Source organism: Pelomonas sp. Root1217, from assembly GCF_001425705.1.
In the GTDB taxonomy this organism is placed as follows: domain Bacteria; phylum Pseudomonadota; class Gammaproteobacteria; order Burkholderiales; family Burkholderiaceae_C; genus Pelomonas.
Window position 1 is genome coordinate 476241 of the sequence record NZ_LMDC01000012.1, and the last position, 53808, is coordinate 530048.

Consider the following 53808-nt stretch of genomic DNA (forward strand, 5'->3'; position numbering starts at 1 on the left):
GAAGACCACGCAGTCCCCGTTCCAGGCAAGCTACGACCTGAAAGGCCTGCCTCCGGGCTCCTACGTCCTCACCGTGCGGGCGACGGACAGCACCGGCGCGTTCACGGAGACAGGACGTACGGTGGTTATCGCGGAGCCGTCCACCCCACTGCCGCCGACGGAGGCGTTCTCGATACAGACGGTGCCCGCGGAACCTCTGTCGGAAACGGTCACGTTCTCACTGTCCGGATACACGCCCGGCATGCAGTTGGCCTGGTACGTTGATCAAGCCCTGATCGCCTCCGGCGCCTCCGTGTCCTGGGACTCGACGAAGGTGGCCAATGGATCGCACCTGGTCACCGCGTGGCTGGAGGTGGCAGGCAAGGTCTCTGAGATCCGACGCAGGGTAGAGGTTGCAAACTCCGAGATCTCTCTAAGTGCCGGCACCCTATCCCCAGGCTCCGGTCCCGGTTCGTCCGATAGCACATTTACTCGGTTGAACGTACGTGCCAGTTCGCCCCGCAGCATCGCAAGCGTGGCTGCCAGTCTGGACGGCAAACCTCTCGGCGTGTTGACCAGCATGAACGCCTGCACTGGCAGAACTTGCAGCGTGCCCAACGTCTATCAATTCGTCATCGAGAACAAGACGATCATTTCGGGCGAGCACGTTGCNTTGACCAGCATGAACGCCTGCACTGGCAGAACTTGCAGCGTGCCCAACGTCTATCAATTCGTCATCGAGAACAAGACGATCATTTCGGGCGAGCACGTTGCCGTCGTCACCGCGACCGACGGGGCCGGCACCACTCGCCAAATCACCGTCAACGTGCGGATTGCCAACCCACCGGTGGTCACGCTGGATACCCCGGCAGAGGGTGCCATTGTCAGCGGCACGCTACTCGTGGCCGGCAGTTTCTCGAGCGACAAGCCCGGTCCGGTGACCTTCAGCGCCAAGCTGGGCGACGTGGAGTTCCTGAAGACCACGCAGTCCCCGTTCCAGGCAAGCTACGACCTGAAAGGCCTGCCTCCGGGCTCCTACGTCCTCACCGTGCGGGCGACGGACAGCACCGGCGNAGTTTCTCGAGCGACAAGCCCGGTCCGGTGACCTTCAGCGCCAAGCTGGGCGACGTGGAGTTCTGAAGACCACGCAGTCCCCGTTCCAGGCAAGCTACGACCTGAAAGGCCTGCCTCCGGGCTCCTACGTCCTCACCGTGCGGGCGACGGACAGCACCGGCGACTCCAAGGAGATACAGCGTCAGGTGGCGGTCACGGTGTCATCCGGCGGCTAGGCCTATGTGCCGAGGCGACGGGGCTGACCCGCTGCGCGGATGCCCGACAAGTGCATTCATGCTCTGAGCACCGAGCACAGGCGTTTGCGGCCTTCATGGCATGCGCAACGGCTGACAAGGCCCTGGGCGCCGGCGAGCGACAGGGCAGCTACTCGGCGTAACCGGCCGCTACGGACTGGGGGAGCCTCCTACATGAGATGACGCTCGGCGCCGACGCCGGGCGCGAAGCGCGAGTCCTAGAGTGGACCTCAGCCGGTTGAAATGCCCGGCCCAGCCACCCGGCTCCAGGCCGGTTTCCGCTTTCAAAAGGAGTTCCCCATGTCCGCCCTCAAGACCGCCACCAGTGCACTGACCGCCGCCGTCCTCGTGACCAGCATCGGCCTGGCTTTCGCCCAGACCGAAGATCAAAAGCAGCCCACCGATCCGATGGCCGCTGCCACGGCTTCGCCGACCAGCGAACAAACCCCTGCCGATCCGAATGCGGCGCCGGCTGATCCGAACGCAGCGCAGCCTGCTGACAGCACCGCCACCATGGCCGCGCAGCAGCCGCCCGCAGACGATCCGGCCCGTGTGACGCCGCCGGTCGACAGCACCGCCGCGACGCCGAGCACCACGACGACCGACACGACGACCACGACCACGACGACCACGCCGAGCCCGTCGTACGACCAGCCGGCCACGCCCGCCCCCCGCGCCGACCGTCACTGATCGTCGTCCGCTGAGCGCAGCCTCCGTCACAGACCATGCGTTTCGGAGAACGCGCTGAACTCGTCGCCGCTGCGCGGCGGCGTGACATCCTCATCGGCCTCGGCCAGGGCGGCGTCATCGCCGCCCTGGCTCTGGCCGTGTTCTTTACCTTCTTTGGTGGCAGCTTCAAGCGCAAGCCGGCGGTGGCTTCAGCCCGCCCAGTGGCGGTCGCCAAGGCGCCCGCCTCGCCCCAGCCGGCGCATGCAGTCATCGACCGCCAGTTGGACTTCGGCAAGGTCCGCGCACCGCAGGACGTGACCCGCGTTGCGGCCTGGGCCGTGCGCGAGGCCGACAATGGCAGCAGCGCCTTCGCCATCATCGACAAGCGCCGCGCTCAGGTTTATGTCTTTGCTCCTGAGGGTCGGCTGCTCGGCACCAGCCCCGTGCTGCTCGGCTATGCCTCCGGCGACGCGACTGTGGCCGGCATCGGCAACAAGAGCATCGAGGAGATCAAGCCGCAGGAGCGCACGACGCCGGCTGGCCGCTTCGTGTCGGCCCCTGGCCGCAATGCCGACGGCAAGGAAGTCGTCTGGGTGGATTACGACGCCGCCGTGTCCATGCACCGCGTGATCAATTCCAACCCGAAGGAGCGCCGCCTGGAGCGCCTGGCCACCAAGACGGCGGCCGACAACCGCATCAGCTGGGGCTGCATCAACGTTCCCGTCGATTTCTTCGAGCGCACCGTGCTGCCCAACCTGGGCCGCAGCCGCGCCGTTGTCTACGTGCTGCCGGAAAAGAAATCCCTGACGGCATTCTTCCCCGGCGCCGCGCCGCCCCAGGTGCTGGCCCAGGCCGGCTCAAGAAGAGGTAACAACGCCAAACCGTGAAGTCCTTGTCTGTTGGTTACAAGACTGCTTTCCTAGACTGCCCGCCAAGGCAGGCGCGTTGGTTGCGCCGCCCGGGACAAGGGGCGTCGAGTGGGCAGCAGTTGGGCAGATCGGGCCAGAGCCATCGTGTGTGGCATCGCCACGGTGTGGAGTGTTCTTGCGACGGCTTCGGCCGGCGCGCAGGTCATCTCAAGGCCAGTGGCCAGTGACGCCCGGGACGGTCGTCCCTTTGCGATCGTCGACAAGCGCGAGGCAACCCTGTCGGTCTATGCCGCCGACGGCAGTCTCGTCGGCCGCGCCCCCGTGCTGCTGGGCCTGACGCCCGGCGACCAGGAGCCGCAGAGCTCGCGCGGCAAGGATCCGTCGGCACTCAAGGTCAACGAGCGTGTGACGCCGGCTGGCCGTTTCGAGGCGCAGCCCGGTCGCAACCTGAATGGCGAACGCATCATCTGGTTCAACTACGAGACCAACCTCGCCATTCACCGCCTGCGCCCGGCGCCCGCCAGCCAACATCGTCCCGAGCGCCTGGCCTCGGCCAACCTGCAGGATCGCCGCATCACGCTCGGCTGCGTTGCCGTCGACCCCGCCTTTTTCGACGAAGTCGTGCTGCCGACACTGGGCAGCGGCAAGAGCCTGGTTTACATCCTGCCGGAGCGTGAACCCGTTCTCGCCGCCGCTGCGGGTGCGCCTCACGCCGCAGCACCCTGAGGTCCGCGGCGCTCCGCCGCTTGAACCGACCCAGGGCAATCCCTGGGCCGCCCTTGCGTGGAAAACGCGCTGCTGGCGGGACAATTCCGGTTTCCGCGCGGGCTACCCGCCCAACTTTCGCGGCTTCACCTGGAATGACTGACGTGACTACCACCTCCCCCGTGGCCAACCCGGCCGCGCCCGGCCGAGCGGCGATCCCGCAAACCGGCGCAGCCATCCTCGGCCAGCCCAACCAGCTGTTCGTGCTCTTCTTCACCGAAATGTGGGAGCGCTTCTCCTACTACGGCATGCGCGGCCTGCTGGTGCTCTTCCTCATCGCCGAGGTCGCCAAGGGCGGCTGGGGCTGGAGCCGCGCCGAGGCCACGTCGCTGTACGGCTGGTACACGGGCATGGCCTATCTGCTGCCGGTGCTGGGCGGCTATTTGGCGGACCGCTACCTCGGCACGCGCCGCGCCGTGCTGTTCGGCGGCTTCGTCATCGCCGCCGGCCACATCTCGATGTTCCTGAACACGGTGCCGAGCTTCTACATCGGCCTCGGGCTGGTCGTGCTGGGCACGGGCCTGTTCAAGCCCAATGTGTCGGCCATCGTCGGCCAGCTCTACGGCCCCAAGGAAGACAACGCCCGCGACGGCGGCTACACGCTGTTCTACATGGGCGTGAACGCCGGCGCCTTCTTCGGCATCCTGCTGTGCGGCTACATCGGCGAGAAGGTGTCCTGGCACCTGGGCTTCGGCCTCGCGGGCCTGTTCATGATCCTCGGTGCGCTGCAGTTCTATTTCAGCCAGCACATCTTCGGCGACATCGGCGCGCCGCCCAAGGCTGAAGACCGCGTCAAGGCCGCTGCGGCTGCCGCGGCCGACGAAACGCCGGCTCACGTCGTGGCCGACCGCCTGAAGGCCATCTTCGTCTTCTCCTTTTTCACGATCTTCTTCTGGTTCGCCTTCGAGCAGGCTGGTGGTTCGATGACCATCTTCGCGGCCGACTACACCGACCGTGCGCTGGTGGGCACCAGCGGCTTCATCTTCAAGGTCGTCAACTCGCTAATGACCGTGCTGCCGGCAGTGATCCTGACCTGGCTGTTGTGGAGGCTCAACCGCAGCACCGGCAGCCGCTACCTGCTGGCCAACGCGATGCTGGGCCTGGCCTTCGCCGTCATCTGGGGCCTGGTGATCTGGATGCTGGCGCGCGAGTTCGCGCTGGAGCAGTCGGAGGTGCCGGCGAGCTGGTTCGGCGTGCTGAACTCTTTCTTCCTCGTCATCCTGGCGCCGATGTTCTCCAAAATGTGGGAGAAGCACTGGAACCCGGCTGGCCCGGTCAAGTTCGGCGTCGGCCTGGTGCTGCTTGGCCTGGGCTTCGCGGCCCTGGCCTATGGCTCGGCCGGCATTCCGCAGGGTGCCAAGACGGCCCAGGTCAGCATGCTGTACCTGAGCCTGGCCTATCTGCTGCACACGATGGGCGAGCTCTGCCTGTCACCCGTCGGCCTGTCCTATATCTCCAAGCTGGCGCCGGCGCGTTTGTTGGGTCTCATGTTCGGCGTCTGGTTCCTGAACACGGCCATCGCCAACAAGCTGGCCGGCGTGACGGGCTCCTACATCGACGACATCTCCAACCACTACTCGATGTCGATCTTCTTCCTGATCTTCACGGCCATCCCCATCGGTGCCGGCGTCGTGCTGATGCTACTGACCCCATGGATGAAGAAGAAGATGCACGGCGTCCACTAATAAATCATCTGCACGGGGTCATGAAACCCGTGCGTTACTGCCAAAGCCGCCCGGCCCCGCGCCCGGCGGCTTTTTTGTTCACAGTTCCGGGCTGTTGACAAGGAATGTCAGCAGGCTGGTCGGGCTTTAGGTTTTGGGGTAACGATGTCATTGCGATGTGCTTACAGTCGCCCGCTTGCATTCGGAGCCCCCCATGTCCAAGAAGAATCTGGCGCTGACCCTGTCTCCCGTTCTCATCGCCCTGCTCGCCGCCTGTGGCCAGAAGCAGGAGGGCGGCGGCGGCCCGGGGGCTCATGGCGGCCCGCCGCCCGTGTCGGTAGCACCTGCCACCCAGCGCGAAGTGCAGGAGTTCGACGAGTTCACCGCCCGCCTGGAAGCACCGGACACCGTCGACGTGCGCTCCCGCGTCGCCGGCACCGTCGACGCGGTGCGCTTCAAGGAAGGCCAGCTCGTCAAGAAGGGCGACCCGCTGTTCACCATCGACGCCCGCGCCTTCAAGGCCGACGTGGCGCGGGTGGAGGCGCAGATCGCCGCGGCCCGAACCCAGGCCGAACTCGCCAAGGCCGACCTGGCCCGCTCCGAGAAGCTGATCAGCATCAACGCGGTGAGCCAGCAGGAGATCGACCAGCTGCGCTCGGCGCTGCGCTCCGCCGAGGCCAACCAGAAGGCTGCCGAGGCGGCCCTGGTGCAGTCCAAGCTCAATGTCGAATACGCCAGCGTGACGGCGCCGGTCAGCGGCCGCACTTCGCGCGCCAATATGTGACGCCGGGCAACCTGGTCGGCGTGGGTGACCCGGTGCTGACGACGGTCGTCTCCAGCGACAAGGTCTATGCCTATTTCGACGCCAGCGAGGCAACCTACCTGAAGTACATGCGCGCTGCCCGCGACGGCAGCCGCAACTCGTCGCGCGAAACGGCCAACCCGGTACAGATGGGCCTGTCCAACGAGCAGGGCTACCCGCATACCGGCAAGATGGACTTCGTCGACAACCGGCTCAACCCGGCCACCGCCTCCATCCGCGGCCGCGCGGTGTTCGACAACAAGCAGGGCCTGTTCACGCCGGGCCTGTTCGCCCGCATCAAGCTGGTCGGCAGCGGCAACTACCAGGCCGTCGTCGTGCCCGACCGCGCGATCACGACCGACCAGACACGCAAGATCGTCCTCATCGTCGGTCCCAACAACATCGTGCAGCCCCGCCCCGTCACGCCGGGCGCACTGATCGACGGCATGCGTGTCGTCGACGACGTCAAGGCCGGCGAGATGGTCATCGTCGACGGGCTGCTGCGGGCCTTTCCCGGCGCGCCGGTCACGCCGCAGGTGCTGAAGGTCGACGACAAGGGCATGCCCATCGCCGCGCCGCCGGGCGCACCGGGCGCTGCCCCGGCTCCCGCCTCCGCTCCGGCCTCCGCCGCCTCGAAGTAAACAAAGGCGGCCCCTGCCATGGACATCTCACGCTTCTTCATCGACCGGCCGCGTTTTGCGACCGTCCTGTCCCTCTTCATCTTTCTGATCGGCGCGCTGGCCATCCCGCTGCTGCCGATTTCCGAGTACCCCGAGGTCGCGCCGCCCCAGGTCGTCGTGCGCGCCCAGTACCCCGGCGCCAACCCGCGCGTCATCGCCGAGACGGTGGCCACGCCGCTCGAGGAACAGATCAACGGCCTCGAGAACGTCCTCTACTTCGACAGCCAGGCCACCGGCGACGGCGGCATGACGCTGACGGTCACCTTCAAGATCGGCACCCACCCGGAAGCCGCCGAGACTGCGGTGCAGAACCGCATCAACCGCGCGCTGCCGCGGCTGCCCGACATCGTGCGCCAGATCGGCGTGACGACCGAGAAGGCTGCATCCAACCTGACCATGGTGGTCCACCTGGTCAGCCCGGACAACTCGCGCGACGCCCTCTACCTGCGCAACTACGGCACGCTCAACGTGCGCGACGACCTGCTGCGCGTGCCCGGCATGGGCTCGGTGCTGAGCTTCGGCGCCGGCGACTACGCCATGCGCATATGGCTGGACCCGCAAAAGCTCGCCGCCCGCAACATGACGGCCAGTGATGTCGTCGGCGCCATCCGCGAGCAGAACACGCAGGTGGCGGCCGGTGTGGTCGGCGCCTCGCCGTCGCCCAAGGGCACGGACTTCCAGCTCGCCATCAACGCGCAGGGCCGCCTCGTCAGCGAGGAAGAGTTCGGCGACGTCGTCGTGCGCAGCGAGCCCAAGACCGGTGCCCTGGTGCGCGTGAAGGACGTCGGCCGCGTCGAGATCAGCGCCAACACCTATGCGCTGCGCAGCCTGCTGAACAACAAGGAAGCCGCCGCCATCGCCATCTTCCAGGCGCCGGGCTCCAACGCGCTGGCCATCTCGGACAACGTGCGCAAGACCATGGAGAGGCTCAAGCCCAGCTTCCCCAAGGGCGTGGACTACGCCATCGTCTACGACCCGACGCGCTTCGTGCAGACCTCCATCGAGAAGGTCGTGCACACGCTGTTCGAGGCCGTCGGCCTGGTGGTGCTGGTCGTCATCATCTTCCTGCAGACTTGGCGCGCCTCCATCATTCCGCTGGTGGCCGTGCCGGTGTCCATCATCGGCACCTTCGCCGTGCTGCTGCTGCTGGGCTTCTCCATCAACACGCTCACACTCTTCGGCCTCGTGCTGGCCATCGGTATCGTGGTGGACGACGCCATCGTCGTGGTCGAGAACGTCGAGCGCAACATCCAGGATGGTCTGACGCCGCATGCGGCGACCGTCAAGGCCATGCAGGAGGTCTCGGGCCCCATCATCGCCATCGCGCTGGTGCTGTGCGCGGTGTTCATCCCGCTGACGCTGGTGCCCGGCCTGTCAGGCCAGTTCTACAAGCAGTTCGCCGTCACCATCGCCATCTCGACGGTGATCTCGGCCTTCAACTCGCTGACCTTGTCGCCGGCCCTGGCCGCCATCCTGCTGCGACCGCATGACGCGCCCAAGGACGCGCTGATGCGCGGCATGGACAAGGTGTTCGGTCGCTTCTTCAACTGGTTCAACCGCTTCTTCCACCGCCGCTCGGAAGACTACGGCCGCGGCGTCACCGGCATCCTCAAGCGCAAGTCGCTGGCGCTGATCGTCTATGCGCTGCTGCTCGGCGCCACGGCCCTGCTGCTGGCACGTATCCCCAGCGGCTTTGTGCCCGCGCCGGACAAGCAGTACCTGATCGGCATTGCCCAGCTGCCGGCCGGCGCCAGCCTGGACCGCACCGAGGAAGTCATCCGCCGCATGAGCGAGATCGCGCTGAAGGTGCCCGGCATCAAGGACTCGGTGGCCTTCCCTGGCCTGTCCAGTGCCGGCTTCTCGGCCGCGCCCAACGAGGGCATCGTCTTCTTCGGCCTGGAGGGCTTTGACGAGCGCACCTCGCGCGAGAAGAGCAAGGAGGCCATCCTCGGCCAGGTCAATGGTGCCATCCAGCAGATCCAGGGCGCGCGCATGTTCGTCGTGCCGCCGCCGCCGGTCGACGGCCTGGGCATCGCCGGCGGTTTCAAGGTGCAGGTGCAGGACCGCAGCAGCCAGGGCGAGCAGGCCCTGTATGGCGCCGTCTGGGGCACGCTGGGCCAGATCTATGGCAACCAGAACACGTCCATCGGCCAGCCGTATTCCAACTACGACATCAACGTGCCGCAGCTGTTCGCCAACGTCGACCGCGTCAAGGCCAAGCAGATGGGCGTGCCGCTCGCGTCCATCTACGACACGCTGCAGATCAATCTCGGCTCGCTGTACGTCAACGACTTCACCAAGTTCGGCAAGACCTACCAGGTCATCGTGCAGGCCGACGCACCCTTCCGCGCCAAGGCCGAGGACGTCGTCCAGCTCAAGACCCGCAACGGTGTGGGCGACATGGTGCCGCTGGGTTCGCTGATGAGCGTCGAGCCGACCTTCGGCCCGACGCGCGTGACGCGCTACAACGGCTTCCCGTCGGCCGACATCAACGGCGCGCCCAAGCCGGGCTTTTCCAGCGGCCAGGCCGAAGGCGAGATCGAGACGCTGCTGAAGAACCTGCCGCGCGGCTTCGGCTATGAGTTCACCGAACTCAGCTACCAGGACCGCCTGACGCGCAACGTGCACGTGCCGGTGCTCAACATCGAGATCCCGACGCTGGCCGCCGTGCTGCTGTTCTCGGTGCTGCTGGTCATCCTGGTGCTGGCCGCCCAGTACGAGAGCTGGAGCCTGCCGCTGGCCATCATCCTGATCGTGCCGATGTGCATCTTGTCTGCGTTGTTCGGCGTCTGGCTGTCGCACTTTCCGCCATTCGGGCAGGCGGGGGACCTGAACATCTTCACGCAGGTGGCTCTCGTCGTGCTCGTCGGCCTGGCGTGCAAGAACGCCATCCTGATCGTCGAGTTCGCCAAGGAGCTGGAGGAGCACGGCAAGACCATCCGCGAGGCCGTCATCGAGGCCTGCCGGCTGCGGCTGCGCCCCATCCTGATGACGTCCATTGCCTTTTGCGCTGGCGTCATCCCGCTGATCCTGGGCAGCGGTGCAGGCAGCGAGATGCGCCGTGCCATGGGCATCGCGGTGTTCGCGGGCATGCTGGGCGTGACCTTGTTCGGCATCTTCCTGACGCCGGTCTTCTACAGCCTGCTGCGTGCCGGCACCGAGAAGCGCCGTGCCCGCGCGGCCGCGGTGCGTGCCCAGATCGACGCTTCCGCGCATGCCTTCCATCCCGGCATCGACGATGCTGCACCCAAGAAGGAGGGCCACTGACATGCTCGCCCGCCTGACCCCTCTCGCCGCTGCTTCCGCTGCCGCTTGCGCCGCCGTCCTGCTGACCGGATGCGCCGCGCCCGGCCTTTCCTCCGGGCCGCAGAACCTGGCGCACGCGAGCTTCGCCCAGTTGCCTGCCATCGACGCTGGGGCCAACCCTGGCGCCGCGACCATGACCACCGCCTTTGTCGACAGCGCCCAGCTGCAGCGTGTCGTCGACGAGGTGCTGGCCAACAACCGCGACCTGCGCGCCGCCGCCGCGCGGCTGAAGCAGGCCGAGGCCTTTGCGACGGCCGCCGGTGCCCAGCGCTTGCCGACCGTGGGCCTGGGCGCGAGCGCCATCCGCCAGCGTGCGCCCAACGAGCAGGGCGTGTTCAACAACTTCACCAGCTACGGCGTCAATGCGACGGCGGGCTGGGAGGTCGACCTCTGGGGCCGCGCCGCGTCCAACGCCCGGGCCGCCAGCTATGACGCCGAAAGCGCAGCGCTCGACCGCGACGCCGCCCAGCTCAGCCTGGCCGGCACTGCGCTGAACCTGCAGACCCAGCTCATCGGCCTCGGCCACCGCCTGAATCTGGCCAAGGAGACGCTGGTCGTGCAGAACCAGCTGCTCGATCTGGTGAAGGCCCGCGTCGGCGCCGGCCGCGGCACCGCGCTGGACCAGGCCCGCGCCGAGGCGCTGGTGGCGCAGACCTCGGCCAGCGTGCCCGCGCTGCGCAATGCGGCCTGCCTCACGCGGCTGCAGCTTGACGTGCTGCGCGGCCAGCCGCCAGCCGACTGCGACAAGGCCGACAGCGACCCCCTGCCCGCCATGCCCGAGCCCCGCCTCATCAGCTTGGGGCAGCTGCCTGACCCCGCCGGGCTGCTGGCCCAACGCCCCGACGTGAAGGCCGCCGCTACGCGCGCCCAGGCCGCCGCATCACGCGCCCATGTCGCCTGGGCCGCGCGCTGGCCCAGCCTGGGATTGACCGGCCAGATCGGCTGGAGCGCCGGCAGTGCGGGTGACCTGTTCAAGAGCGGTACGCAGATCCACAGCCTGGCCGCGGCGCTGAACTGGAATTTTCTCGACTTCGGCGCGCGCAAGGCAGAGGAGAGCGCGGCTCGCGCTGGCTATGAAGCTGCTGTCGCAGGTGCCGAACAGGCCCAGTTGACGGCCCTGCAAGACGCGCAGGGCAGCCTGTCGACGCTGCGCGAGACGGAGCTGCAGGCTGCCGCCCAGGCCACCGCGGCCGACGCGACGCGCCGTGCCCGCGAGCTGGCCTTGAAGCGCTACGAAGCCGGTGTGACTGACTTCTACGCGCTGCTCAATGCTGAGCAGGAGCGGCTCGCGGCGGCAGATGCGCTGATCCAGGTGCAGACCCAGCGCGCCGCTGCCTTGCTCGGCGTGCACAAAGCCTTCGCGGCCCGCTTGACGGCGCAACCTTGAGTCGTGGATTAATGCTTGCGGGCCGCGATGCCGGGGGGGGGGCGTGCGAACGGTGATCATCGGCAACAGCGGCAGTGGCAAGACCTGGCTGGCGAAGCGCCTGGCCTCAAAGCGGGCTGCCCCTGTAGTGCATCTCGACGACATCTTCTGGCTTGAAGGCGGGTTCGATGCCAAGCGCGATCCCGCGGAAGCGGCTGCCATGATCCGAGCCCGGCGGGCCGGCACGCAATGGATCGCCGAGGGCGTTTACGGCAAGCTGGCTGAGCAGTTCCTGCTCTCGGCGCTCTCGCTGGTGTGGCTGGATATTCCTGGCGACACTTGCCAGCGCAGGCTGCGGGCCCGTGGCTCTGAGAGCAAGGCCCACATGGCCCGTGCGCAGTCCGAACAGGGACTTCGCGAGCTGATCGAGTGGGCGGGCAGCTATGGCACGCGCCAAGATTCGAGCGGGCGGGCAGCACATCGTGCGCTGTTCGAATCTTTCAACGGACAGCGTGTCAAGCTGGGTTCGGAATCTGAAGTGCTGGCCTATCTGGAGGCCGCCTGAGCCGCGGCGGCGTTCAGGACCCGGCCACGATGCGTGCCGCCAGCTGCATGACGCTGCGCCGGTAGGCGTCGGCCAGTGCATCGGCGTTGGCCGCGCACGGGACGGTCAACTCGGCGGCGCCTGCGGCGGGCAGGGCGGTATTGGCCGGCGCATGCAGCGGGGCCCAGCGCCAGCGTGCGCGCAGCGTCAACTGCAGGCCAGCGCCATCCTGGCGGGCCAGCCATTCGTCGACCTGCACGATCAGGCGCAGCGACTCGGCGTCGTTGTCGGGCTGCGGCTTGGCGCCCAACGTGACCGGGTAGGGCTGGCGCAACCGCCCCAGGTCCTCGGCCAGCACGCGTGGCAGCGCCTCACGCAGCGGCTCGGCCCAGCGCGCTTCGGGCCAGGGCCTCAAGCCCGCGCTGCCCTCGGCAACCAGGATCTCGTCACGGTCCAGCAGTTCGGGTAGCGCGATCTGCGGGCTCAGCACCCAGGCGCGGTTGTCCTGGCCAGGCTTGGCATTGGCCGGCAGTGGCGGCGTGCCGGTCAGGCCATAGAGGCGGCGCGGTGGCGTGTCGCGCGTGGCGCATCCGGCCAGGGAGGCCATGGCCAGCAGGACCAGGTCTCGGCGGTGCAGGGCAGTCGGCTTCATCGTGCGGGCTCCGGTGCTGGCGTGGTGTCGGGCTTGCGGCCGCGCAGCAGCGCCTCGGGTTGCGCGTCCAGCGTGTTGGCGAGCTGGCGCAAGGCCCGCGCCGCTTGCGACAAATCGCGCATCGTGCGCTCGGTCTGCTGCAGCAAGGGGCCGTCGCTGCTCGCTGCCTCCTGCAGCGAGGCGCTGGCGCGGCTCAGCTCAGCCAGCGCCCGCTGCAGGTCCCGCATGACCGGGCCGTTCGGGTCGAGCACGGCACTGGCCTTGTCGGCGCCGACGCCCACCTTGTCGGCCGCGCCGGACACCTTGTCGCCAGCTCTATCCACACTGGCCATGGCGCGTTCGGCGCCGCGCGTCAGCGGTGCGACGCGCTGCTCCAGCTGGGCCGCCAGCTTGCGCGCGTGGCCTGCGGTCGCCGCGAAGTCCTTCAGGCCCTGCTTCAGCTCGGGCGCTGCGATCAGCGAGCGAGCGGAGTTGGCGATCTGGCTCAGGTCATCGAGGACCTTGCGCAGGTCCACGCTCTCGAGCTGGTTCTTCAGCGCCTGGAAGGCGGTCGCGACGGTCGGAATCTCCGTCATGTCGCCGCGAAAGCCCCCGCGCAGCGTGCCCCGCTGCTTGGTGCGGATATCCAGGTCGATGTAGAGCTGGCCGGTCAGCAGGCTCTGCGTGCCGAGCTGGGCGCTCAGGCCGCGCCTGATGAGGGCGGGCAAGGCATGGCCGATGTCATCACTGTCGTTGCGGCCGTTCAGGCCGCGCACGGCGTCGTCATCCAGCTGCGCAACGACGGGGATGGCGAAGCTGTCGGTTTCCCTGTCGTAGTGCACGCTGATGTCGGTCACGTCGCCGATGCGTACGCCGCGGAACACCACCGGCGCGCCCTTCTGCAGCCCGAACACCGAGCCGGAGAAGAACATCACGACGCGCTGCGGCTGCTTGAACCAGTGCTGGCCGGGCAGCGCGATGAGGGCCATGGCGAACAAGGCCAGCGCACCGACGACGAAGGCGCCGATGGCCAGGGGGCTGGCGCGGCGGCGCTTCACGCGGCTTCCTTGTGCGGTTGGTACTGGCCACGGGTCAGGAACTCGCGCACCGCGTCCGGCCCGTGGTCGCGCAGCTCTGCCGGCGGCCCCAGTGCCGTCGCGGTATGCGCGTCGACGTCGAGAAATAGCACGCGGTCAGCCACGGCAAACAGGCTTTCCAGCTCGTGCGTGACGAGCACGACGGCCGAGCCGACGTCGTTCTTCAACCGCTTGATGAGGTCGTCCAGCCGCGCCGAGGTCAGCGGGTCCAGGCCGGCCGAGGGCTCGTCCAGGCACAGCAGCGGCGGGTCCAGCATCAGCGCGCGGGCGATGGCCGCGCGCTTTCGCATGCCACCGGACAGCGCGGCCGGTTCGGCGTCGAAGGTGGCGGGGTCGTTCAAACCCGCCAAGGCGAGCTTGAAGCGGGCCTGGCGCTCGCGCTCGGCCTCGTCCAGCTCGGTGTACAGCTCCAGCGGCAGCATCATGTTTTCGCCGACGGTCATGCTGCTCCACAGCGCGCCAGCCTGGAAGGCCACGCCGATCTCGTGCCGCGGCGGATCGTCGCCGTGCACATCGCGTTCCTTGCCGTCGGCCGTCCACAGCACGCGGCCGGTCTGCGGCGTCTGCAGCCCGATCATGTGGCGCAGCAGCGTGCTTTTGCCGCAGCCGCTGGCGCCGACGATGGCCAGCACTTCGCCAGCCTTGACCTCGAAGTTCAGGTCGTGCTGCAGCTCCTTGCCGCCGGCGTGCAGGCTGAGGTTCTCGATCTTCATCAGCACCTCGCCCGCGTCCATCACACGCCCAGTCGCTGAAAGATCACCGTGAGCGCCGACGCAGCGATCACCATCCAGACAATGGCTTGCACGACCGCTGCCGTCGTCGCCTCGCCCACCGCCTGGGCGCTGCGGCCGGCATTCAGCCCCTGGCGGCAGCCGGCCAGTGCCACCAGCACCGCGTACACGCTGCCCTTGAGCAGGCCGACAAACAGGTCCCAGCCCTCCAGAGCCTCGCGCGTCGTCGCCAGATAGGCGGCGGCCGGCACGTCGTAGAGCACGACGGCCACACCGCAACCCACGGCCAGGCCGGCGGCGCCTGCGCACAGCGTCAGCAGCGGGCCGGTGACGAGCAAGGCGAGCATGCGCGGCAGCACCAAGTGCTCGACCGGGTCCACGCCCAGCGTCGTCAGCGCGTCGATCTCCTCGCCTGCGCGCATGCTGCCGATCTGCGCCGCGAAGGCCGCGCCCACGCGCCCAGCCAGCACAATGCCGACCACCAGCGCTGCGATCTCGCGCACGACGCCGATGGTGACGAGGTTGGCGATGAAGCTCTGCGCGCCGAAGCGCTGCAGCTGCTCGGCGCCCATGTAGGCCACGATCAGCCCCACCAGCGAACTGACCAGCAGCACGATGGGCAGGCTGCGCGGGCCGGTCTGCTCGATCTGCCACAGCCAGTCGCTCATGCGCATCGCGCTCTTGCCCCGCGCCAGCCGGCCGACGGCGCCCAGCATGTCGCCGATGAAGACCAGGGTCTTGCGCCACTCGGGCTCGGGCGCCGCTTCGTCGCCACCCGCCCGCGCCGGCTTGTCATCGGCATGGCTCGGCAGGCTCAGCGACAGCAGCGGTTGCAGGCCGCGCGGCAGGCCGGTCAGGTCCAGCGCCACGCCGCCGCGCGCCAACGGTGCCAGCCGCTGCCACAGTGCCCCCGCCAGCGGCGGTTGCCAATGCGAGAGCGCCGTGCTGTCGAAACCCAGTTGCGTGCCTTCGGCCACCGGCAGCTCGCCAGGCGGCCGCGGCAGTTCGGCATGGGCAGCCGACCAGTCACCCGCCAGTACCAGTCGCCATTGGCTGCCCGTGCCTTCCCAACGCGCGTCGCCCGCGGCCGCAGGACGGCCGGTTGTCAAAGGAGCTGGCAGGACATGTGACATGGCCAACCATGCTCTGTTGCGGCGCCGGCATCGTGTCCCGGACGCTGGCGCCGCAATCTGTAGGACGGGATGCTGTCGGCGCCTGCCGACAGGCTGACGCGCCTGCGGACGACCACGCCACGGCGACGCAGGGACGACAGTGGTTAATCTCATTGATCCGCGGAGTGCGCCATGAAGCCCAATCCCCAGCCCGACGGCCCTGACGCCAGCCTCCCGAGTGACCGCCCGCGCACCCAGGGTGACGCTTCACGGCCCCAGGGGCCCTCCCTGCCGCATGACCGCGACCAGCAGGCCGCGGCGACCAACCCGGCGCCCGATCCGCACATCGACCGCGCGGCGCGGGATCTGAAGCAGGGCCAGGTGGACACCGACCTCCGGGCGACACCCGGGTTGGACGCCGAGCGCCGGGGCGGCATGGTGAAGGGCGGGGAGCAGGGGGCTGGCGAGCAGAACCCGCGCAGCCGTCGCTGAAGCCGGGGCGACTCGCCGCCCTGGTGGGGCGAACCGCTGCGGCGCCGCCTGCGTCGCAGGCTAACCTCGCGGCATGCCCCTTCTGCCGCGCCGTTGGCGCCTGCCCTATTTCGCCGTGCTGGCCGTCATCGGCCTGCTGCTGAGTGTCTCCGCGCTGCAGGCCTACCGCGTCTCGGGCGGCACCCGCCCCTGGGAACCTTTCCTTTGGGAATTCAGTTCGATCAGCGTCATCGGCGTGCTGGTCCTGGGCGTGCATGCCCTCGTCGGCTGGTTGCGGGGGCGGCCCTGGCCGCGCCAGCTGGCAGCGCATGCGATGGCACTGCCGGCGTTCAGCCTGCTGCACATCGCCGGCATGTTCGGCCTGCGCTTCGCGGTCTATGGCCTCGCCGGCGTGGGCTACCACCCCGACGACCTGGCGACGGTGCTGATCTTTGAAGGCGGCAAGGACGCGGTCAGCTATCTCAGCTTCTGCCTCATCTCACGCGGCGTCTGGATGGCCCAGGCCGCTGCGGCGCGCGCGCAGGAGCTGGACCGCGCTCGCCGCGAGCTGGCTGAGGTGCGCCTGGCGCGGCTGGCCGACCAGGTGCAACCCCACTTCCTGTTCAACACGCTGAACCTCATCAGTTCGGTCATGTACGAGGACGTGCCCCGCGCCGACCGCCTGCTCTGCCAGCTGGCCGACCTGCTGCGCCAGACGCTGGCGGCCCAGCAGCGCGCCGAGCACACGGTGGGCGAGGAGCTGGCGCTGGTGCAGCCCTTCCTGGCGCTGATGCAGGCGCGCTTCGGGCCGGAGCGGCTGGTCGTGCACATCGAGGCGGACGCGGCCGCCCGCGATTGCCGACTGCCGGCCCTGCTGCTGCTGGCGCCGGTGGAGAACGCGGTCAAGCATGACGTCGCGCGCCATCGCGGGCGGGTCACCGTAAGCGTCGTTGCCCAACGCAGCGGCGAGCGCCTGCATCTGCGGGTCAGCAACCACGGCGACACCCCGGTGCCCGAGTCGCCGTCGGACCCTGACGGCGGCCTGGGGCTGCGCAATCTGCGTGAACGTCTGGCCGCGCGCCATGGCGACGCCGCGCGCGTCGCCTTCGGCCCCGATGGTGCCGGCATGGCGCTGGACGTGGAGCTGCCATGCGGGTGCTGATCGTCGACGACGAGCCCGCCGCGCGCGCCAAGCTGCGCCGCCTGCTCGCCGCCGAGGCCGATGTGGCCGAGCTGCTCGAGGCGCCCGACGCGCCGGCGGCCTTGGCCCTGGTCGCCACCCTCGCCGCGCCGCCCGATCTGGCCCTGCTCGACATCGAGATGCCCGGCGGCAACGGCGTGCAGCTGGCCGCGGCGCTGCGCGAGGCCGGTGTGCGCTGCATCGTCTTCTCGACCGCGCACGCCGAGCACGCACTGCAGGCCTTCGAACTGGCAGCGCTGGACTACCTGCTCAAGCCTTACACGGCCGAGCGCCTGGTTGCCGCGCTGGCACGCGTGCGCGAGCGTCTTGCGCAGCCCGCGGCGCCGGTGGGCGAATGGTGGGTGGAAGGGGAGCGCGTCCAGCTGGCTGATGTGCAGTGGTTGTCGGCCGCCGACAACTACATCGAGCTGCACCTGCCGTCGCGCAGCATGCTGGAGCGGGCCACGTTGGCCGATGCCTTGCAGCGGCCTGGCTGGGCGGCGCGCTTCCTGCGCGTGCACCGCAGCCACGCGGTCAACCCCGCCCATGTGCAGCGCATCGAGCGCCTGGGCAGCGGCGAGGCCGTGTTGACGCTGAGTTGCGGCGAGACGCTGCGCGTGTCGCGCGGCTATCGCGCGGCGCTGGACACTTTCACCCCGTAAACCTCACCACTCGCCCCAGTCCGCTCGCGCGCCGGGCGCCAGGCCGCGAAGCTGGCGACCATGAACACGAACCGCCTCCCCTTCCTCGACGGCCTGCGCGTTGCCGCCTTCGCGCTGCTGATCCCGTATCACGTCGGCATGTATTACGTGACGTGGGACTGGCATGTAAAAAGCCCGGCGGCCAGCAGCGCCCTGGAGCCCTTCATGCAGCTGAGTTCGCCCTGGCGCCTGGGCCTGCTGTTCCTGATCGCCGGCGCGGCCTGCCAGGGACTGTTCGCCAAACGCGGGGCGCTCGGCACGCTGAAGGAACGCTCGCTGCGGCTGCTGCTGCCACTGATCTTCGGCATGGCCGTCATCGTCACGCCGCAGGCCTATTTCGAGGTGCTGACCAAGGTGCCGGCGCAGTTGCTGGGCGATGGCGGCTATCTCGACTTCTGGCAGGCCTACCTGAAGGGCGGCAAGTACTGTCGCGGCCAGGACTGCATGGACGTGCCGACCTGGAACCATCTGTGGTTCCTGCCCTATCTGTGGGTGTATGCGGTGCTGGGCGCGCTGCTGGCCCGATTCATCCGCCTGCGCGGGGAACTGCGGCTGCCGGCCTGGGCCTGGCTGCTGCTGCCCGCCTTGCCGCTGGCGCTGATGCGCGTCTACATCAAGCCGCTGTTCCCGATCGAGCATGACCTGGTGCACGACCTCTACAACCACCTGCAGTACGGCTGGCTGTTCGCCATCGGCTGGGCCAGCCGCACGCCGCTGGCGGCCGGCTTCTGGGCGGCGGCGTTGCGGCTGCGCTGGGTGGCGCTGGGCGTGTCGCTGGCCGGTTGGGCGGTGTTGATGGTCTATGCCCAGCAGTACGCCAGCAGCGAGCCGCCCGCGGCACTCATCGCCGCCGCCCGTACGCTGCGCGGCTCGCTGACCTGGTTCGCCATCGTCGCGGCCTGCGGCTGGGCCCAGCGCGCCTTCACCCGGGAGTCGCCGCTGCTGCGCGAGGCGAGCAAGGCCGTGTTCTGCCTCTACATCCTTCACCAGAGCGTCATCGTCGTGCTCAGCCAGGCGCTCAAGCCCCTGGCCCTGCCCTGGGGGCTGGAGGCGGTGCTGCTGATCGCGCTGACGTTCGCCCTCAGCGGCGGCGCCTATCTCGTGCTGCGCCGGGTGCCGGGCCTGGCCCTGCTGGTGGGAATTCAGCGCACGCCGCGCAAGGCGACGCCGTCCACGCCGCGCGTGATGGGGCAGTTGACGACGATGCCCGTCACGTCGAGCTCGACGTCGCCCGAGGCCTGAGCGTCCAGCACCGCCTCCTCGGAGCGCAATTCATGCGATGGCTTGCCGGGCTTCCAGCGCACCAGCACCAGTCGCCACAGCGGGCTGTAATTCGGGTCTGGCTGGGCCGCTCCCACGGCGGCGGGGCCGGAGGCGAAGACGCTGATCTGCGCGCCGTCGGCGAACTTGTAGACGCGCTCGGTCAGGGAAGCCGAGCCCGTGCCGACTGCACCGGCCAGGCGCGGCACGTGGTTGACGCCTGCCTGCGCAGCCATCGCGCCATCGGAGATGTCGGTCGTCACGTATTCGACGCGCTTGCCGTCAACCCAGGCGTCTTGACCCGGCAGCGTGATGCCGGTTGGCGCGGCGCAGGCGGACAGCAGCAGGGCGGGAAACAATGACCAGAGGAGGTTGTTCATGACGCGACAGTCGATGCGGGCCGTTCAGCCCTGGCAGGTTTGCCCTGGATGCTATGGTGCGCGCCGCCCGTTCGACGCCCACCCGCCATGATCGAGAAACTCCTGCCCGCCGTGCTGCTGTTTTTCACCGGCCTGGCCGCTGCCGCGGACGCCCCGGTCGCGCCGCCTGCGGCCGAGCCGGCCTACGCCACGGTGCGCCCCATGATCGCCGACCAGCAGCGCCTGCTGGCGCCGAACGCCATCGAGACCAGCGAGGCCGTGGACCTGGGCGGGCTCAAGCAATGGATCACCATCCGCGGTGCCGACAAGGCCAACCCCGTGCTGATCTACGTGCATGGCGGCCCGGGTGCGGCCGAGATGGGCCGCAGCTGGCCGTACCAGCGGGGCTGGGAGGACTTCTTCACCGTCGTGCAATGGGACCAGCGCGGCACGGCCAAGACGCTGCGCCATGCCGGCGAGGCGGCCAACACGGCCGAGCTGACGCGCGAGCGCATGGCCAAGGACCTGGTCGAGTTGATCGCGCTGGTGCGCCAGCGCCTGAAGGTCGAGCGCGTCATCCTGGTGGGCCATTCCTGGGGCAACGTCATCGGCCTGGATGCGGCCATGGCAAAGCCGGAGTGGATCGCAGCCTACGTCGGGGTCGGGCCGCTGATGAACCTGCAGGCCAACGAAAAGGCGCAGTACGAAGCGCTGCTGGCCGAGGCGCGCCGGCGCAAGGACGCGGCCGCGCTGGCCGAGCTTGAGGCGATCGCTCCCTACCCGGGCGAGGGCGAGATTCCCTTCGCCAAGGTCAATGTCGCGCGCAAATGGGTGCAGGCCTATGGCGGCCTGGCGGCCTACCGCGACAACGCCAACTTCTACTTCCGCGCCGCACGCCTGTCGCCCTACTATGAGTTCGAGGACCGCCTGGCCATCGACCAGGGCGGCCAGCTGTCGGTGCCCGCGTTGCTGCCCGACATGCGGCGTGCCGACCACACGCGCATCCGCGAGACGCGCTTCCCGGTCTTCATGTTCCTGGGCCGCCATGACCTGACGACGCCGGCCTCGGTCATCGAGCCCTGGCTGGCGCAGCTGAAGGCGCCGGCCAAGCGGCTGGTCTGGTTCGAGCATTCGGCCCACCTGGCGCCGCATGAGGAGCCGGGGCGCTTCCTCGTCGCCCTGGTCGAGCATGTGCGGCCGCTGGCGCTTCCTCAGCGCCAGTAGACCGGGTAGGTGCGCCGCGTGGCGCGGTGGTAGAGCAGCGCGACAGCCACCACCGTCAACGCGCCGAACAGCGTCGGGAACAGCAGGAAGCTCCACTTGGGCGCCGCCAGGAAAACGATGACGGGGTTGGAGCCCGCGGGCGGATGCAGGGTGCGCGTCAACATCATCACCGCCACCGAGGCCGCGGTGGCCGTGGCGAGCGACCACCAGCTCGGCCCGCACAGCGCCAGCGCCGCCAGGCCCACGCCCGTGCAGATGACATGGCCGCCGACGACGCTGCGCGGTTGCGAGAAGTGCAGCTCCGGGAAGGTGAACACCATCACCGCGGTGGAGCCGAAGGAGCCCAGCAGCAGCATCACGCCCAGGTTGTAGGAGCTGAGGGCCAGCACGCCGATGATGGCGAAGACGCCGGCGCAGGCGATGACGCCGCGGCCCAGCGTGTACCGCGGGGCGCCCGCAGGCACAGGCTCGGTGCGCGTGGCACCAGGCGCCGCCCTCTCCTGGGGAGGGCGCGCGACGGCGCTGGGGGCAAGTTCGCTCATGGCGTCCTGTGATGTGGAGATGCGGGCGGGCGCAGCGTGCGCCCGCCGGAAGGCAAGCAGGTTCCGCGCCGGCCTGGGCCGGGTGTCAGGCGGGATGGCTGGCGGCGCTGCCCGGCAGAGCGCCCAGCTCGCCGGAGGCGCGTGCCTGGCGGCCGTAGACGAGCTCGAACAGCGGCGTGGCCATCATGGTGGTCACCACCGCCATCAACACCAGCATCGAGAACAGGGCCGGGCCGATGATGCCTTTCTGCAGGCCGATGTTGATGATGATGAGCTCCATCAGCCCGCGAGAGTTCATCAGCGCGCCGATGCCAAGCGCGGTGCGGTTGTCCTCGCCGGCCATGCGCGCGGCCAAATAGCAGGCGCCGAACTTGGCCAGCACCGAGGCCACCAGCACGCCGGTGGCAATCAGCAGCAGTTCGACCGAATTGATCATGTCCAGCCGCGTGTTCAGGCCCGAGTAGGTGAAGAACATCGGCAGCAGCAGGATGACCGTGAGCGGCTCGATCTTCTTCTTCAGCTCGGCGGCGAACAGCCCGCGCGGCATGACGGCGCCCAGGATGAAGCCGCCGAAGATGGCGTGGATGCCGACGGCGTCCATGATGAAGGCCGAGGTGCAGAAGGCGATCAGCGTGAGGCTGAGCACCGTGTGGCTCATGTGGCCTTCGCGCTCCACCATGCGGCCCAGCGGCGCCAGCAGCTTCCTGCCGAACAGCATGACGAAGGCCGCCCACAGCACGCCGCCGCCGATGGCCAGCACGGCCACCCCCGGCCCGGCGCCGAAGGCCGCCAGCACCAGCGCCAGCACGCACCAGGAGGCAGCGTCGTCGAAGGCGCCAGCTGTCAGCGTGAGGGTGCCCAGCGAGGTGTTCGCCAGCCCCTGCTCGTTGATGATGCGGGCCAGCATCGGGAAGGCGGTCAGCGCGATGCAGGCGCCCATGAACAGCGTCGCGTTGGTCGCCGAGATGCCCTCGGCGAACAGGCCCGGAACAGTCAGCAGCAGCGGCGTGATCAGGAAGGCGATGAAGAAGGGCGCCGCGATGCCGGAGATCGACACACCGATGGCGCTCTTGGCCTTGGTGGCGAAGTGGTCCAGCCGCAGCGTCGTGCCGACCAGGAACATGTACAGGCCCACCCCCAGCTGCGCGCCGGTGTAGAGCACGCTGCGCATCTCCTTGGGAAAGAGGGTGGCCTGCAGTTCGGGCCAGAACAGGCCCAGCAGCGACGGGCCGAGGATGACGCCCGCGATCATTTCCCCCACCACCTGGGGCTGGCCGAGGAACTTGCGGCCGGCCCAGCCGACGACGCGGCAGGCCAGCATGATCAGCCCGAGCTGCAGGAAGAAATGGACGCTGAAGTCGCCCGGCGTGTAGGTTTGCGCCACCGCGGGAGCGGCGGCGCCATGCTTGGCGAACACGTCGCCCAGCATGGCGAGAAGGTCGAATTCCATGGCTGTCCTCTGGATTTTCTTGTCGTTGCCACGAACCGCCGTGCGGTTTTGTACAACGTTGTCTGCGTCTTTTGGTGAAAGCGCTCTCACCACGCAGAACACTTTGCCAGTCAGGTTTCTGGTGTCCATCAGGTCGCGCCGATCCGGGCCTATGTACCTACATCCCAATTGTGCGATTGCAGGTAGGTAGGTACATTCCCAACGTTATGAAACTGCTCACCAGCCGCGATTTCAACCGCGACGTCAGCCTCGCCAAGCGGGCGGCGCAGGTCGAGCCGGTCGTCATCACCGACCGCGGCCAGCCCACCCATGTGCTGATGAGCATCGGCGAGTACCGCCGCCTGACCGGCGAGGGCGAGAGCATCCTGGAGCTGCTGGCCATGCCCGAGGGCGTGGCGATCGACGCGGCGGATGCTGCGGCGGACGGCGCCTGGGATCACCGCGAGGGCCTCTGATGTTCTTGTTGGATACCAGCATCGTGCTGGAACTGCGCAAGGCCAAGGCCGGCCAGTCCGACGCCGGGCTGATGGCCTGGGCCGCAGGCATTCCACGGCAAAAGCTGTTCATCTCGGCACTCAACCTGCTCGAGATCGAGACCGCCGCCGCCCGCCTGGGCCGCAAGGACCGCGCCGCGGGTCTGGTGGTGCGCGACTGGATCGACAACCGCGTCATGCCCGCCTTCGAGGGCCGCGTCTTGCCGGTGGACGCCGCCGTGGTGCGCCGCCGCGCCCAGCTGCCCTATGCCAACACCCGTGACGGCCTGCTGGCCGCGACGGCGCTGGAGCACGGCCTGACCTTCGTGACACACCGCGTCTCGGCCTTTCGCGCCGGCCGCGTCAAGCTGCTCAACCCGTCCGGCTACGTGGCCCCGCCCAGCGAGGACGACGAGGACTGGAGCCACGGCGCCCAGACCGGCCACCAGTGGCTGAAAAACCTCTATACCCGCGCATGACAAGCAAGCGACGCATCCTCATCGTCGGCGGCGGCACCGCCGGCTGGCTGACGGCCGCCTACCTGGCCAAGGCCCTGAAGCTGGCCGAACGCAGCCACCTGGAGGTGACGGTGCTGGAGTCGCCCGACATCAGCAGCGTCGGCGTCGGCGAGGGCACCTTCCCCACCATCCGCAACACGCTGCAGTTCCTCGGCATCGACGAGGCGCGCTTCATCCGCGAGACCTCGGCCACGCTCAAGCAGGGCATCCGCTTCGTCGACTGGGCGCGCCCACCCGCCGCGGGCCAGCACCAGCAGTTCTTCCATCCCTTCGAGGCGCCCTTCTACACGGAGGACCTCAACCTGGTGCCCTACTGGCTGCTGCAGCCCGAGGCCGGGCGCCCACCCTTTGCCGAGGCCATGACCCTGCAGGTGCGCGTGGCCGAGGCCCACCGCGCGCCCAAGCGCGCCGGCGAGGCTGCTTACGCTGCGCCGCTGAACTACGCCTATCACTTCGACGCCATCAAGCTCGCCAAGCTGCTGGCCGAGCGCGCCCGCGAGCTCGGCGTGCGCCACGTGCAGGGCACGGTGACGGACGTCTCGCTCGACGCCACCGGCTGCATCGCCCACCTCGATACCGTCCAGCAGGAGCGCTTCGAGGCGGAGCTCTACATCGACTGCACAGGTTTTCGCGCCGAGCTGATCGGCCGGGCAATGGGTTCGCCCTTCAAGTCCGTGCGTCACCAGCTCTTCGTCGACCGCGCCCTGGCCTGCAAGGTGCCGCTGGATGCCCACGCGACGATGGAGAGCAGCACCATCGCCACCGCCCACGAGGCCGGCTGGCTGTGGGAGATCGGCCTGAACGGCGCGCGGGGCATCGGCTGCGTCTACTCCAGCGACCACCTCAGCGACGACCGCGCCGCCGACATCCTGCGCGCCTACTGCGGTGCAGGCCACGAGGACCTGGGCATGCGCAGCATTCCCTTCACGCCCGGCTACCGCGAGCAGCAGTGGGTGAAGAACTGCGTCGCCGTGGGTCTGTCGGCCGGCTTCCTGGAGCCGCTGGAGGCGACCGGCCTCGTGCTCATCGAGGCGGCCGTCGGCATGATTGCCGAGATGCTGCCGCACAGCGGCCCCATCCACGCGCCGGCGCGGCGCTTCAACGAGCTGATGACGGCCCGCTTCGAGAACATCATCAACTTCCTGAAGCTGCACTACTGCCTCAGCCAGCGCCAGGAACCCTTCTGGCGCGACAACGCCGCGCCCGCCTCCATCCCCGACCGCCTGGCCGGCCTGCTGGAGGAATGGCGGCTGCGCCCGCCCGGCCGCTTCGACTTCCTGCTCGACACCGAGACCTTCGCCTTCTTCAACTACCAGTACATCCTCTACGGCATGGGCTTCGCCACCGACCTCAGCGCCGGCCGCAGCGACTTCCCGCAGGTCGAGGAAGCCGGCAAGCTGTTCGCCAAGATCCAGCGCTTCGCCGACCGCGCCATCGCCGACCTGCCCAGCCACCGGGCGCTGATCCAGCAGATCAACGCGGGGCGGTGAAGGCCTGCGGCGTGGCCGGGACGCCCAGCGGCTGCAGGCTCTTCTGCCACCAGCCGACGTCGCGCCACTCACCGTTCTTGAAGCCGACGTTGCGGTAGACGCCGATCGCCTCGAAGCCCACGGCTTCGTGCAGCCCCACGCTGCCCGCATTCGGCAGGGCGATGCCCGCGAAGGCCTGGAAGTAGCCCAGCTCTGCCAGCACCGGCAGCAGCCGCCCGTACAGCGCCCGGCCGACGCCCTGGCCGTGCATGTCGTCACGCACATAGACCGTCGTGTCCACCGACCATTGGTAGGCCGCGCGCTCGCGGTGCTTGCTGGCGTAGGCATAGCCGCAGACGGTGCCGGCCGCGTCCTCGGCCACCAGCCAGGGCAGGCTGGCCAGCGTCTTCCCGATGCGGGCGCGCATCTCGACCGCGCCGGGGGGCTCGGTCTCGAAGGAGATCGCCGTGTGCTGCACGACGGGGTCGTAGATGGCCGCGACGGCAGCGGCGTCTGGCGGTGTGGCGGTACGGATCTTCAAGACGGGACCTCCGTGGATGTGGGCGTGGAGCGGGCAGGCACCTGGATCAGCAGCAGGGCCGCCAGCGCACTCAGGCCCAGCGCCGCCGAGAACCACAGCACGCGCGTGCCGAACTCGGCCAGCAGCAGGCCGAACAGCCAGGGCGACAGCGCCTGGGCCAGGCGCGCCGGCAGCACGAGCAGGCCCTGCCGCTGCCCATAGCCCTGGGCGCCGAACAGCGCCAGCGGCAGCGTGCCCTTGGCAATGGTCAGGATGCCGTTGCCCGCGCCATGCAGCAGCGCGAAGGCGGCGACCGCCGGTGCGCCCAGCACGGCCAGCAGCGCCGCGCCCAGCGGGTGCATCAGGGCCGCGGCCCGGGCCGAGTGCAGCGGATGCAGGCGGCGCAGCAGGCCGAACTCCAGCAGCCGCCCCGCCACCTGCGCCGGCCCGACCAGGGCGCTGACCAGGATGACGGCGGTGGGCGCCGCACCAACCGCGCCGAGCAGCCGCGGCAGGTGGGCCGCCATGGCCGTGCTGATGAACCAGCTCACCGCGAACACCCAGGCCAGCAGCACGGCCGTCGACGTCGGCGGCTTGCTGCCGGTGCCGGCCGCCGGACCGGCAGCGGCTGTCGTCGCGATCGAAGCCCGCGGCAGCCAGGCATTGAGCGGCAGGCCGATGAGGAGATGCAGCGCCGCCCACGCCCAGCAGGCGCCGCGCCAGCCATAGGCGTGCTCCAGCGCGGCCGTCAGGGGCCAGCCCACCGTGCTGGCAAAACCGGCGATAAGCGTGATGCCGGTGATGGCGCCGCGTGCTTCGTGCCCGTACAGCCGCACCAGCGACGCGAACGCCGCTTCATACAGCCCGCTGCCCATCGCGACGCCCATCACCAGCCAGGCGGCCAGCAGGCCGATCGGCCCGCTGGCCATCGCCATCGCCGCCAGGCCCAGCGCGAACAGGCCGCTCGTCGCCATCAACACCGGCCGGCCGCCCCAGCGGTCGATGCGCCGGCCGCTGTGCGGGCCGACCAGGGCCGAGACCACCAGCGCAGCCGAGAAGGCCGCAAAGACCGTCGGCTCGGCCACACCCAGTTCGGCTGCCATCGGCCGTGCCAGCATGGCCGGCAGGTAGTAGGACGAAGCCCACGCCAGCGTCTGGGCGGTGCCCAGCGTGGCGACGACGCGCGTGCGGCTGGCGGCCATCGTCAGCCGCAGCAGCGGGCGGGCCGCGGTTCGGCCGCTGCGGCGGGCTTCGGTGCGCAGCCTCGCTTCGGCGCGGCGACGGCCGCGGCCTCCGGCGCCGGGCCACAGCAGCCGTCGGCGCCATCGGTCACCGGGCCGGCCGAGCAAACGCCCGTCTCCGGCAGCGCCAGCTCGACGCGGTCCGCCGCGGCCAGGTCGCCTGCGATGGCGGCCACCACCGAGCGTGCCTGCTCGAAGCCGGTCGCCATCAGGAAGGTCGGTGCGCGGCCATAGCTCTTCACACCCACGGTGTAGAAGCCCGGCTCCGGATGGGCCAGTTCACGGTGGCCGTGCGGGCGTACCGTGCCGCAGCTGTGCAGATTGGGGTCTATCAGCGGGCCCAGCGCCTCGGTGGATTCCAGCCAGGGGTCGAGCTTGACGCGCAGCTCGCTGCTCAGCGACAGGTCGGGCCGCTGGCCGGTGGCGCAAACGATCTCGTCGATGCCCTGCACAACGATGGGCTGCTGCTTCGCATCCCACCCGTGAACGCTCAGTTGCGTGCCCAGACGTTCGATTCGCGTGATGCGCAGGCCACTGAAGAACTCCAGCGTGCCGCCATCGCGCAGCCGGCGCAACGACGCACCCAGCGCACCGCGGGCGGGCAGGGCGTCCGCGTCGCCGCCACCGAAGACGCGCTGCAGGGATGGCGCGCGCACAGACCAGGCCAGGCGCGTGGCGGGCGACTGTCGGGCCAGTTCGGCCAACGCCAGCAGCGCATTCGCGGCCGAGTGGCCGGCGCCGACGACGAGGGTGCGCCTGCCTTCATAGCGCGCCCGCAGCGCGCCCGTCACGTCCGGAATGCCGTAGAAGATCTGCGCCCGGGCCTCGGCCTCGCCGATGGCTTGCAGGCCGTTGGCGCCGACCGGGTTGGGCTGGTTCCAGGTGCCCGTCGCGTCGATGACGGCGCGGGCGCGCAGCTCCTGCACCTGGCCGTGCTGCTCGTAGCGCACGAGGAAGGCGGCCTGGTCACGGCCGGCGCTCTTGACCTTGTCGAAACCCTCGCGGCTGACGGCCACGACGCGCGCGCCAAGCTTCAGTGAGGAGGCCACCTGTGGCAGCGCGGCAAAGGGCTGGAGCACGCGCTCGACGACCTCGCCGGCGCGAGGCAGCTCGGCAGCCGGCGGCGCCGTCCAGCCGGTGGGCGCCAACAGGCGGGCCATCGCGGGGTCGACGTCGAACTGCCACGGCGAGAACAGCTGCACATGGCCGTAGTCGACGAGATTGGCGCCCACCGTCACGCCGGCCTCCAGTGCGACGAATGGCAGGCCGCGCTCGATCAGTTGCGCCACCGCCGCCAGCCCGACCGGCCCGGCGCCGAGCACGACGACCGGCAGCGCGCCGTCGGCGACGGGCGACTCGCGCAGCGTCAGACTCATCAATGCCGCGCAGGCCGGGCAGGCACCCTGGAATTCGGCCGAGGCCTTCAGCGCGGGCGGCACGTCCTCGATCTTCATGCGCTTGAAGCCGTATTGCGCGAAGTACTCCGGCGCCGTGACGGTCAGCAGATAGAGGGCTGCGATGTCGCGCGAGCGGGCTTCCTGCAGCAGGCGCTCGACAAGCAGCCGGCCGATGCCCTGCTTTTGCAGGCCCGGTGCGACGGCCACCGAGCGCAGCAGCGCCACATGGCCATAGACCTCAGCGCCGGCGCAGCCGACGACCTCGCCGTTGCTGATGGCCAGCAGGTAGGTGGACAGGTGCGCCTGCGCGCCCTCGGTAGGCAGCTTGTTCGCCAGCAGCAGGGCTTCGACGGCGGGCCAGTCGGCGGCGCCGGCCTGGCGCAGGGAGGGGGTGTCGTTCAACAGCATGGTTTGGAATCCTGGGTGGGCTCCCTCAGGGCAGGCGGCGATGAAGGCGGCAGGCAGCAGGTCGCGGCCGGGTCTTCGCGCAAAGCCTTCAGGAGCGTCAGCAAAGAGGTCTCGACGGCGGCGCGCTCGCGCTCGCTCAAGGTCGCCAGCAGCTGCTGGGCATGGTCGTCGAGGGTCTGGTTCAGCTCACGGACGGTGCGCTCGCCGTCGGCGGTGAGCGTGACGAGCCAGCTCCTTGCGTCGAGAGGGTTCGGCTCCTTGCTCACCAATCCACGGGCTGCCATGGCCTCCACGGCACGCGACACCCAGCTCTTCTCCAGGCTGACCCGCGTGCCGAGTTCCGACAGCGGTAGCGGCCCGGAGCGCCCGAGCTCGGTCAGCAGATGGCATTGCGTGCTGGTGGTGCGGCAGCAGTCGGCCACGACGCGCTGGGCGCGGGTGTACAGGCGCGCCACTTCGCGCAACAGGCTGCCGGGGGCGGATTCGGTCATTTGGGTGTGTGTAGCAACTATCTGGACGCATGTTGAGGTTCCTTGTGTTGGTTGTCAATAGCAACTATCTGAGCCAGGGAAACGGGGCCTCGGCCCCGTCGGGTGTTGTCAGAGGGCGCGCTGGTTCACGCGCTTGGATAGTTCATCAGCGCTTTCCTTGCGCTCGCTGTAGCGGTCGACCAGGTAGGGACCGAGGTCGCGGGTCAGCAGCGTGAACTTGAAGAGCTCTTCCATCACGTCCACGACACGGTCGTAAAAGGCCGACGGCCTCATGCGGCCGTCCTCGGTGAATTCGGCGAAGGCCTTGGCCACCGATGACTGGTTGGGGACGGTCAGCATCCGCATCCAGCGACCCAGGACGCGCATCTGGTTGACTGCATTGAAGGACTGCGAGCCGCCGCACGCCTGCATGACCGCCAGCGTCTTGCCTTGAGTCGGCCGCACGGCACCAGACGACAGCGGAATCCAGTCGATCTGCGCCTTCATGACGCCCGTCATCGCGCCATGTCGCTCCGGCGAACACCAGACCATGCCCTCTGACCAGGCCGCCAGCTCGCGCAGCTCCTGCACCTTGGGGTGGCTTTCCGGCGCGTCGTCGGGCAGCGGCAAGCCGCTGGGGTCGAAGATGCGCACCTCGGCACCCATGGCCTCCAGCAGGCGGGCGGCCTCGAAAGTCAGCAGCCGACTGTAGGAGCGCTCGCGCAGTGAGCCGTAGAGCATCAGCAAGCGCGGCCGGTGTTGTGACGGCGTCAGCACGGTCAGCCGCTCTTGCGTCGGTACGTCGAAGAGATCGGTCCTCAGCGCCGCAAACGTGGCCTCGGGGAAAAGCTGCTCAGACATGGCGAGCCCCGCCAGAAGGAGCCGGCGCAGGCGAGGCGGTCCGCGTCGACAACAGTTGGTGAACACCGACCGCAACGGCGGCGCCGACCAGTTCGGCCAGCACAAAGCCGGGCGCGCTCGCCGGCGCGATGCCCGCGAAGCTGTCGCTGAACATGCGACCGAACACGGCGGCCGGGTTGGCGAAAGACGTCGACGCGGTGAACCAGTAGGCGGCGCCGATGTAGGCAGCCACCATGGCCGCGACGCGCGAGCCCGGTGCCCGCAGGATGACCAGCACCAAGCCGAAGGTCGCAACGCCTTCGGCAATCCACTGACTCGTCCCGCTACGCAGCTTGGTCGAGAACTGCAGGACGCTCATGTCGAACATCGCATGGGCCAGCCAAGCGCCCAGCATGGCCCCAAGGAGCTGCGCCGCGACGTAGGGCAGCAGGGCCGCCTTCGCCAGCTCGCCGCGCCAGGCCATGACCGCGCTGACGGCCGGGTTGAAGTGCGCGCCGCTGATCGGACCGAAAACCTCGATCAGCACGTACAGGCCGCCGACCGTGGCCAGCGTGTTGGCCAGCAGCGCGACGGCGACGTTGCCGCCGGACAGGCGCTCGGCCATGACGCCGGAGCCGATGACCACGGCCAGCAGCAGCGCGGTGCCCAGCGCTTCGGCGAGGAGTCGGCGAGGCAGGCTCATGCCTTCGAGATCCCGACGAGGGCTTGCTGAAGGTCGGCCTTGCTCATCGTGGCCAGTGGCAGGGCCAGCAGCTGCAGCATGCGGTAACCGATGGCCTGTCGCGTCAGCTCGAAGGCGCGGCGCTTGCCTTCGTCACCGCCCTCCGCGTTGGACGGGTCCGGGTAGCCCCAGTGCACCTTGACCGGTTGACCACCGGTGCCGCCGAAGAAGACCGGGCACTGCTCGGCCGCGGCGCTGTCGCAGACGGTGATGACGATGGACAGCGGTGGCGCGCCATCCTGGCTGAATTCGTCCCAGCTCTTGCTGCGGTAACCCGTGGTGTCGACGCCGGCGTTCTGCAGCGCCTCGAGGGCGAAAGGATTGATGCGGCCACTCGGCGCGCTGCCGGCGCTGTGCGCCTGCACGTCGCGGCCGAGTTCTTTCGCCCAGTGGTTGAGCATGCCCTCGCTGAGGACACTGCGGGCGGAGTTGTGGGTGCACAGGATGAGGACGTGGGTGGTCATGAGGAAACGTTCAGCGGGTGCCGATCTGCTTGATTTCGTGTTGAATGGCCAAGGGTCCGAGCTTGGAGATGGGTAAAGCCATCAGAAGCTCGATGCGGCGCTTCAGCGTGACGGCGACTTCCCTGAAAGCCTGAAGCTTGGTGGCTTCGCTGCCTTGCACCGCGGCCGGATCGGGCACGCCCCAATGGGCCGTCATCGGCTGGCCGGGCCAGATTGGGCAAACCTCGCCAGCGGCCGAGTCACAGACCGTGAAGACGAAGTCCATGACGGGCGCGCCCGAGGCGGCAAACTCCCCCCAGCTCTTGCTGCGGAACCCGTCCGTCGGCACCTGCAGGGAGTCCAGCGTCTGCAGCGCCAGTGGGTTGACCGCGCCGTTGGGGTGGCTGCCGGCCGAATAGGCCTTGAAGCGCCCGCCAGCGAGGCTGTCCATCAGACCCTCGGCCAGGATTGATCGCGCCGAATTGCCGGTGCAAATGAAAAGGACGTTGAAGGTTTTGTCCGGCATCGCAGGTCCAGTTCAGCAGTTGCAGGCAGTTGCGGGGCTGTCCACGACGCAGTCGGCGCCCTGGCAGCAGTTCTCGGTCAGATAGCCCTGCAGCGCATTCATCTGCCCATAGGCGGCGCGATAGATCAGGTTGCGGCTGGCGCGCTCCTGGGTCACCAGGCCAGCGTTGACCAGTTCCTTCAAGTGGAAGGACAGCGTGGCCGGCGCCACGCCCAGGCCTTCCTGGATGGCGCCGGGCGTCAGCCCTGCATCGCCGACAACGACCAGGGCACGGAATACCTGCAGGCGCAGCGGCTGGGCGAGCGCGGCAAGTGCTTTGACAACGGCTTGTTCATCCATGATTCCATTATTATCGAATCATCGATTTAAATGCAAGCGCTTCGGCAATGCCGCCGCTTCAGCGAAGGGATTGGATCTTGGGCTGCTGCGCCTCGAACTGCCGGGCCACGAAACGCCAGACCATGCGCGATGCATCCGGCCCGTTGGCATCGCTGAAGCGCTGGCGCGCCGCGCCGCCGCTCCAGGCATGGCCCAGGCGGTCGACCTCCACCAGCGTCGCCACCACCTCGCGTGAGCGCTTGAACTGCGTCACCCGCATCGGGTAGCGCTTGCCGCGGCGCTGTTCCTGCGCCGGCTCCTGGCGCGCGCCGGCCGCCTGCGACCACATCAGCGCCGCAGAGCCGGCGTTGCTGGCCGACACGACGCGGTCCGCGTCGCCATGGATGACCATCAACGGCGGCCAGTCCTGGGCCCGGCCGGGTGGCAGGGGCTGGCGCCTTCCCTGCATCGCACCGACGGCCGAGGCCGGTGATCTCGCCGTGCCGGGCGGAACGCCCGAGTGCATGACCAGGGCCTTGAAGCGATCCGGGTAGCGCGTGGCCAGCAGCGCCGCCATGCTGGCACCGGCCGACAGCCCGGCCACGGCGGTGCGCTCCCGGTCGGCCGCGTACAGCATGCAGACCTGGTCGACGGCCTTCATGATCCAGGCGGCCTCGGCGAAGGCGCGGCCCGACTGCGTGTCGAACCAGTTCCAGCAACCCTGGGCGTTGCACAGGCGTGGCTGCTCGGGGTAGAGCACGAGGAAGCGCTCGCGCGTGGCGACTGCATTCATGCGCGTGCTGGCTGCAAAGCTCTTGGCGTCCTGATGGCAGCCGTGCAGCATGACGAGCAGCGGCAGCCGCTCGCCAAAGCGCACGCCCGCGGGCCGGAACAGGTAGTAGCGGCGCGGCCCGTCGGCGGCCATCACCAGGCCCATCAACCAGCTGCCTGCGCTGGACGGGGGGCGATGGCGCTCACGCAGCGGTTTTGTGGCCTGCCGAAGCAGCGCGGCGTTGCGATTCAGCAGCGCTGCCCAGGACGGTTGCTTCATTGGCAGTCCGGATGGCCCGGGTTCTGCGCGCAGTCCGCCTGCTCCAGCTCCGACGGGTCCGGGTGCTCGCGCAGCGCGGCGTTCAGCTGGTCGATCTGCCCGCACCAGTCGCCGTCATCCTGATGCCATTGCTCGCGCAAGAAGGCAACCTGGCTGGCATTCCAAAACGGCGCCTCCGATAGATTGAGCGTCTGCGGCAGCGGTCGGTGCAGGCGGATGAACTGCTTGATCTCAGCCGGCGAATTCGGCAAGCCGAGCTGGCTGAACAGTGCGGGCAGGTCATGGTGGGTGGTGGTGTCCATGTGCGTCCTTTTTCCCAGGTCCTGAGGCGGCCTGTGATGACTGGACCTTAGGCGCACGAGGCGGTGCGCAGTGTCAGCCGAGGCCCCGTCACGCAGTGCGGGGCTGTCAGCCGAGGCCCACAGCCCCGGCTGCCGCCCGCTGACAGACTGACGGCGCTGGCGCGCCTACGGTCACGGGATTGAAGACAGCAGGAGGTCGCGATGACCTGGAATGATTTCATTGCGCGCATGCAGGCCGCGTGGCCCGACGTGGGTTGGACCGACGTGTTGCCTGCCGTGCTGGCCGGCGCGCTGACCATCGTCGTCATCAAGGTGGGCCTGCGTTTCGTCGTGCAACGGCTGCGCACGTTGTCGCAGCGCACCAGCAGCACGCTGGATGACGGCCTGGTCAGCGTGCTGGAGCGCACCAACGGCGCGCTGATCTGGGTGGTCGGCCTGCTGGTCGGGCTCAACATGCTGCCGCTGGACGACCGCTGGCATGACCGCGTGTCGCAGCTGTGGTTCGCCGTCGTGGCCCTGCAGCTCGGCCTGTGGGCCCAGCAGGCGGTGGCGCAGGTGCTCGCGGCCCAGCAGATGCGCCATGGTGGCTCCGCCGCGCTGTCGGCCTCGGCCACCCTGCTCAGCTGGGGCCTGCGCGGTGCGCTGTGGGTGGTGGTGGTGCTGGCCGTGCTGTCCAACCTGGGCGTCAATATCACGGCCTTTGTTGCGAGCCTGGGTATCGGCGGCATCGCGTTGGCATTGGCAGTGCAGAACATACTCAGCGACCTGTTCGCCTCGCTGGCCATCGCAGTAGACAAGCCCTTCGAGGTGGGTGACTCCATCACCGTCGGCGACGTGACCGGTACGGTGGAGCGCGTGGGACTGAAGACGACCCGCATCCGCAGCCTGGGCGGCGAGCAGATCGTCATGTCCAACGCCGAACTGCTCAAGCGCACGGTGGCCAACTTCAAGCGCCTGCAGACGCGCCGCGTGGCCTTCACTTTCGGCATCACGTCCGATGCGTCGGCCGATGACGCCGCCGCGGTGCCGCCGCTGGTCAAGGCGCTGATCGACGCCGACCCCAAGCTCGAGCTGGTACGGGCTCACTTCAAGGGCTTTGGCGAGAACTCGCTGAACTTCGAAGTGGTCTACCGCGTCAACGACCCCAGCTACGACGTCTACATGGACCACCAGCAGATGTTGAACCTGGCGCTGATGCGTGAGTTGCAGCAGCGCGGCATCCGGCTGGCGTTCACCAACACCGTCAATGTCGTGGGCTTGCAGGCCCAGGCGGAGCCGGTGCAAGAGCGCGGTGCGCCCGCTCGCAAGGGTGCCTCACCCGACGCGCCTGACATCGTGCCCGCGGCAGGCTGAAATGATGCCCCTCGTCCAAGGCTTACCTTGGCCGGTCCCCCAAGGGGACGGCGATGCTTGCCGGATCGACCTGCAAGCACATCGCCAAAGCGGGCCGGCTAGGGAGCGGCCCGGCGCTCGGCCCGCAAGCTTCGGATTGCTGACGTGATCCATAGCGCCGCTGCTGGCCCCGAGTTGCTGACGGCGGCCATTGCAGCCCTCGTCATCGTCGCCATCGCCGGCGCCCTCTACACCCACCGCCTCGGCCTGTCGCATCTGCTCATCTTCATGGCGGTCGGCATGCTGACCGGCGTGGACGGGCCGCTGGGCCTGCCCTTTGACAACCACCGGCTGGCCGTCAACGTCGGCAATCTGGCCCTGGCGCTGATCCTGTTCGATGGTGGCCTGCGCACGCGCTGGAGCGAGGTGCGCCGCGCCATGCTGCCGGCCAGCCTGCTGGCGACAGTGGGCGTTGCCATCACGGCCGGCATCGTCGCGGGCATCGCCAAGCTCGTGCTGGGCATGCCCTGGACCGAGGGCCTGCTGCTGGGCGCAGCCGTTTCGTCCACCGACGCTTCGGCCGTGTTCGCGCAGTTCAGCGCCAGCAAGTTGAACCTGGAGCCGCGGCTGGCGGCCACCATCGAGGTCGAGTCGGCCCTGAACGACCCCATGGCCATGGTGCTGACCATTGGCCTGATCACCTGGTTGGCACCCTTTGGCCAAGCAGGCGACTCGCAGGTGAACAGCCTGGTCGACCTGCTGCCGCTGCTGGGCGAACAGCTCGGCCTGGGGCTGCTGGCCGGCGGTCTGGGCGGCGTGCTGGCCGCTTGGTGGGTGAGCAAGCTGCCCATCACCGATGACCATGACGGCCTGGCCGCGCTGCTGATGGCGGCCCTGGGTTTTCTGCTCTTCGCCGTCACCAACCGCTGCGGCGGCTCGGGCTTTCTGGCCGTCTATGTCGCCGGCTTGCTGGTGCGCCATCGAGCCGAGCGCGTGGCGACGATGAGCCTGCCCGGGCTGAACGGGTACACCTGGCTGGCCCAGGCAGTGCTGTTCCTGCTGCTGGGCCTGCTGGTCACGCCGCATGAGGTCTTGCGCCTGATCGGCCCGGCCCTGCTGCTGGCGGCAGGCCTGATGCTGGTCGCGCGGCCCGCGGCGGTCTTCCTGTGCCTGGCGCCGCTGGGCTTTGGCTGGCGCTCGCAATGCTTCGTCGCGTGGTCGGGCCTGCGCGGCGCGGTGCCCATCGTGCTGGCCACCTACCCGGTGCTGGCCGGCTTGAAGGATGGGTGGCGTTTCTTCGACGTGGCTTTCGTCGTCGTGCTGCTGTCCCTGCTCATCCAGGGGCCGACGCTGGCGCCGTTGGCGCGCTGGCTGGGTCTGGACCAGAGCGAGCGTTAGGCCACCGGCGCCAGCAGATTGGCGTCACGCGCCAGCTTCCAGCGGCCGTTGTCCTTGCGCAGCAGCGTCAGCGTGTGGCCTTCACGTCGGGTCGGTGGCGAGCCGTCCGGCGGCGTTGCGGTCACGCTCAATCGCGTGCGCATGAAGGCCCAGTCGCCCAAAACCTGAATCTCCAGCATCTCGCTGTGGCCGTCGAACTTGGGCGCCTTGCCGCGTGCCTGGCCCTCGGCGGCCTTGGCGAAATCGCTCTTGGTCATCGGCGGCCGGCCGTGCGTCAGGAAGACGGCATCGTCGGTCATCAAGCCGAGCACGGTGTCGACGTCGCCGTCCCGCGTGGCGGCCATCCAGGTTGCGACGAGATCGCGAATGGCTTGTTCATCGCTCATGTCTGCACCTTAGTGCGCAAGGCGGCGCCTGCTGTTTCAGGTTGTGCCAGCCAGAGAGTCCGCCTGCGTGACGAGGCTGCCCGGCGGCACGCTGCGCGTCAGCCAGACGTTGCCGCCGATGACCGCGCCGCGGCCGATGGTGACCCGGCCCAGCACGGTAGCGCCGGCATAGATGACGGCCTCGTCCTCGACGATGGGGTGGCGCGGCTGGCCCTTGACGAGGTTGCCGTCGCCGTCGGTGGGGAAGCTCTTGGCCCCGAGCGTGACATTTTGATAAATACGCACGCCTCGCCCAAGGATGGCCGTCTCGCCGATGACAACGCCAGTGCCGTGGTCGATGAAGCAGCCGCTGCCTATTGTTGCGCCGGGGTGAATGTCGATGCCCGTGTCGGCATGGGCCAGCTCGGCGATGACGCGGGCGATCAGCGGCAGGCCCAGCTTGTAGAGCTCATGCGCCAGGCGGTGGCTGATCAGCGCGCGCACGCCGGGGTAGCAGAGCAGCACCTCGTCGACGCTGCGCGCGGCTGGGTCGCCCTGGTAGGCGGCGAGCACGTCGCTGTCCAGCAGCACGCGCACGCCGGGCAGGGTGCGCAGGAAGCAGCTGGCCAGCTCGGCAGCGTCCTGGCTGGGCGTGTCGTCGCCGCGCTGGCGGGCCTCGTGGCGCAGCTCCAGTGCCGCCTGCTGGCGCAGCGTCGTCATGGCCGCGCCGAGGGTGTGGCCGACATAGAAGTCCTCGTGCTCGGGCTGCAGCGTTGGCGGCCCCAGGCGCATCGGGAACAGCGCGCCCGACAGGCACTGCACCATGCCGGCCAGCAGCTCGCGCGACGGCAGCTCGCGGCCGTCGCCGCCGCGGCGGTGGGTGTCGCGCCAGCGCCGGCGCTCGTTGCGCAGGGCCTCGACGACCGCCTGCAGTTCATCACCGGGCGCGGGCGTCGACGGGGGAGCGGAGTCTGGGGTCATGGCGGGCGCCGCGCAGGCGTTGGGCAAGGGCGGCCAGTATAGAAATCCACCTTCTCCCCACGAGGGCCAGGGCTGCCGTCACGGCCAGCATGGCCGCCATGTGCACGGCCACGGCCGCCAGCGCGAGCAGCAGCGAGCCGGAGGCGGTGATCTCCCGGGCCGGCGAGGCGCTCAGGCAGATCGGCACCAGGGCCGGCACCAGCATCATGCCGCTGCCATGGGCGCTGGCCACCAGGCCGGACCACAGCGCGAGCCCGGCCTTGGCGCGCCGCAGCGCCAGCGCCAGCAGCAACAGCAGGCCGCACAGCAGCTGTGCGCCGCCCATGGGCCCGTCCAAAGCCACCAGCACCGCCACACCACCGACGGCCGCCGCATGCCCGAGTGCGATCGGCAGCAGGGCGCGGCGCGCGTCCTTTGAGCAGGCGGCCAGGCCCCAGCCGGTGGCCGGGTTCAGGCCGTGCAGGGCACCGGCGCCGGCCAGGGCCAGCCACGGCCAGAGGCTGGTGGCGCTCATGACTGTCAGGCCTTGGCGCCGCCGCAGCAGGCTGCCGCTGCGGGTGCTGCCGATTCGTAGCGGTCGTGGTGGCGAACCCACTCCATCGTGTAGCTCAGGCCCGCTTCGTCGCGGCCCTTGGGCGTCAGGTCGATGAGGTTGTAGCTGCCCATCATCACTTCCACGCCACGGCCGAATGTCGAGTAGGTGTGGAAGACCTGGCCGTCGTCGTCCTTGCAGAAGATGCTGATGCCGGGCGCCTCTTCCTGCGGGAAGGGCGTCATGTGGAAGTTGTAATAGACCTCGCCGTCGACCCGGTCCGCCGGCGCGAAGCTGACATGGAAGTCGCGGTTGAAGTCATTGCCGCGCGACGAGGCCCAGGCGAACTGCCAGCCCATGCGGCGCTTGAAGGCTTCCAGGTCGGCGAGCGGCGCACGCGACACGACCAGCAGCGCGATGTCGCGCTGGGCCAGGTGCAGCGCCATGCTGTCCAGGTGGTCGGCCATGAAGGAGCAGCTCTTGCAGCCTTGCTCCCAGCCGGGGCCGAACATGAAATGCTGCACCAGCAGCTGGCGCTTGCCCTGGAACAGCTCACTGAGCTTGCGCGGGCCGGCCGGCGTGTCGAAGACATAGGCGTTGTCGTCCAGGCGCACCCAGGGCAGGGCACGGCGCTCCTGGGCGACCAGGTCGCGCAGACGGGTCAGCTCCTTCTCGCGGCCGAGCAGCTGCTTGCGCTCGGCGATCCAGAGATCACGGGTGACGACGGGGCGGGGTGTGGGGGCGTTCATCAAAGGCTCCTTGGGTTGGGGAAGGCAATGCAGCGGCGCCACCCGGGATCCGGGTGCGTGCTGCTCAGGGGGATGGATGGGTTAGGCGCGGCGGGGTCGGCGCACAGCGCGCACTTTCCCCGTGCCGCCGTCGCCGGCGTAGAAAAGCTCGGCGCCGTCGGATTCGAGACCGCTGACGTTGGTGCCCGCGGGCATCTGCAGGCTTTCGAGCACGGTGCCGTCGGCGGGGTCGATGCGGCGGATCTCGCTCGCGTCGTCTTCCCAGGTGCCGTGCCAGAGTTCGCCATCGACCCAGGTCACGCCGGTTACGAAGCGGTTCGATTCGATGGTGCGCTGGATGGCGCCGGTGGCCGGGTCGATCTGGTGGATCTTGCGGCCGCGGTGCTGGCCCACCCACAGGCTGCCCTCGGCCCAGGCCATGCCGGAGTCGCCGCCCTGGCCCGGCGCCGGGATGGACGCGACGACGCTGCCCGTGGCCGGGTCGATCTTGTCGATGCGGGCCTCGGCGAGCTGCCAGAGGTAGCGGCCGTCGAAGGCGGTGCCGGCGTCGCAGGGGCGCTCGATGCGCTGCTGGGCCTCGCCGCTGGCGGGGTCGAAGGCGACCAGCGCGGCGCCCGTGGCGGCCCAGACGCGCTGGCCGTCATGGGTGACGCCGGCAATGCTCTTGCCGCCTTCGAAGGGGCCGTATTCGCGGACGATCTCGGCGGGGTGATTCACGGTGTTCATGGTTTGCTCCTTGCGATGGGCGAACCTTAGCCAAGCTGCAGGGCGGCGGGGAGTAACAAGATCGTCGTGAATCCGGTCAGCGGCGGCGCCAGCCAGCGCCGCGAGCGCGTCTGGCCGATGGCGCGCACGCGGCCTGCGGCCTCCAGTTCGGCCAGCTCGCGTTGCACGGTGCGCTGGCTGGCATCCAGGGCCAGGGCCAGGGCCGAGGTGGACCAGGCCGCCCCGTCGGACAGCAGGGCCAGCAGCTCGCTGGCCTCGCCTTCCATTGGTGGCGACAGCACCGCCACGGCCGGCGCGCGCAGCGTAAAGCCGCGCGCCGTCGCCTCGATGCCGGCGGCCTGCCTGACGAGCGCACGCAGCCGGCCAATCTCGACGCGCAGCCGCGCTCGATGGGTCTCGTCGACCTCGCGGATGCGAAAGGCCCGGGCGATCAATGCGTCGCGTTCGGCCTCGCCCGGCCAGGCCTCGGCGAGGGCACGGAGCAGCGTGAACAGGATGGGTCGTCGCGCCAGCGGCACGCGCAGCGCCCCGGCCCGCAGCGCATGGCGGCAGGCGTCCACGACGAGGGCGCCCGAGTCCATCAGCGCGGCCACCTCCTGGAGGCGCAGCGGCTGCCATTCGCCGCCCGCGAGCCGGCGCGCGGCGGTGCGGTCGAGCACGGCAGCGGCCTCGTCGGCCTCGGCCTGCAGCGCCGGCACGCCGGCCCGCGCCGCCGCGTTACGGGCGCGCACGAGGGCGGCATGCACGTCGTCCATGCGCAGCGAGCGCAACGCCAGTTCCGCTGCGGCCAGGGCGGCCACGGCGGCGGGCAGGGGTGGCAATGCCTGGTCGTCAAGCGGCGCGAGCAAGGCCGAGGCGGCATCGAGTCGGCCCAACAGCAATTGCCGCCGCGCCGCGATCAGTCGGGCCTGCAGCGCGTTGATGTGGTCGCCGCGCGTTTCGAGCGTGGCCATGGCCGCCTCCAACGCGCGCGGTGCGGCGCTGAAGTCGCGCATCGCCAGCGCCACCTCCGCCTCGGCGACGACGCAGCGCGCCCGGGCCGTGGCCTCCTGCGCGCCAAAGCCCTGGGCCGCGCGCCTGAGCAGCTCGCGGGCGCGGCCATGCTCGCCGAGCTGGGCCATCGCGATGCCGCGCAGGGCCAGGGCCGGCGGGTCTTCGCGCAGGGCCACGCGCTTGAGGGCGGCCAGCGCGTCGCCGGCGGCCAGGGCGCGGGCGGCAGCAGAGATCAGCGAATCCATGGGGACCTGACTGTGCCAGTCCGGAGCCTGATACAGCGCGGCGCCCGGCGCCCAGCGCTGTAGCTTCACGCCGTGGCCGCAGGGCGCTGCAATGGCCCCATGAACGAGATACTGCCCTTCGCCACCTACTGCCTGCTGATGTCCAGCACCCCTGGCCCCAACAACATGATGCTGGTGGCCAACGGCGCCCACTACGGCTACCGGCGCACGCTGCCGGCCATCCTGGGCACCAACACCGGCGTGGCCGTGCTGACCTTCGCGACCTGTGCGGGCCTGGGTGCCGTCTTCACGGCCTGGCCGGTGCTGCACGAAATGTTGAAGCTGGCCGGCACCCTCTACCTGCTGGTGCTGGCCTGGAAGCTGGCCGTGGCGCCCGCTGCCAATGGCCGGCCGCCGGAACGGGTGGGGTTCGCGCAGGCCGCGCTGTTCCAGGCGGTGAACCCCAAGAGCTGGATCCGCGCGGTGACGGTGGCGTCGGTCTTCATGCCGTCGCAGTGGAGCATCGTCAGCGGCGCCTTGTTCGTCAGCTTCGCGGGCGCCCTCATCGGTTTTCCCTGCGTGTCGATGTGGGCGCTGTTCGGCGTCGGCATCTCGCGCTTCCTGTCCAGCCCGGCGCGGCGGCGTGCCTTCAATGTCATCATGGCCACCTCCCTGGTTGTGTTGGCCTTGATGCTGCTGCGCTGATGTTCTCGCTGGACCGCGACTCCCCCACGCCGCTGGCCGACCAGATCGAGCAGCGCCTGCATGCACTGATCCATAGCGCCCAGCTGCCGCCCGGCGCGCGGCTGAACTCCATCCGCCAGCTCGCGCAGCGGCTGGGCGTCAGCCCCAACACCGTCGTCGTCGCGTACGACCGCCTCGTCGCTGCCAGCCTCATCGACTCGCGCGGCACGGCCGGCTTCTTCGTCGCCGAGGGCCCGGCGGACGCCATGCCTGACCTTTTGACTCAGGCGGCGCGCGTGGAAGCCGGCGAGGAGCAGGAGGCCGTCTGGCTGGCCCAGCAGGCCAACGACCAGAAGGCCGGCGTGCTGCTGGCCAGCAGCGGCGCCCTGCCGGCCACCTGGCTGGAAGACGCCATCCCCGCCGCCGCCGTGCAGCGTGGCCTGGCGCGTGCCACGGCCGGCATGGCCTCGCGCTGCCCGCCGCAAGGCCTGCCGATGCTGCGCGAGCGCATCGCGATGCTGCTGCGCAGCCAGGGCGTGGCCGTGGACGCCGGCCGCATCCTGACGACCTATGGCGGCACCCAGGCCATCGACCTGATCTGCCGCGCCTTCCTGCGCCCGGGCGACACGGTCGCCGTCGAGACGCCGGGCTACTTCCTGCTCTTCGACCGCCTGCGCCAGGCCGGCGTGACCATCGTCCCCGTGCCGCGCCGGCCTGATGGCATCGACCTCGACGCGCTTGACGCCGCCTGCACCCGCCACCGCCCGCGCCTGCTGTTCATCCAGAGCGTGCTGCACAACCCCACCGGCTGGGGCAGCACGGCGGCCAATCTGCACCGCGTGCTGATGCTGGCGCAGCGCCACGACTTCCTCATTGCCGAGGATGATGTGCAGGGCCATTTCCACCCGGGCGCACCGACGCGCCTGGCCCAGCTCTCGGGCCTGGAGCGCGTCATCTATTACTCCAGCTTCTGCAAGGCCATGAGCCCGGCGCTGCGCCTGGGTTATATGGCGGCCGAGCCGGCGCTGTTGAAGGCGCTGATGCGCGAGAAGATCATCTCGGTGCTGACGACGGCGGCGCTCAACGAATACGTGCTGCTGGAAGTGCTGGCCGCCGGCCGCTGGCGCAAGCACCTGGACCGCCTGCAGCAGCGCCTGGCCGCAGCCCGCGCCGCGGCCACGCAGCAGCTGCGCCAGGCCGGCGTGCTGCTGGAGCACCCGGGCGAGGGCGGCCTGTTCCTGTGGGGCACGCTGCCCGCAGGCGTCGACGTGGACCACGTCGTGAAGGAGGCCTTTCGCGCCGGCATCCTGCTGGTGCGCGGCGCCACCTTCGCGGCGGACGGCGCCCGCGACCCGCACATCCGTTTCAACGCCGCCTTCAGCCAGCAGCCGCGGCTGGCCGACTTTCTGCGCGACCAGCTCAGTGCGACGACCAGTGCTCAGAGAGCCGTCGAGCGCGCCCGCAGCCGCATCAACTGACGCTCACTGCGTCACCCACACGGATGGCTCCGCCCTCGACGATGCGCGCCGTCATGCCGCCATGGCCGCGCATCGCGGTATAGCCGCCCGGGCCGATGACCTCCTCCATGCGCGAGCAGGGCGCGCAGGGGCCGACGATCTCGATCAGCGCCTCGCCGACGCGCACCTTGGCGTTCTTCAGCGTCAACAGGTTGATGCCGGAGATGACGAGGTTGCGACGCAGGTCGACCGGGTCGATCAGCCCGCTGCGTGCAAATGCCGCGATCAGCGGCAGGTGCTCCTGCTGGATCAGCGTGACCTGGCGCGTCGACAGCTCGGCCTCGCCGCGCTGGCCGAGGCGGTCGTCCGACAGGCCGATGCCGGCCAGCGCCGTCGTCTGATCGATGCGGCGGGCTCGGTCGCGCGGTGCCCCGCGCACGATGATGGTCTCGACGCGGCCCTGGATGTGGGCCGGTGGCGTCATCAGGTCGCGCATGGTCTTCATGGATACACCTTAGCCCAGCTTTGGTCCGCATAGTTCACGGATGCGCGGTACCGCGCCGTCAAGGCGCGAGGCCTCCCCGCCGAAGATGCTCTCAAGGAGTGTCTGCCGTGCTGAGACGTCTGTTTTCCACCTTTGCTTTTGTGTGTGTCGCGCTGTCTCAGACCGCTCACGCCGCCGACCTGACCGCCTTGGAAATGCGCTGGCTGCAGGGCATCACGCCTGTCGTCACCCACGCCCGCCAGGTGCTTGCGCTGCCGCTGGACATCGTCGTGCAGCCCCAGGCCGAGCCCGGCATGGCGCCATTGGCGCTGGGCTTTGTCGATGGCCGCTGCAAGCTGGTGCTGTCGATGCGCGGCAACCCCGAGGGACAGCGCCAGATCGACGCCATCGACCCTGAGCTGCGCGGCCCGGCCCTGGAACTGATGGCCGCCCATGAGCTGGGCCATTGCCGCCGCTATCTTGATGGTGCCTGGCATGGCTTGCCGGCCGGTTTCGTCGCCACGAAGGCTCCGGATGGGTTGGCGCCTGATCTGCAGCAGGCTTGGCTGAACATGCGCTCGACGCGCCGTGAGGAAGCCTATGGCGATCTCGTCGGCCTGGCCTGGGCACAGACCCACCACTCCGCGCTCTACACGAAGCTGCACGCCTGGCTGGTGGCCGAACGGTCGGCCGACCTGGTTCCCGGCAGCCACCATGACACGCTGGATTGGTTGGCCCTCGTCCGCGACCCGGCCATGCTCGATGGCCGCACGATGTTCGAAGCCGCCGACCGCATCTGGGCACGCGGCCTCAGGGACTGAGCCGACGCTTTTTCCCGGCTACGCCTGCCACACCGCATAGCCCGCCTCACGCAGGCCGATGGCCAGTTCCACTTCCATGTCGCGCGCCGCGTCGTAAGGCATCGGGTTGTAGAACTCGTAGAGCTCGGGCATCAGGCGCACGCCGTACTTCAGGACGAAACGGTTGGCCTGCACGCCGGCCATGTGCCTGTCAAAGCGCAGGTCCGGGTCCAGGCCCGTCATGCCGACATACAGGCAGGGCTTGACGATGTCGTGGCCGGGGTTGGCCTTGCGGAAAGCCGGCTCATTCCAGACGCGTTCAGACAGCAGCACGACGTAGACGTGGTGGTGATCGCGGCGCTGTCGGCGTGGCATGGCGGGGATTGTCTGGCGACCCCGCGATGCCAAAAAAGCCCGGCGACCCTCAAAGGCCGCCGGGTTAAACGCCTTGGCGTGCACCTCACACCTGGCAACGGCGACCGGCATGATACTGTTGATTTACACAGTGTTTTGGATGCTGCAAGCGTGTCGAACTCCTCATGCTTGATGACGCCCCACTCAAACTGGGCCTCGCCAACCTTCGGTGCATTGGCTAAAACTGCCATTCGAAGTTGCAGTCTGAGGAAGTCACATGAATGCTCAACACGCTTTCGTATCGCTGCTGCTGTTCGCCGCGCTCGTCGGCCTGGCCTTCCTGGGCCTGTCGTTCGGCCATGCCCTCAAACACCATGATCTGGCCCTGTGGGGGCACCATCCCTTGTTCGGATCGGGCATGGCGTCGCTGATCACCGCGTTGCTCGGCGGCGTTCTGATGTTTGGCCTGGGTCGGTCACCGAGCGACCGCGAGCACTAGCCCCGGTGGCGCGGCCGGCAAGCCAGCTTCCGCTGCGCTGGGTCGATACATTGGCAGCCAAGATGCAAACTTGGCTGGCTGCTTCCAACACCGATGGCCCTGCGATACCTGACCATTCCCGTCACACCCTTTCAGCAGAACTGCTCTCTCGTCTGGTGCGACGTCACGAAAGACGCCGCCATCATCGACCCCGGTGGCGAGCTGCCCCGGCTGCTCACAGCGGTGCGGGAGCGCGGGCTGAACCTGAAGGCCATCTGGCTCACCCACGCGCACATCGACCATGCCGGCGGCACTGGCCAGCTGGCCCGCGAACAGGGCCTGCCCATCATCGGCCCCCACCCCGGCGACCAGTTCTGGATCGACGGCCTGGCGCAGCAAAGCAAGATGTTTGGCTTCCCGCCGGTGGAAGGTTTCAAGCCTGACCGCTGGCTGGACGACGGTGACACGGTGCAGATCGGCGAGGAGACCCTGGCCGTGCGCCACTGCCCCGGCCACACTCCGGGCCATGTCGTCTTCCACTCGGCCTCCGCGCAGCGCGCCTTTGTGGGCGATGTGCTGTTCGCTGGCGGCATTGGCCGCACCGACTTCCCTGGCGGCAATCATCAGCAATTGATCGATGCCATCCGCCAGCGCCTATGGCCGATGGGTGATGAAACCGTATTCATCCCGGGCCATGGGCCGGAAAGCAGCATCGGAAAAGAGCGCCGCAGCAATCCCTATGTTGCCGATGTCGTTTGAACGGCGGTCGGAGGTAATTCGTTCACAAACACATCCAGCAACATTTACGCCCGAAGCGAAACGTGCTCTCCTACGCTTTGATGAGGGCTCGCATGGGGTGGGCCGAGGAGACCTTCGATGTGGATGTCCGAGTTTGTGCAGCCGGGCCAGGTCCCGGGCTCCCGTCCTCGCGAGCGCCGTCAGGCGGCCTCGCTTTCCAACCAATGGATGGGCCTTGTGCTGGAGGAGCTCGACCATGGCGTCGTGCTCCTGAACGGCGCGGGCCGTGTGCTTCACAGCAATCTCGCGGCGCGAGCGTCGCTGGATGACAACCACCCGCTGGAGCTCGTCGGCCAGCATCTGCGTGCCCGCCTGCTGACCGACGCGGTGCCTCTGGCGGAGGCGCTGGAGGGCGCCGAGGCCAGTGGCCGGCGCTGCCTGCTACGCCTGGGTGACGATCGCGCCGAATGTGGCCGCGCCAATGTCGTCGTCGTGCCGCTGAACCGCGATGTCAACCAGGCGGCCGTGCTGCTGATCCTGGAGCGCCGCCAGCTCTGCGGCGACCTGGCCGCGCAGTGGTTCGCGCTGCGCTACCAGCTGACGCCGGCCGAGACCGAGGTGCTGAAGGCGCTGTCCAACGGCGTCAAGCCGACAGAGGTTGCACAGCGCCAGGGCGTGGCCATCTCGACGGTGCGCAGCCAGATCCAGAGCATCCGCGCCAAGAGCGGCGCGGACAGCATCGGCGAGCTGATGCGGCAGTTGGCGCTGCTGCCGCCGCTTGTTTCGTCGCTGCGGCCGGCCAAGCTGGTCAATTGAAGGCGGCGAACGCGCGGGCCGAGCGCCGGGCCTGCCATGGGCCAGAGGCCCATGGCCTTCCGTAGGCACAAGCAGTCCGCAGGGACTGCCTGTGTCCGACTCCAGTTCACCTAGCCGGCCCTCGGGCGATGTGCTTGCGGCTCAATGCCGCAAGCATCGCCGTCCCCCAGGGGGCTGAGGCCGGACATGGCAAGTCCTGTGGACTTGTCGTGCCTGCCAAAGAGCAGCCGCTTTGTCGGCTGCGCGGCCTGCAAGGCCGGCCAAGGTAGCTCCTTGGACGAGGGGCTAACATTCCGGCGCGCTCCGGAGCCAAATGCTCAGGGCGCCGCCGGATGCCTGACGACACGCTCGACAACGAACTCCTGGCCCTGCCGCCCTCGCTGCGGTTGTTGGCCGCGCGCGGCATTGCGCGCAGCTATCGCAAGGGCATCGTGCTGATCGAGGAGGGCTCGGTCGGCGACAACCTCTACCTGATCCTGTCCGGCTCGCTGCGCGCCTTCAGCAGCGACGCGCGCGGCCGCGAGATCACCTATGGCGTCTACGGCGCTGGCGAATACGTCGGCGAGATGAGCCTGGACGGCGGGCCGCGCTCGGCCAGCGTCATTACCGAAGAAGGCAGCCGCCTGGTCATGGTCACGCGGGCCAGCCTGCTGACCCACATCAGCGAGCATCCCGAATTCGCCTTCGAGCTGCTGACCAAGGTCATCCGCCGCGCCCGCGCCGCAACGCTGTCGACCAAGCAGCTGGCGCTCAACGACGTCTACGGCCGGCTCAAGAACCTCGTCGACGAGACCACCGGCGATGGCCGCCACCTGGCGCTCACCCACCAGGGCATGGCCCAGCGCCTGGGCTGTTCGCGCGAGATGGTGTCCAAGCTCGTCAAGGACCTGGAACTCGGCGGCTATCTGCGTCGCGTGGCTGCGGGCGAATATGCGCGCCTGAAGAACCTGCCGGCGCGCTGGTAGCTCGCTAACGCGACCGTACCTGCAGGGGCGGCGCGACCGGGAAGCGCTGGTCCGGCTTGGCCGCACGCTTGTAGAGACCCTCGACCTTGGGCAGGTTGGCCTGGATGTCGCGGATGCGCGTCGTGCTGGCGGGGTGGGTGGACAGCCACTGCGGCGGCGCGCCCTTGTTGGCCGTCATCATCTTTTCCCACAGGCGCACGGCGGCGGCGGGGTCATAGCCCGCACGCGCAGACAGCTCGATGCCGACGAGGTCGGCCTCGCTTTCGTCGTCGCGGCTGAAGCGCAGGTTCACCAGCTGGGCCCCCATGCCGGCCAGGCCACGACCGATATTGCCCAGGCCCAGCAGGGCCGAGCCGAGTTCGACAATGCCATTGGTGACGGCCGACTTGCCGACGCGCTCGCGGGCATGTTCGCGCAGTGCGTGCGCCACCTCATGGCCCATGATGGCGGCAACCTCGTCGTCTTCCAGCTTGAGCTTGTCGAGGATGCCGTAGAAGAACGCGATCTTGCCGCCCGGCATGCAGAAGGCGTTCAGCTGCGTGCTGGCCAGCAGGTTGACTTCCCACTTCCACTGCCGGGCGCGATCGTTCCATTCGTAGCTGAAGGGAATGATGCGCTGGGCGATGTAGCGCAGCCTCTGGGCTTGCGGGTGCTCCATGGGAGCCAGGGCACGCTGCTGGCTGGCCTCGCGCATCATCAGCGCGTATTGCTGACCACCGGCCTGTTCCAGCTGGTCGGCTGACACAAAGCCGGTGAACTTGCTCTTGGGCCCGACCTCCACGCCTTCGCGCGCCCAGGCGGGCATGAACGCGGCGGCGCCGGTGGCGGCCAGCAGCCCGGTGAACAGGCGGCGGCCGCGCTGAGCCGGGGGCGCACAGCGGCCGGCGGCGCAATCGGTGCAGTCGCCGAACATGCGCGTCGGCGGGTCAGTGAACTGCAGGTCGTCGCGGACCTGGAAGTCGTCGGCATCCATGCCGACATTGTGCTTGGGCGGCGATGGCGGCTTTCGTAGGACGATGACGCGGGACTGGCGACAATCAAAGCATGGACAGCCAGCAATTCCGCGCCGCCCTCGGCATGTTCGCCACCGGCGTGACCATCGTCACCGTGCGCTCGGCGGATGGCAGCCTCGTGGGCCTGACGGCCAACTCATTCAACTCCGTGTCGCTGGACCCGCCCCTGGTGCTATGGAGCCTGGCGCGGCGTGCCGGCTCCATGCCGGTGTTCTCGCGCGGCTCGCACTATGCGATCAACATCCTCGCGGCCGACCAGAAGGAGCTGGCGCAGCGCTTCGCGACGCGCGACATCGATCGCTTCGCAGGCGTGGCCTGGCACGAAGGCGCGGGTGGCGCGCCGGTGCTGGAAGGGGCTGCTGCCGTCTTCGAATGCGCCAACCGCAGCCGTTACGAGGAGGGCGACCATGTCATCTTCGTCGGCGAGGTCGAGCGCTGCTCGTCCCGGCTCGGCGCTCAGCCGCTGATCTTCCACGGCGGCCGTTATTTCACCGAGTTGCCGATCTAGGGTTTTTTCCGGGTTGGCGTTGTCGATCCGGTCGGGCTCTGATCGTCGTCATGACAGAGGGCCATCCTCTGTCCAACCACGGAACTGACCATGACCAACACCGTCACCCTGCACCGCGTGCTGCGCTGCCCGCCCGACCGCGTCTACCGCGCCTTCACGACGCCGGCTGCCATGACCAAGTGGCTTCCGCCGCATGGCTTCACCGGCACCGTTCACGAGATGGACCCGAAAGTGGGCGGCACGTACAAGATGTCGTTCACCAACTTCACGACCGGTGGCGGCCACAGCTTCGGCGGCCGCTACCTGGAGCTGGTGCCCGGCCAGAAGCTGCGCTACACGGCGGCCTTCGACGACCCCAACCTGCCGGGCGAGATGACGACGACCGTCGAGCTGCGCGCCGTGTTCTGCGGCACCGAGGTGCACATCAAGCAGGAAGGCATCCCGGCCGTGATCCCGGCCGAGGCCTGCTACCTGGGCTGGCAGGAGTCGTTGACCCTGCTGGCCCAGCTCGCCGAGCCCGAAATCCAGCAGTAGCCGCTCGCCTTACTTCTTTCCGGCCGTCGGCACGATGGCCGCCATCGCGGCCTTGAAGGCGGCGTCGGCCTGCAGCGCGTTCCACGCTGCCATCAGCGACGCGTAGTCGCCCGTCGAGATCTTCTTGGTGTTGATGGCGCTGGTGAGGGCGGCGTTCAGCCGCACGACCTCGTCGTACTTCGCGTAGCCCTTGCCCTTGAGCTGGGTCACCGCGTAGTTGCTGTAACCCCAGGCGTTGTTCAGGTTGTTCCAGTCGCCGGAGCCGGGTTGGATGTAGGTGAGCGGCGCGGGTGCGGGGGAAGGGGCCGGTGCAGGGCGCGCGGGCGCCGGCGCGGGGGCGGCGGCGGGCTTGCCGCAGGTGCCGGTCACGTTGATCCGCACCCAACCCGTGCTCGGCACGCCGTCGACATTGACGACGACCTTCACGTTGTTCGCGCCAGCGAAGAGATAGGGCTGGGTCCAGATCGTCTTGACGACCTTGGGCGTAAGTGCGATCAGCGTGTTCTGCGCAATCAGCGTGTCGATGCTGTAGAGGCGGTTGGTGCTGGTGGCCACGGCCGTGGCACTGACCTCGTCGTACTTGAAGTTGAAGGCGCAGCGTCCCAGGCTGGAGATGAAGGCGTCCTTCTCGCTGACAGTGATCTGGGGCATGGCGCTGGTGGCGGTGCCGTTGGCGGCGACCAGCATCGGCGCGGCCTGGGCGATGACGGTCTTGCCGTCGCTCTTGACGATGCGCACGAGCCCGGTGAGTTGGGCGGTCGGGTCGGCGGCGAAGCTGGCCTGGGCGAAGAACGCGAGGGAAGCGAAGGCGGTGGCTTGGAATTTCATGGCGTGGTCTTTCGGGTTGATGCAAAGGGTGGGGCTACTGGGCAGTAGCCGGCACCACCCCGTGTGCCACGCTGCGGACATGACCTTGTTCGCCTAGGGCGGCCCCGCTGTCTTTTGCTCTCTTCAGAGCAGGAAGACCGGTGGCTTTGCGTCCCCGCCTTTCGACGGGTTTGCCGACTGCATGGGACGCAGTGTGCGGATGTAAGCCGTGTTTTGTACGTGCCGCAGTTCACGACCCGCAGGCCACGCCCGGCAAGCGGCGCGAGACCCGCGATGAGCGGTTTTTGAAGCTTGCGGCGGGCTTGCTTAAGCCTGCCGGCCGGCAGGCAGGGCCGTCGGCGCGATCGTCAGCGCGCGCCAGCGCCAGGCACCCAGGGCGGCGCTCACTGCGATGCTCAGGCCCGCCAGCATGGCCAGCGGCGTGTGCAGCACTTGGTTCAGCGTGTACATGCCCCAGCCCATCAGGATGAAGGCAAGCACCGGCATGAAGGTCGCCCCCGCCGTGGGCGCTTTGATGCGCGTGGGTGCGCGCAACACCCAGCCTGTGCACAGCGGCAGGGCGCCGAAGGCAAAGGACACCAGCGCCGGTTCGCCGGCAGCCCAGGCCAGCCAGGCGAGGCCGGCGGTCGTCAATGCGAACGCGCACAGGGCATGGCGCAGCTGCATCCAGGCCACCGCGCGGTTCAGCGTTGCGCCCTGGGGCATGCCGGGCAGCAGCCGCATCAGCGCCTGCTCGCGGCGGCTGTGCCACAGCATGCTGGGCAGGCCGAAACTGGGATTGAAGCCCATGCTCGCCAGGCCGATGGCCATGCCGTAGGCGCCCTTGGTCCAGTTGTCCTGCAGGCCCTGGCCGGCCAGCGCAAAGGCCAGCGTGAAACTCAACACAGCAATGCCCAACGCCAGCAGGGTGCCCAAGCCTTGGTAGAGCCAGTGCTGCCGGCCATGCAGCACGATCTCGGCGCGGCGCATGACGCTCTTCAGCGTCGGTTCGGCGCGCGTGACGGCATGGTGCTGCCAGCCGGACACGGCGAGCTCGAAAGGCCGGCCCATCCATTCGCCCACACGGCCGAAGGCGGCCGTGCCGGCGTATTTGCCGCGCATGCTGTCTTCGGCGGCGCGACGCATCCGGTCGAAGCGGGCATAGGCGTCGCGATGGGCCGCATCGCCGCTGCCGAACAGCCGCGCGACGGACCAGCCCAGAGCCAGCAGGCTGAGCGCCAGCACCGGCAGCGGCTGGGCGAACCAAAGCTCGCGCAGCGCCGCGCCCAAGGGTGCCAGCTTGCGGTCCAGGCCGGCACCGAAGAACAGCACCGGCCCGATGGAGACCAGCAGCCACAGCTGCCATTCGCGCAGCGCCCAACCGAGGAAGGCCAGCAAGGCCGCGGCACCGAGCAGCAGCACGGGCAGAGAGGGCAGCGACGGCAGGCACAGCCACAGCAGCACGGCGCTGGCCAGCGACAGCAGACCCCAGGCCGCCACCGCGGACGCCACCATCCGGCGCAGATGCCCGGGCACGAAGCGCGCGGCATGAGGATGGTTCTGCCGCAACAGGCTGCCGACGACGGCCATCCACAGCGACATCAACGTCAACGCTGCCGAGGCGGCGAGCAGCAGCTGCGCCATCTGCGGAACCAGGTAGAGGCCCAGCGCAAGGCCCAGCACCGTGATGCCGAACAGCGCGTGCCGGCCCCAGGGCGCATCGCGGTCACGCTCGCGCCAGAAGGCGAGCAGCAACTGGTTGTAGGAGGCGGTGTTCATCAGGTCAGCTCCGCGAACAGGTCTTCGAGATTGACGGCCTGAGCGTCCGCTGGCGCACCGACGCCGGCCGGCAGCCGCGCCAGCACGCGTTCGCGGCCGGCCTCCAGCGGCGTGCGCTTGAGCGGCTCGGCACCCAGCCGGGCGAACAGCGAGGCAAGTTCGGTGACGGTGCCCGTGAAGGCGCGCACCTGCTCCAGCAGCTCGTCCAGCGGCGCTTGCAGGGCGATGCGGCCGCCGCTCAGGAAGGCGAGATTGAAGGCGACGCGTTCCAGGTCGGACAGGATGTGGGTGGAGAACACCACCGTCGTGCCGCGGTCCAGCACCTGCTCGACCAGCTCGCGCAGGAAGTCGCGCCGGCCGACCGGGTCCAGGCTGGCGACCGGCTCGTCCAGCACCAGCAGGTCGGGCTCGTGGGCCAGCGCACGGATGATGGACAGGCGCTGCTGCTGGCCGCCACTGAGCTTGCGGATGGGCCTGTCGCGGGCGATGTCCCAGCGCGACAGCAGGCCCTCGACCCGGGACTCGTTCCAGCGCGGGTAGAAGCTCTTGAAGTAGGCCAGCAGCTGGGCCGGGGTGAAGCTCTCGAACAGGTCGCTGTGCTGGGGCACGTAGCCGATGCGGGCGCGCGCCGCGTCATCCAGCCGCGCGGCGTCCTGACCGAACAGCTGCACGCGGCCCTGCTGCGGTTCACGCAGGCCCAGCAGTGTCTCCAGCAGCGTCGTCTTGCCGCAGCCGTTGCGGCCCAGCAGGCCGACGACCTGGCCCGGCTGCAGCGTCCAGTCCAGCGCCTTCAGCACGGCCTCGCCCTTGGGGTAGGCGAGGTTGATGCCAGCGAGCTCGGCGGTGGCAGTGTCGGAGTGGGGAAAGTGGGCGGAGGAGGCAGTCATGCTTGCGTCTCGTCGAGGATGGTTTTGAACAGCTGCAGGGTCTGGGTCTTGGGCAACTCCAGCTGCCGCGCTTCGGCGGCCGCCTTCTCCAGCGTCGGCCGCAGCAGCTCGACGCGGTCGGCGGTGGGTTGCGCCTTCTGGTGCTGGGCCGCCACGACCATGGACAGGCCGCGGCGGCGCTCCAGCACGCCATCGGACTCCAGCAGGGAATAGGCCTTAGAGATGGTCATGGGGTGCACGGCCAAGGCCTGGGCCAGCTCGCGGACCGACGGGATCTCGTCGCCCGCCTTGAGCTGCCCGGCGGCGACGCGCCGCTTCACCTGCTCGATGAGCTGGCGGTAGATGGGCTCGGGCGAGCCGGTGTTGATGTGGACGAAATGGGTGGGATCCATCGTTAACTGCCTACGTGTATCAGTACGATAGTACACGTGGACAGCTGCCGTCAAGCCCTCCCCGTCTTGATTGGGCGATGGGCGACTATTGCGTTAGCCTGGACAAGGGCACTAACGTCATCCGACTCCTGCCGCCTGGATTTGCACTCGTTAGATCGCTGCAGGGTGAGAGATTCGGCAGACAACGCGAGCTGATTGATGAGCTACTGTCGCTCGGCCTACTCGTCACCCTGCGGAACGAAGTTAAGAGCAGGCTGCAAGGATCCCTGGATCTTCGCGAGCAATTCAGGGACTACTTCTTCGATGGCCGCGTAGTCATACCCATCCGTACGGAGGCGAACCGGCTGGTTGGCTTCGCTGGTCGCCACAGACCCTACAGCGTTGA

At 69.0% G+C, this 53808-nt stretch carries 61 protein-coding genes and 1 riboswitch (1 of these 62 cut by a window edge); of the genes, 30 read left to right on the forward strand and 31 right to left on the reverse strand.

The window, feature by feature from the left end:
- Nucleotides 1-661 precede the first annotated feature (661 nt).
- The 10 genes from ASC95_RS32485 to ASC95_RS11150 form a co-directional block, all read left to right on the forward strand.
- Nucleotides 662-1052 (forward strand): Ig-like domain-containing protein (locus ASC95_RS32485; RefSeq protein ID WP_369820605.1); only part of this gene is annotated, 391 nt, incomplete at its 3' end.
- A 534-nt stretch (nt 1053-1586) separates the two neighbouring features.
- Complete coding sequence (locus ASC95_RS11115) at nt 1587-1976, forward strand: hypothetical protein (protein ID WP_157256170.1); 390 nt, start codon at nt 1587-1589, stop codon at nt 1974-1976.
- Between the two features lie 35 nt (nt 1977-2011).
- The gene (locus ASC95_RS11120) at nt 2012-2842 is read left to right on the forward strand and encodes a hypothetical protein (protein ID WP_200960124.1); all 831 of its coding nucleotides are present in this window, start codon (nt 2012-2014) and stop codon (nt 2840-2842) included.
- A gap of 144 nt (nt 2843-2986) precedes the next feature.
- Complete coding sequence (locus ASC95_RS11125; protein ID WP_235537892.1) at nt 2987-3550, forward strand: L,D-transpeptidase; 564 nt, start codon at nt 2987-2989, stop codon at nt 3548-3550.
- Nucleotides 3551-3693: 143 nt separating this feature from the next.
- Nucleotides 3694-5274 (forward strand): peptide MFS transporter, encoded by a 1581-nt coding sequence (locus tag ASC95_RS11130; RefSeq protein ID WP_200960125.1) that lies wholly within the window; start codon nt 3694-3696, stop codon nt 5272-5274.
- Between the two features lie 193 nt (nt 5275-5467).
- Nucleotides 5468-6037 carry an efflux RND transporter periplasmic adaptor subunit gene (locus ASC95_RS32235; protein WP_255355229.1) on the forward strand — a complete coding sequence of 190 codons (570 nt, stop codon included), beginning with the start codon at nt 5468-5470 and terminating at the stop codon, nt 6035-6037.
- Complete coding sequence (locus ASC95_RS32240) at nt 6034-6696, forward strand: efflux RND transporter periplasmic adaptor subunit (protein ID WP_255355230.1); 663 nt, start codon at nt 6034-6036, stop codon at nt 6694-6696. Before ASC95_RS32235 ends, ASC95_RS32240 begins: the two co-directional genes overlap by 4 nt.
- Nucleotides 6697-6714: 18 nt before the next feature.
- Nucleotides 6715-10002, forward strand: coding sequence for an efflux RND transporter permease subunit (locus ASC95_RS11140; protein WP_057297772.1), 3288 nt, complete (start codon nt 6715-6717; stop codon nt 10000-10002).
- 1 nt (nt 10003) lies between these two features.
- Nucleotides 10004-11428, forward strand: a complete 1425-nt coding sequence (locus ASC95_RS11145) for an efflux transporter outer membrane subunit (protein WP_057297773.1) — start codon at nt 10004-10006, stop codon at nt 11426-11428.
- Nucleotides 11429-11471: 43 nt separating this feature from the next.
- Nucleotides 11472-11972 carry a hypothetical protein gene (locus ASC95_RS11150; protein ID WP_057297774.1) on the forward strand — a complete coding sequence of 167 codons (501 nt, stop codon included), beginning with the start codon at nt 11472-11474 and terminating at the stop codon, nt 11970-11972.
- 13 nt (nt 11973-11985) lie between these two features.
- Here ASC95_RS11150 and ASC95_RS11155 read toward each other — a convergent pair whose 3' ends face one another.
- Genes ASC95_RS11155 through ASC95_RS11170 form a run of 4 tightly spaced genes read right to left on the reverse strand, consistent with a single transcriptional unit; the run spans nt 11986 to nt 15543 of the window.
- Nucleotides 11986-12603 carry a membrane integrity-associated transporter subunit PqiC gene (locus ASC95_RS11155; RefSeq protein ID WP_057297775.1) on the reverse strand — a complete coding sequence of 206 codons (618 nt, stop codon included), beginning with the start codon at nt 12601-12603 and terminating at the stop codon, nt 11986-11988.
- Nucleotides 12600-13640, reverse strand: a complete 1041-nt coding sequence (locus tag ASC95_RS11160; RefSeq protein WP_057297776.1) for an MlaD family protein — start codon at nt 13638-13640, stop codon at nt 12600-12602. The genes ASC95_RS11155 and ASC95_RS11160 overlap by 4 nt, the downstream gene beginning before the upstream one ends.
- On the reverse strand, nt 13637-14413 hold the full coding sequence (locus ASC95_RS11165; RefSeq protein ID WP_057297777.1) for an ABC transporter ATP-binding protein: 777 nt from the start codon (nt 14411-14413) through the stop codon (nt 13637-13639). The genes ASC95_RS11160 and ASC95_RS11165 overlap by 4 nt, the downstream gene beginning before the upstream one ends.
- Nucleotides 14413-15543 carry an ABC transporter permease gene (locus ASC95_RS11170; RefSeq protein WP_082567700.1) on the reverse strand — a complete coding sequence of 377 codons (1131 nt, stop codon included), beginning with the start codon at nt 15541-15543 and terminating at the stop codon, nt 14413-14415. Before ASC95_RS11170 ends, ASC95_RS11165 begins: the two co-directional genes overlap by 1 nt.
- Before the next feature lie 171 nt (nt 15544-15714).
- Here ASC95_RS11170 and ASC95_RS11175 point away from each other — a divergent pair, with 171 nt between their 5' ends.
- From ASC95_RS11175 to ASC95_RS11190, 4 genes are all read left to right on the forward strand, one after another.
- Nucleotides 15715-16014 (forward strand): hypothetical protein, encoded by a 300-nt coding sequence (locus tag ASC95_RS11175; RefSeq protein ID WP_057297779.1) that lies wholly within the window; start codon nt 15715-15717, stop codon nt 16012-16014.
- Between the two features lie 73 nt (nt 16015-16087).
- Nucleotides 16088-17155: a sensor histidine kinase gene (locus tag ASC95_RS11180; RefSeq protein ID WP_057297780.1), complete on the forward strand. Its 1068-nt coding sequence runs from the start codon at nt 16088-16090 to the stop codon at nt 17153-17155.
- A complete protein-coding gene (locus ASC95_RS11185; protein WP_057297781.1) occupies nt 17143-17835 on the forward strand; it encodes a LytTR family DNA-binding domain-containing protein in 693 nt (230 codons plus the stop codon). The genes ASC95_RS11180 and ASC95_RS11185 overlap by 13 nt, the downstream gene beginning before the upstream one ends.
- A 60-nt stretch (nt 17836-17895) precedes the next feature.
- Nucleotides 17896-19116 carry an acyltransferase family protein gene (locus ASC95_RS11190; protein ID WP_057297782.1) on the forward strand — a complete coding sequence of 407 codons (1221 nt, stop codon included), beginning with the start codon at nt 17896-17898 and terminating at the stop codon, nt 19114-19116.
- On the opposite strand, the gene ASC95_RS11195 is transcribed toward ASC95_RS11190, so the two are convergent.
- The gene (locus ASC95_RS11195; protein WP_057297783.1) at nt 19017-19514 is read right to left on the reverse strand and encodes a hypothetical protein; all 498 of its coding nucleotides are present in this window, start codon (nt 19512-19514) and stop codon (nt 19017-19019) included. The two genes, ASC95_RS11190 and ASC95_RS11195, sit on opposite strands and share 100 nt — an antisense overlap.
- 87 nt (nt 19515-19601) lie before the next feature.
- Here ASC95_RS11195 and ASC95_RS11200 point away from each other — a divergent pair, with 87 nt between their 5' ends.
- Complete coding sequence (locus ASC95_RS11200; protein ID WP_057297784.1) at nt 19602-20717, forward strand: alpha/beta fold hydrolase; 1116 nt, start codon at nt 19602-19604, stop codon at nt 20715-20717.
- On the opposite strand, the gene ASC95_RS11205 is transcribed toward ASC95_RS11200, so the two are convergent.
- Together ASC95_RS11205 and ASC95_RS11210 are read right to left on the reverse strand one after the other, a co-directional pair.
- Entirely contained in the window at nt 20705-21259 is a 555-nt protein-coding gene (locus tag ASC95_RS11205) for an HPP family protein (protein WP_082567702.1), read from the reverse strand. The genes ASC95_RS11200 and ASC95_RS11205 overlap by 13 nt on opposite strands.
- Nucleotides 21260-21344: 85 nt before the next feature.
- On the reverse strand, nt 21345-22709 hold the full coding sequence (locus tag ASC95_RS11210; RefSeq protein ID WP_082567703.1) for a cation:proton antiporter: 1365 nt from the start codon (nt 22707-22709) through the stop codon (nt 21345-21347).
- Nucleotides 22710-22915: 206 nt separating this feature from the next.
- Here ASC95_RS11210 and ASC95_RS11215 point away from each other — a divergent pair, with 206 nt between their 5' ends.
- From ASC95_RS11215 to ASC95_RS11225, 3 genes are read left to right on the forward strand one after another with little or no spacing between them, the layout of a single operon-like run.
- Nucleotides 22916-23164 (forward strand): type II toxin-antitoxin system Phd/YefM family antitoxin, encoded by a 249-nt coding sequence (locus ASC95_RS11215; protein ID WP_057297785.1) that lies wholly within the window; start codon nt 22916-22918, stop codon nt 23162-23164.
- On the forward strand, nt 23164-23661 hold the full coding sequence (locus ASC95_RS11220; RefSeq protein ID WP_057297786.1) for a PIN domain-containing protein: 498 nt from the start codon (nt 23164-23166) through the stop codon (nt 23659-23661). Before ASC95_RS11215 ends, ASC95_RS11220 begins: the two co-directional genes overlap by 1 nt.
- Complete coding sequence (locus ASC95_RS11225) at nt 23658-25190, forward strand: tryptophan halogenase family protein (RefSeq protein WP_057297787.1); 1533 nt, start codon at nt 23658-23660, stop codon at nt 25188-25190. The genes ASC95_RS11220 and ASC95_RS11225 overlap by 4 nt, the downstream gene beginning before the upstream one ends.
- On the opposite strand, the gene ASC95_RS11230 is transcribed toward ASC95_RS11225, so the two are convergent.
- From ASC95_RS11230 to ASC95_RS11280, 11 genes are all read right to left on the reverse strand, one after another.
- Entirely contained in the window at nt 25174-25710 is a 537-nt protein-coding gene (locus ASC95_RS11230) for an arsinothricin resistance N-acetyltransferase ArsN1 family B (protein WP_057297788.1), read from the reverse strand. The genes ASC95_RS11225 and ASC95_RS11230 overlap by 17 nt on opposite strands.
- Nucleotides 25707-26891 carry an MFS transporter gene (locus tag ASC95_RS11235; RefSeq protein ID WP_057298344.1) on the reverse strand — a complete coding sequence of 395 codons (1185 nt, stop codon included), beginning with the start codon at nt 26889-26891 and terminating at the stop codon, nt 25707-25709. Before ASC95_RS11235 ends, ASC95_RS11230 begins: the two co-directional genes overlap by 4 nt.
- Nucleotides 26892-26893: 2 nt before the next feature.
- On the reverse strand, nt 26894-28729 hold the full coding sequence (arsN2, locus tag ASC95_RS11240; RefSeq protein WP_235537893.1) for an arsenic resistance N-acetyltransferase ArsN2: 1836 nt from the start codon (nt 28727-28729) through the stop codon (nt 26894-26896).
- A complete protein-coding gene (locus tag ASC95_RS11245; RefSeq protein WP_057297789.1) occupies nt 28726-29226 on the reverse strand; it encodes a MarR family winged helix-turn-helix transcriptional regulator in 501 nt (166 codons plus the stop codon). Before ASC95_RS11245 ends, arsN2 begins: the two co-directional genes overlap by 4 nt.
- A 108-nt stretch (nt 29227-29334) precedes the next feature.
- The gene (gene arsH, locus ASC95_RS11250) at nt 29335-30066 is read right to left on the reverse strand and encodes an arsenical resistance protein ArsH (protein WP_057297790.1); all 732 of its coding nucleotides are present in this window, start codon (nt 30064-30066) and stop codon (nt 29335-29337) included.
- Nucleotides 30059-30748, reverse strand: coding sequence for an MIP/aquaporin family protein (locus tag ASC95_RS11255; protein ID WP_057297791.1), 690 nt, complete (start codon nt 30746-30748; stop codon nt 30059-30061). The genes arsH and ASC95_RS11255 overlap by 8 nt, the downstream gene beginning before the upstream one ends.
- Nucleotides 30745-31251, reverse strand: coding sequence for an arsenate reductase ArsC (locus ASC95_RS11260; protein ID WP_057297792.1), 507 nt, complete (start codon nt 31249-31251; stop codon nt 30745-30747). Before ASC95_RS11260 ends, ASC95_RS11255 begins: the two co-directional genes overlap by 4 nt.
- Nucleotides 31252-31261: 10 nt before the next feature.
- A complete protein-coding gene (locus ASC95_RS11265) occupies nt 31262-31756 on the reverse strand; it encodes an arsenate reductase ArsC (protein WP_057297793.1) in 495 nt (164 codons plus the stop codon).
- Nucleotides 31757-31768: 12 nt separating this feature from the next.
- Entirely contained in the window at nt 31769-32095 is a 327-nt protein-coding gene (locus ASC95_RS11270) for a helix-turn-helix transcriptional regulator (RefSeq protein WP_057297794.1), read from the reverse strand.
- A 58-nt stretch (nt 32096-32153) separates the two neighbouring features.
- On the reverse strand, nt 32154-33125 hold the full coding sequence (locus ASC95_RS11275) for a PHB depolymerase family esterase (protein ID WP_082567705.1): 972 nt from the start codon (nt 33123-33125) through the stop codon (nt 32154-32156).
- Nucleotides 33122-33427 carry a DUF2789 family protein gene (locus tag ASC95_RS11280; protein WP_082567706.1) on the reverse strand — a complete coding sequence of 102 codons (306 nt, stop codon included), beginning with the start codon at nt 33425-33427 and terminating at the stop codon, nt 33122-33124. Before ASC95_RS11280 ends, ASC95_RS11275 begins: the two co-directional genes overlap by 4 nt.
- A 201-nt stretch (nt 33428-33628) precedes the next feature.
- Here ASC95_RS11280 and ASC95_RS11285 point away from each other — a divergent pair, with 201 nt between their 5' ends.
- Nucleotides 33629-34780 (forward strand): mechanosensitive ion channel family protein, encoded by a 1152-nt coding sequence (locus ASC95_RS11285; protein WP_082567707.1) that lies wholly within the window; start codon nt 33629-33631, stop codon nt 34778-34780.
- 144 nt (nt 34781-34924) lie between these two features.
- Nucleotides 34925-36157, forward strand: coding sequence for a potassium/proton antiporter (locus ASC95_RS11290; RefSeq protein ID WP_162250758.1), 1233 nt, complete (start codon nt 34925-34927; stop codon nt 36155-36157).
- Here the strand turns inward: ASC95_RS11290 and ASC95_RS11295 are convergent.
- The 6 genes from ASC95_RS11295 to ASC95_RS11320 all read right to left on the reverse strand — a co-directional run bounded on the left by ASC95_RS11295 (nt 36154) and on the right by ASC95_RS11320 (nt 40748).
- Nucleotides 36154-36543, reverse strand: coding sequence for an SgcJ/EcaC family oxidoreductase (locus ASC95_RS11295; protein ID WP_057297796.1), 390 nt, complete (start codon nt 36541-36543; stop codon nt 36154-36156). The genes ASC95_RS11290 and ASC95_RS11295 overlap by 4 nt on opposite strands.
- Before the next feature lie 36 nt (nt 36544-36579).
- Nucleotides 36580-37503: a serine O-acetyltransferase EpsC gene (epsC, locus tag ASC95_RS11300; protein ID WP_057297797.1), complete on the reverse strand. Its 924-nt coding sequence runs from the start codon at nt 37501-37503 to the stop codon at nt 36580-36582.
- A complete protein-coding gene (locus tag ASC95_RS11305) occupies nt 37460-38017 on the reverse strand; it encodes a hypothetical protein (protein WP_057297798.1) in 558 nt (185 codons plus the stop codon). Before ASC95_RS11305 ends, epsC begins: the two co-directional genes overlap by 44 nt.
- A 5-nt stretch (nt 38018-38022) precedes the next feature.
- Entirely contained in the window at nt 38023-38784 is a 762-nt protein-coding gene (locus tag ASC95_RS11310) for a DUF899 domain-containing protein (protein WP_057297799.1), read from the reverse strand.
- Between the two features lie 81 nt (nt 38785-38865).
- Complete coding sequence (locus tag ASC95_RS11315) at nt 38866-39510, reverse strand: hypothetical protein (RefSeq protein ID WP_057297800.1); 645 nt, start codon at nt 39508-39510, stop codon at nt 38866-38868.
- A gap of 26 nt (nt 39511-39536) precedes the next feature.
- Complete coding sequence (locus tag ASC95_RS11320) at nt 39537-40748, reverse strand: hypothetical protein (protein ID WP_057297801.1); 1212 nt, start codon at nt 40746-40748, stop codon at nt 39537-39539.
- A gap of 99 nt (nt 40749-40847) precedes the next feature.
- Here ASC95_RS11320 and ASC95_RS11325 point away from each other — a divergent pair, with 99 nt between their 5' ends.
- The gene (locus ASC95_RS11325; protein WP_057297802.1) at nt 40848-41432 is read left to right on the forward strand and encodes a LysE family translocator; all 585 of its coding nucleotides are present in this window, start codon (nt 40848-40850) and stop codon (nt 41430-41432) included.
- Nucleotides 41432-42889: a PLP-dependent aminotransferase family protein gene (locus ASC95_RS11330; protein WP_057297803.1), complete on the forward strand. Its 1458-nt coding sequence runs from the start codon at nt 41432-41434 to the stop codon at nt 42887-42889. Before ASC95_RS11325 ends, ASC95_RS11330 begins: the two co-directional genes overlap by 1 nt.
- Here the strand turns inward: ASC95_RS11330 and ASC95_RS11335 are convergent.
- A complete protein-coding gene (locus ASC95_RS11335) occupies nt 42882-43373 on the reverse strand; it encodes an MOSC domain-containing protein (protein ID WP_057297804.1) in 492 nt (163 codons plus the stop codon). The genes ASC95_RS11330 and ASC95_RS11335 overlap by 8 nt on opposite strands.
- Nucleotides 43374-43480: 107 nt before the next feature.
- Here ASC95_RS11335 and ASC95_RS11340 point away from each other — a divergent pair, with 107 nt between their 5' ends.
- Nucleotides 43481-44173, forward strand: coding sequence for a hypothetical protein (locus ASC95_RS11340; protein ID WP_235537894.1), 693 nt, complete (start codon nt 43481-43483; stop codon nt 44171-44173).
- 18 nt (nt 44174-44191) lie between these two features.
- Here ASC95_RS11340 and ASC95_RS11345 read toward each other — a convergent pair whose 3' ends face one another.
- The gene (locus ASC95_RS11345) at nt 44192-44527 is read right to left on the reverse strand and encodes a hypothetical protein (protein WP_056191582.1); all 336 of its coding nucleotides are present in this window, start codon (nt 44525-44527) and stop codon (nt 44192-44194) included.
- 256 nt (nt 44528-44783) lie between these two features.
- On the opposite strand from ASC95_RS11345, the gene ASC95_RS11350 reads away from it, so the two are divergent.
- The 4 genes from ASC95_RS11350 to ASC95_RS11365 all read left to right on the forward strand — a co-directional run bounded on the left by ASC95_RS11350 (nt 44784) and on the right by ASC95_RS11365 (nt 47503).
- Complete coding sequence (locus ASC95_RS11350; protein WP_057297806.1) at nt 44784-45005, forward strand: hypothetical protein; 222 nt, start codon at nt 44784-44786, stop codon at nt 45003-45005.
- A gap of 93 nt (nt 45006-45098) precedes the next feature.
- Nucleotides 45099-45743: an MBL fold metallo-hydrolase gene (locus ASC95_RS11355; protein WP_057297807.1), complete on the forward strand. Its 645-nt coding sequence runs from the start codon at nt 45099-45101 to the stop codon at nt 45741-45743.
- Nucleotides 45744-45866: 123 nt separating this feature from the next.
- Entirely contained in the window at nt 45867-46538 is a 672-nt protein-coding gene (locus ASC95_RS11360; protein WP_162250759.1) for a LuxR C-terminal-related transcriptional regulator, read from the forward strand.
- Between the two features lie 332 nt (nt 46539-46870).
- The gene (locus ASC95_RS11365) at nt 46871-47503 is read left to right on the forward strand and encodes a Crp/Fnr family transcriptional regulator (protein ID WP_057297809.1); all 633 of its coding nucleotides are present in this window, start codon (nt 46871-46873) and stop codon (nt 47501-47503) included.
- Nucleotides 47504-47507: 4 nt separating this feature from the next.
- Here ASC95_RS11365 and ASC95_RS11370 read toward each other — a convergent pair whose 3' ends face one another.
- Nucleotides 47508-48416, reverse strand: a complete 909-nt coding sequence (locus tag ASC95_RS11370; RefSeq protein WP_057298346.1) for a M48 family metallopeptidase — start codon at nt 48414-48416, stop codon at nt 47508-47510.
- Nucleotides 48417-48547: 131 nt separating this feature from the next.
- Here ASC95_RS11370 and ASC95_RS11375 point away from each other — a divergent pair, with 131 nt between their 5' ends.
- Both ASC95_RS11375 and ASC95_RS11380 read left to right on the forward strand, forming a co-directional pair.
- The gene (locus ASC95_RS11375) at nt 48548-49024 is read left to right on the forward strand and encodes a flavin reductase family protein (protein WP_057297810.1); all 477 of its coding nucleotides are present in this window, start codon (nt 48548-48550) and stop codon (nt 49022-49024) included.
- Between the two features lie 90 nt (nt 49025-49114).
- Entirely contained in the window at nt 49115-49558 is a 444-nt protein-coding gene (locus ASC95_RS11380) for an SRPBCC family protein (protein WP_057297811.1), read from the forward strand.
- 9 nt (nt 49559-49567) lie between these two features.
- On the opposite strand, the gene ASC95_RS32350 is transcribed toward ASC95_RS11380, so the two are convergent.
- From ASC95_RS32350 to ASC95_RS11400, 4 genes are all read right to left on the reverse strand, one after another.
- Nucleotides 49568-50386 carry a hypothetical protein gene (locus ASC95_RS32350; RefSeq protein WP_057297812.1) on the reverse strand — a complete coding sequence of 273 codons (819 nt, stop codon included), beginning with the start codon at nt 50384-50386 and terminating at the stop codon, nt 49568-49570.
- A gap of 94 nt (nt 50387-50480) precedes the next feature.
- Nucleotides 50481-50571, reverse strand: a riboswitch (cyclic di-GMP riboswitch).
- 121 nt (nt 50572-50692) lie between these two features.
- Nucleotides 50693-52144 carry a hypothetical protein gene (locus tag ASC95_RS11390; protein WP_057297813.1) on the reverse strand — a complete coding sequence of 484 codons (1452 nt, stop codon included), beginning with the start codon at nt 52142-52144 and terminating at the stop codon, nt 50693-50695.
- Entirely contained in the window at nt 52144-53031 is an 888-nt protein-coding gene (locus ASC95_RS32355) for an ABC transporter ATP-binding protein (protein WP_057297814.1), read from the reverse strand. The genes ASC95_RS11390 and ASC95_RS32355 overlap by 1 nt, the downstream gene beginning before the upstream one ends.
- Nucleotides 53028-53423: a GntR family transcriptional regulator gene (locus ASC95_RS11400; RefSeq protein WP_057297815.1), complete on the reverse strand. Its 396-nt coding sequence runs from the start codon at nt 53421-53423 to the stop codon at nt 53028-53030. Before ASC95_RS11400 ends, ASC95_RS32355 begins: the two co-directional genes overlap by 4 nt.
- 77 nt (nt 53424-53500) lie before the next feature.
- Here ASC95_RS11400 and ASC95_RS32490 point away from each other — a divergent pair, with 77 nt between their 5' ends.
- Nucleotides 53501-53808 carry the 5' portion of a hypothetical protein gene (locus ASC95_RS32490; RefSeq protein ID WP_082567710.1) on the forward strand. The gene runs 172 nt beyond the window's last position, so only the first 308 of its 480 coding nucleotides appear in the window; the start codon lies at nt 53501-53503; its stop codon lies beyond the right edge, outside the window.

Bases quoted from the DNA above. Each gene is read 5' to 3' on its own strand.
- ASC95_RS11190 (WP_057297782.1), top strand. From the start codon at position 17,896: ATGAACACGAACCGCCTCCCCTTCCTCGACGGCCTGCGCGTTGCCGCC.
- ASC95_RS11400 (WP_057297815.1), bottom strand. From the start codon at position 53,423: ATGGATCCCACCCATTTCGTCCACATCAACACCGGCTCGCCCGAGCCC.
- ASC95_RS11170 (WP_082567700.1), bottom strand. From the start codon at position 15,543: ATGTCACATGTCCTGCCAGCTCCTTTGACAACCGGCCGTCCTGCGGCC.
- ASC95_RS11285 (WP_082567707.1), top strand. From the start codon at position 33,629: ATGACCTGGAATGATTTCATTGCGCGCATGCAGGCCGCGTGGCCCGAC.
- ASC95_RS11280 (WP_082567706.1), bottom strand. From the start codon at position 33,427: ATGGACACCACCACCCACCATGACCTGCCCGCACTGTTCAGCCAGCTC.
- ASC95_RS11360 (WP_162250759.1), top strand. From the start codon at position 45,867: ATGTCCGAGTTTGTGCAGCCGGGCCAGGTCCCGGGCTCCCGTCCTCGC.
- ASC95_RS11265 (WP_057297793.1), bottom strand. From the start codon at position 31,756: ATGCCGGACAAAACCTTCAACGTCCTTTTCATTTGCACCGGCAATTCG.
- ASC95_RS32355 (WP_057297814.1), bottom strand. From the start codon at position 53,031: ATGACTGCCTCCTCCGCCCACTTTCCCCACTCCGACACTGCCACCGCC.
- ASC95_RS32350 (WP_057297812.1), bottom strand. From the start codon at position 50,386: ATGAAATTCCAAGCCACCGCCTTCGCTTCCCTCGCGTTCTTCGCCCAG.
- ASC95_RS11315 (WP_057297800.1), bottom strand. From the start codon at position 39,510: ATGAACACCGTGAATCACCCCGCCGAGATCGTCCGCGAATACGGCCCC.
- ASC95_RS11140 (WP_057297772.1), top strand. From the start codon at position 6,715: ATGGACATCTCACGCTTCTTCATCGACCGGCCGCGTTTTGCGACCGTC.
- ASC95_RS11215 (WP_057297785.1), top strand. From the start codon at position 22,916: ATGAAACTGCTCACCAGCCGCGATTTCAACCGCGACGTCAGCCTCGCC.
- ASC95_RS11220 (WP_057297786.1), top strand. From the start codon at position 23,164: ATGTTCTTGTTGGATACCAGCATCGTGCTGGAACTGCGCAAGGCCAAG.
- ASC95_RS11295 (WP_057297796.1), bottom strand. From the start codon at position 36,543: ATGAGCGATGAACAAGCCATTCGCGATCTCGTCGCAACCTGGATGGCC.
- ASC95_RS11365 (WP_057297809.1), top strand. From the start codon at position 46,871: ATGCCTGACGACACGCTCGACAACGAACTCCTGGCCCTGCCGCCCTCG.
- ASC95_RS11225 (WP_057297787.1), top strand. From the start codon at position 23,658: ATGACAAGCAAGCGACGCATCCTCATCGTCGGCGGCGGCACCGCCGGC.
- ASC95_RS11260 (WP_057297792.1), bottom strand. From the start codon at position 31,251: ATGACCACCCACGTCCTCATCCTGTGCACCCACAACTCCGCCCGCAGT.
- ASC95_RS11275 (WP_082567705.1), bottom strand. From the start codon at position 33,125: ATGAAGCAACCGTCCTGGGCAGCGCTGCTGAATCGCAACGCCGCGCTG.
- ASC95_RS11120 (WP_200960124.1), top strand. From the start codon at position 2,012: ATGCGTTTCGGAGAACGCGCTGAACTCGTCGCCGCTGCGCGGCGGCGT.
- ASC95_RS11255 (WP_057297791.1), bottom strand. From the start codon at position 30,748: ATGAGCCTGCCTCGCCGACTCCTCGCCGAAGCGCTGGGCACCGCGCTG.
- ASC95_RS11195 (WP_057297783.1), bottom strand. From the start codon at position 19,514: ATGAACAACCTCCTCTGGTCATTGTTTCCCGCCCTGCTGCTGTCCGCC.
- arsH (WP_057297790.1), bottom strand. From the start codon at position 30,066: ATGTCTGAGCAGCTTTTCCCCGAGGCCACGTTTGCGGCGCTGAGGACC.
- ASC95_RS11345 (WP_056191582.1), bottom strand. From the start codon at position 44,527: ATGCCACGCCGACAGCGCCGCGATCACCACCACGTCTACGTCGTGCTG.
- ASC95_RS11310 (WP_057297799.1), bottom strand. From the start codon at position 38,784: ATGAACGCCCCCACACCCCGCCCCGTCGTCACCCGTGATCTCTGGATC.
- epsC (WP_057297797.1), bottom strand. From the start codon at position 37,503: ATGACCCCAGACTCCGCTCCCCCGTCGACGCCCGCGCCCGGTGATGAA.
- ASC95_RS11235 (WP_057298344.1), bottom strand. From the start codon at position 26,891: ATGGCCGCCAGCCGCACGCGCGTCGTCGCCACGCTGGGCACCGCCCAG.
- ASC95_RS11305 (WP_057297798.1), bottom strand. From the start codon at position 38,017: ATGAGCGCCACCAGCCTCTGGCCGTGGCTGGCCCTGGCCGGCGCCGGT.
- ASC95_RS11145 (WP_057297773.1), top strand. From the start codon at position 10,004: ATGCTCGCCCGCCTGACCCCTCTCGCCGCTGCTTCCGCTGCCGCTTGC.
- ASC95_RS11375 (WP_057297810.1), top strand. From the start codon at position 48,548: ATGGACAGCCAGCAATTCCGCGCCGCCCTCGGCATGTTCGCCACCGGC.
- ASC95_RS11380 (WP_057297811.1), top strand. From the start codon at position 49,115: ATGACCAACACCGTCACCCTGCACCGCGTGCTGCGCTGCCCGCCCGAC.
- ASC95_RS11175 (WP_057297779.1), top strand. From the start codon at position 15,715: ATGAAGCCCAATCCCCAGCCCGACGGCCCTGACGCCAGCCTCCCGAGT.
- ASC95_RS11325 (WP_057297802.1), top strand. From the start codon at position 40,848: ATGAACGAGATACTGCCCTTCGCCACCTACTGCCTGCTGATGTCCAGC.
- ASC95_RS11155 (WP_057297775.1), bottom strand. From the start codon at position 12,603: ATGAAGCCGACTGCCCTGCACCGCCGAGACCTGGTCCTGCTGGCCATG.
- ASC95_RS11165 (WP_057297777.1), bottom strand. From the start codon at position 14,413: ATGGACGCGGGCGAGGTGCTGATGAAGATCGAGAACCTCAGCCTGCAC.
- ASC95_RS11355 (WP_057297807.1), top strand. From the start codon at position 45,099: ATGGCCCTGCGATACCTGACCATTCCCGTCACACCCTTTCAGCAGAAC.
- ASC95_RS11210 (WP_082567703.1), bottom strand. From the start codon at position 22,709: ATGGAATTCGACCTTCTCGCCATGCTGGGCGACGTGTTCGCCAAGCAT.
- ASC95_RS11200 (WP_057297784.1), top strand. From the start codon at position 19,602: ATGATCGAGAAACTCCTGCCCGCCGTGCTGCTGTTTTTCACCGGCCTG.
- ASC95_RS11185 (WP_057297781.1), top strand. From the start codon at position 17,143: ATGCGGGTGCTGATCGTCGACGACGAGCCCGCCGCGCGCGCCAAGCTG.
- ASC95_RS11245 (WP_057297789.1), bottom strand. From the start codon at position 29,226: ATGACCGAATCCGCCCCCGGCAGCCTGTTGCGCGAAGTGGCGCGCCTG.
- ASC95_RS11205 (WP_082567702.1), bottom strand. From the start codon at position 21,259: ATGAGCGAACTTGCCCCCAGCGCCGTCGCGCGCCCTCCCCAGGAGAGG.
- ASC95_RS32235 (WP_255355229.1), top strand. From the start codon at position 5,468: ATGTCCAAGAAGAATCTGGCGCTGACCCTGTCTCCCGTTCTCATCGCC.
- ASC95_RS11180 (WP_057297780.1), top strand. From the start codon at position 16,088: ATGCCCCTTCTGCCGCGCCGTTGGCGCCTGCCCTATTTCGCCGTGCTG.
- ASC95_RS11335 (WP_057297804.1), bottom strand. From the start codon at position 43,373: ATGAAGACCATGCGCGACCTGATGACGCCACCGGCCCACATCCAGGGC.
- ASC95_RS11350 (WP_057297806.1), top strand. From the start codon at position 44,784: ATGAATGCTCAACACGCTTTCGTATCGCTGCTGCTGTTCGCCGCGCTC.
- ASC95_RS11390 (WP_057297813.1), bottom strand. From the start codon at position 52,144: ATGAACACCGCCTCCTACAACCAGTTGCTGCTCGCCTTCTGGCGCGAG.
- ASC95_RS11320 (WP_057297801.1), bottom strand. From the start codon at position 40,748: ATGGATTCGCTGATCTCTGCTGCCGCCCGCGCCCTGGCCGCCGGCGAC.
- ASC95_RS11370 (WP_057298346.1), bottom strand. From the start codon at position 48,416: ATGTTCGGCGACTGCACCGATTGCGCCGCCGGCCGCTGTGCGCCCCCG.
- ASC95_RS11270 (WP_057297794.1), bottom strand. From the start codon at position 32,095: ATGGATGAACAAGCCGTTGTCAAAGCACTTGCCGCGCTCGCCCAGCCG.
- ASC95_RS11115 (WP_157256170.1), top strand. From the start codon at position 1,587: ATGTCCGCCCTCAAGACCGCCACCAGTGCACTGACCGCCGCCGTCCTC.
- ASC95_RS11330 (WP_057297803.1), top strand. From the start codon at position 41,432: ATGTTCTCGCTGGACCGCGACTCCCCCACGCCGCTGGCCGACCAGATC.